At 71.3% G+C, this 57,060-nt stretch carries 49 protein-coding genes (1 of these 49 cut by a window edge); 13 read left to right on the top strand and 36 right to left on the bottom strand.

Features of this window, described 5'->3' with window-relative positions:
• The 10 genes from ACFYYH_RS21275 to rsmI all read right to left on the bottom strand — a co-directional run.
• A protein-coding gene (locus ACFYYH_RS21275) for a LuxR C-terminal-related transcriptional regulator (protein WP_388553186.1) crosses the window boundary here: on the bottom strand, nucleotides 1–596 show its 5' portion. Its footprint begins 103 nt before the window's first position; the window shows 596 of its 699 coding nt (coding positions 1–596); its start codon is at nucleotides 594–596; the stop codon falls past the left edge of the window.
• Between the two features lie 262 nt (nucleotides 597–858).
• Nucleotides 859–2,769: a PQQ-binding-like beta-propeller repeat protein gene (locus ACFYYH_RS21280; RefSeq protein WP_388553189.1), complete on the bottom strand. Its 1,911-nt coding sequence runs from the start codon at nucleotides 2,767–2,769 to the stop codon at nucleotides 859–861.
• 123 nt (nucleotides 2,770–2,892) lie between these two features.
• Nucleotides 2,893–4,869: a PQQ-binding-like beta-propeller repeat protein gene (locus ACFYYH_RS21285; RefSeq protein ID WP_388553191.1), complete on the bottom strand. Its 1,977-nt coding sequence runs from the start codon at nucleotides 4,867–4,869 to the stop codon at nucleotides 2,893–2,895.
• A 232-nt stretch (nucleotides 4,870–5,101) separates the two neighbouring features.
• Nucleotides 5,102–6,970, bottom strand: coding sequence for an ABC-F family ATP-binding cassette domain-containing protein (locus ACFYYH_RS21290; RefSeq protein ID WP_388553194.1), 1,869 nt, complete (start codon nucleotides 6,968–6,970; stop codon nucleotides 5,102–5,104).
• 249 nt (nucleotides 6,971–7,219) lie between these two features.
• The gene (locus ACFYYH_RS21295) at nucleotides 7,220–8,176 is read right to left on the bottom strand and encodes a 4-(cytidine 5'-diphospho)-2-C-methyl-D-erythritol kinase (protein WP_388553461.1); all 957 of its coding nucleotides are present in this window, start codon (nucleotides 8,174–8,176) and stop codon (nucleotides 7,220–7,222) included.
• Nucleotides 8,177–8,262: 86 nt separating this feature from the next.
• Nucleotides 8,263–9,132 (bottom strand): 16S rRNA (adenine(1518)-N(6)/adenine(1519)-N(6))-dimethyltransferase RsmA, encoded by an 870-nt coding sequence (rsmA, locus tag ACFYYH_RS21300; protein ID WP_388553463.1) that lies wholly within the window; start codon nucleotides 9,130–9,132, stop codon nucleotides 8,263–8,265.
• 176 nt (nucleotides 9,133–9,308) lie between these two features.
• Nucleotides 9,309–10,316 carry a transglycosylase family protein gene (locus ACFYYH_RS21305; RefSeq protein ID WP_388553196.1) on the bottom strand — a complete coding sequence of 336 codons (1,008 nt, stop codon included), beginning with the start codon at nucleotides 10,314–10,316 and terminating at the stop codon, nucleotides 9,309–9,311.
• Nucleotides 10,317–10,542: 226 nt separating this feature from the next.
• Complete coding sequence (locus ACFYYH_RS21310) at nucleotides 10,543–11,412, bottom strand: TatD family hydrolase (protein WP_388553199.1); 870 nt, start codon at nucleotides 11,410–11,412, stop codon at nucleotides 10,543–10,545.
• Nucleotides 11,413–11,569: 157 nt separating this feature from the next.
• Nucleotides 11,570–12,145, bottom strand: a complete 576-nt coding sequence (locus tag ACFYYH_RS21315) for a hypothetical protein (protein ID WP_388553201.1) — start codon at nucleotides 12,143–12,145, stop codon at nucleotides 11,570–11,572.
• Between the two features lie 128 nt (nucleotides 12,146–12,273).
• The gene (gene rsmI, locus ACFYYH_RS21320; RefSeq protein WP_388553465.1) at nucleotides 12,274–13,152 is read right to left on the bottom strand and encodes a 16S rRNA (cytidine(1402)-2'-O)-methyltransferase; all 879 of its coding nucleotides are present in this window, start codon (nucleotides 13,150–13,152) and stop codon (nucleotides 12,274–12,276) included.
• Between the two features lie 70 nt (nucleotides 13,153–13,222).
• On the opposite strand from rsmI, the gene ACFYYH_RS21325 reads away from it, so the two are divergent.
• From ACFYYH_RS21325 to ACFYYH_RS21335, 3 genes are all read left to right on the top strand, one after another.
• Complete coding sequence (locus ACFYYH_RS21325) at nucleotides 13,223–14,944, top strand: dolichyl-phosphate-mannose--protein mannosyltransferase (protein ID WP_388553204.1); 1,722 nt, start codon at nucleotides 13,223–13,225, stop codon at nucleotides 14,942–14,944.
• A gap of 126 nt (nucleotides 14,945–15,070) precedes the next feature.
• The gene (locus tag ACFYYH_RS21330) at nucleotides 15,071–16,207 is read left to right on the top strand and encodes a hypothetical protein (protein ID WP_388553207.1); all 1,137 of its coding nucleotides are present in this window, start codon (nucleotides 15,071–15,073) and stop codon (nucleotides 16,205–16,207) included.
• 360 nt (nucleotides 16,208–16,567) lie between these two features.
• Nucleotides 16,568–18,205: a penicillin-binding transpeptidase domain-containing protein gene (locus ACFYYH_RS21335; RefSeq protein WP_388553209.1), complete on the top strand. Its 1,638-nt coding sequence runs from the start codon at nucleotides 16,568–16,570 to the stop codon at nucleotides 18,203–18,205.
• Nucleotides 18,206–18,389: 184 nt separating this feature from the next.
• Here ACFYYH_RS21335 and tgmC read toward each other — a convergent pair whose 3' ends face one another.
• From tgmC to ACFYYH_RS21365, 6 genes are all read right to left on the bottom strand, one after another.
• Nucleotides 18,390–19,532, bottom strand: a complete 1,143-nt coding sequence (gene tgmC / locus ACFYYH_RS21340; RefSeq protein ID WP_388553212.1) for an ATP-grasp peptide maturase system methyltransferase — start codon at nucleotides 19,530–19,532, stop codon at nucleotides 18,390–18,392.
• Complete coding sequence (gene tgmB, locus ACFYYH_RS21345) at nucleotides 19,529–20,491, bottom strand: ATP-grasp ribosomal peptide maturase (RefSeq protein ID WP_388553214.1); 963 nt, start codon at nucleotides 20,489–20,491, stop codon at nucleotides 19,529–19,531. The genes tgmC and tgmB overlap by 4 nt, the downstream gene beginning before the upstream one ends.
• On the bottom strand, nucleotides 20,491–20,763 hold the full coding sequence (gene tgmA / locus ACFYYH_RS21350; protein ID WP_388553217.1) for a putative ATP-grasp-modified RiPP: 273 nt from the start codon (nucleotides 20,761–20,763) through the stop codon (nucleotides 20,491–20,493). Before tgmA ends, tgmB begins: the two co-directional genes overlap by 1 nt.
• Before the next feature lie 298 nt (nucleotides 20,764–21,061).
• Nucleotides 21,062–21,865 carry a helix-turn-helix domain-containing protein gene (locus ACFYYH_RS21355; RefSeq protein ID WP_388553220.1) on the bottom strand — a complete coding sequence of 268 codons (804 nt, stop codon included), beginning with the start codon at nucleotides 21,863–21,865 and terminating at the stop codon, nucleotides 21,062–21,064.
• A 41-nt stretch (nucleotides 21,866–21,906) separates the two neighbouring features.
• Entirely contained in the window at nucleotides 21,907–22,422 is a 516-nt protein-coding gene (locus tag ACFYYH_RS21360; protein WP_388553223.1) for a DUF6879 family protein, read from the bottom strand.
• A complete protein-coding gene (locus ACFYYH_RS21365; protein WP_388553226.1) occupies nucleotides 22,403–22,669 on the bottom strand; it encodes a hypothetical protein in 267 nt (88 codons plus the stop codon). The genes ACFYYH_RS21360 and ACFYYH_RS21365 overlap by 20 nt, the downstream gene beginning before the upstream one ends.
• A 280-nt stretch (nucleotides 22,670–22,949) precedes the next feature.
• Here ACFYYH_RS21365 and ACFYYH_RS21370 point away from each other — a divergent pair, with 280 nt between their 5' ends.
• Complete coding sequence (locus ACFYYH_RS21370; RefSeq protein ID WP_388553228.1) at nucleotides 22,950–23,456, top strand: YbaK/EbsC family protein; 507 nt, start codon at nucleotides 22,950–22,952, stop codon at nucleotides 23,454–23,456.
• Nucleotides 23,453–24,316, top strand: coding sequence for an EamA family transporter (locus tag ACFYYH_RS21375; RefSeq protein ID WP_388553230.1), 864 nt, complete (start codon nucleotides 23,453–23,455; stop codon nucleotides 24,314–24,316). The genes ACFYYH_RS21370 and ACFYYH_RS21375 overlap by 4 nt, the downstream gene beginning before the upstream one ends.
• 255 nt (nucleotides 24,317–24,571) lie before the next feature.
• Here ACFYYH_RS21375 and ACFYYH_RS21380 read toward each other — a convergent pair whose 3' ends face one another.
• Nucleotides 24,572–25,342 (bottom strand): SDR family NAD(P)-dependent oxidoreductase, encoded by a 771-nt coding sequence (locus tag ACFYYH_RS21380; protein ID WP_388553232.1) that lies wholly within the window; start codon nucleotides 25,340–25,342, stop codon nucleotides 24,572–24,574.
• A gap of 197 nt (nucleotides 25,343–25,539) precedes the next feature.
• Here ACFYYH_RS21380 and ACFYYH_RS21385 point away from each other — a divergent pair, with 197 nt between their 5' ends.
• Nucleotides 25,540–26,592: a DUF1259 domain-containing protein gene (locus ACFYYH_RS21385; protein ID WP_388553235.1), complete on the top strand. Its 1,053-nt coding sequence runs from the start codon at nucleotides 25,540–25,542 to the stop codon at nucleotides 26,590–26,592.
• A gap of 147 nt (nucleotides 26,593–26,739) precedes the next feature.
• Here the strand turns inward: ACFYYH_RS21385 and ACFYYH_RS21390 are convergent, their stop codons facing one another.
• From ACFYYH_RS21390 to ACFYYH_RS21405, 4 genes are read right to left on the bottom strand one after another with little or no spacing between them, the layout of a single operon-like run.
• The gene (locus ACFYYH_RS21390; protein ID WP_388553238.1) at nucleotides 26,740–27,981 is read right to left on the bottom strand and encodes a serine hydrolase domain-containing protein; all 1,242 of its coding nucleotides are present in this window, start codon (nucleotides 27,979–27,981) and stop codon (nucleotides 26,740–26,742) included.
• 51 nt (nucleotides 27,982–28,032) lie between these two features.
• A complete protein-coding gene (locus tag ACFYYH_RS21395; RefSeq protein ID WP_388553241.1) occupies nucleotides 28,033–28,839 on the bottom strand; it encodes an energy-coupling factor ABC transporter ATP-binding protein in 807 nt (268 codons plus the stop codon).
• Nucleotides 28,836–29,597, bottom strand: coding sequence for a cobalt ECF transporter T component CbiQ (gene cbiQ, locus ACFYYH_RS21400; protein ID WP_388553244.1), 762 nt, complete (start codon nucleotides 29,595–29,597; stop codon nucleotides 28,836–28,838). Before cbiQ ends, ACFYYH_RS21395 begins: the two co-directional genes overlap by 4 nt.
• A 1-nt stretch (nucleotide 29,598) precedes the next feature.
• Nucleotides 29,599–30,666, bottom strand: coding sequence for an energy-coupling factor ABC transporter permease (locus ACFYYH_RS21405; protein ID WP_388553247.1), 1,068 nt, complete (start codon nucleotides 30,664–30,666; stop codon nucleotides 29,599–29,601).
• A 323-nt stretch (nucleotides 30,667–30,989) separates the two neighbouring features.
• On the opposite strand from ACFYYH_RS21405, the gene ACFYYH_RS21410 reads away from it, so the two are divergent.
• Nucleotides 30,990–31,403, top strand: coding sequence for an SsgA family sporulation/cell division regulator (locus tag ACFYYH_RS21410; RefSeq protein WP_388553249.1), 414 nt, complete (start codon nucleotides 30,990–30,992; stop codon nucleotides 31,401–31,403).
• Between the two features lie 303 nt (nucleotides 31,404–31,706).
• On the opposite strand, the gene ACFYYH_RS21415 is transcribed toward ACFYYH_RS21410, so the two are convergent.
• Both ACFYYH_RS21415 and ACFYYH_RS21420 read right to left on the bottom strand, forming a co-directional pair.
• Nucleotides 31,707–33,944, bottom strand: coding sequence for an MMPL family transporter (locus tag ACFYYH_RS21415; protein WP_388553251.1), 2,238 nt, complete (start codon nucleotides 33,942–33,944; stop codon nucleotides 31,707–31,709).
• Nucleotides 33,945–34,043: 99 nt separating this feature from the next.
• The gene (locus tag ACFYYH_RS21420) at nucleotides 34,044–34,616 is read right to left on the bottom strand and encodes a TetR/AcrR family transcriptional regulator (protein WP_388553253.1); all 573 of its coding nucleotides are present in this window, start codon (nucleotides 34,614–34,616) and stop codon (nucleotides 34,044–34,046) included.
• 495 nt (nucleotides 34,617–35,111) lie between these two features.
• On the opposite strand from ACFYYH_RS21420, the gene ACFYYH_RS21425 reads away from it, so the two are divergent.
• On the top strand, nucleotides 35,112–38,564 hold the full coding sequence (locus ACFYYH_RS21425) for a S41 family peptidase (RefSeq protein ID WP_388553256.1): 3,453 nt from the start codon (nucleotides 35,112–35,114) through the stop codon (nucleotides 38,562–38,564).
• 129 nt (nucleotides 38,565–38,693) lie between these two features.
• Here ACFYYH_RS21425 and ACFYYH_RS21430 read toward each other — a convergent pair whose 3' ends face one another.
• The 3 genes from ACFYYH_RS21430 to ACFYYH_RS21440 form a co-directional block, all read right to left on the bottom strand.
• Nucleotides 38,694–39,023, bottom strand: a complete 330-nt coding sequence (locus tag ACFYYH_RS21430) for a hypothetical protein (RefSeq protein ID WP_388553258.1) — start codon at nucleotides 39,021–39,023, stop codon at nucleotides 38,694–38,696.
• A 312-nt stretch (nucleotides 39,024–39,335) separates the two neighbouring features.
• On the bottom strand, nucleotides 39,336–40,268 hold the full coding sequence (locus tag ACFYYH_RS21435) for an alpha/beta fold hydrolase (protein ID WP_388553261.1): 933 nt from the start codon (nucleotides 40,266–40,268) through the stop codon (nucleotides 39,336–39,338).
• Nucleotides 40,265–41,800: a flavin-containing monooxygenase gene (locus ACFYYH_RS21440; RefSeq protein WP_388553264.1), complete on the bottom strand. Its 1,536-nt coding sequence runs from the start codon at nucleotides 41,798–41,800 to the stop codon at nucleotides 40,265–40,267. Before ACFYYH_RS21440 ends, ACFYYH_RS21435 begins: the two co-directional genes overlap by 4 nt.
• Nucleotides 41,801–41,948: 148 nt before the next feature.
• On the opposite strand from ACFYYH_RS21440, the gene ACFYYH_RS21445 reads away from it, so the two are divergent.
• Complete coding sequence (locus ACFYYH_RS21445; protein ID WP_388553468.1) at nucleotides 41,949–42,647, top strand: MerR family transcriptional regulator; 699 nt, start codon at nucleotides 41,949–41,951, stop codon at nucleotides 42,645–42,647.
• Nucleotides 42,648–42,744: 97 nt separating this feature from the next.
• On the opposite strand, the gene ACFYYH_RS21450 is transcribed toward ACFYYH_RS21445, so the two are convergent.
• From ACFYYH_RS21450 to ACFYYH_RS21460, 3 genes are all read right to left on the bottom strand, one after another.
• Nucleotides 42,745–43,542, bottom strand: a complete 798-nt coding sequence (locus ACFYYH_RS21450) for an exodeoxyribonuclease III (RefSeq protein WP_388553267.1) — start codon at nucleotides 43,540–43,542, stop codon at nucleotides 42,745–42,747.
• A 128-nt stretch (nucleotides 43,543–43,670) separates the two neighbouring features.
• The gene (locus ACFYYH_RS21455; protein ID WP_388553270.1) at nucleotides 43,671–44,078 is read right to left on the bottom strand and encodes a rodlin; all 408 of its coding nucleotides are present in this window, start codon (nucleotides 44,076–44,078) and stop codon (nucleotides 43,671–43,673) included.
• Between the two features lie 176 nt (nucleotides 44,079–44,254).
• Nucleotides 44,255–44,665: a rodlin gene (locus tag ACFYYH_RS21460; RefSeq protein WP_388553470.1), complete on the bottom strand. Its 411-nt coding sequence runs from the start codon at nucleotides 44,663–44,665 to the stop codon at nucleotides 44,255–44,257.
• 206 nt (nucleotides 44,666–44,871) lie between these two features.
• Between ACFYYH_RS21460 and ACFYYH_RS21465 the strand changes: the two genes are divergently transcribed.
• From ACFYYH_RS21465 to ACFYYH_RS21475, 3 genes are all read left to right on the top strand, one after another.
• Nucleotides 44,872–45,279, top strand: coding sequence for a rodlin (locus tag ACFYYH_RS21465; RefSeq protein ID WP_388553472.1), 408 nt, complete (start codon nucleotides 44,872–44,874; stop codon nucleotides 45,277–45,279).
• 299 nt (nucleotides 45,280–45,578) lie between these two features.
• The gene (locus ACFYYH_RS21470) at nucleotides 45,579–45,812 is read left to right on the top strand and encodes a chaplin (protein WP_388553273.1); all 234 of its coding nucleotides are present in this window, start codon (nucleotides 45,579–45,581) and stop codon (nucleotides 45,810–45,812) included.
• A gap of 92 nt (nucleotides 45,813–45,904) precedes the next feature.
• Nucleotides 45,905–46,780, top strand: coding sequence for a chaplin family protein (locus tag ACFYYH_RS21475; protein WP_388553275.1), 876 nt, complete (start codon nucleotides 45,905–45,907; stop codon nucleotides 46,778–46,780).
• A 211-nt stretch (nucleotides 46,781–46,991) separates the two neighbouring features.
• On the opposite strand, the gene ACFYYH_RS21480 is transcribed toward ACFYYH_RS21475, so the two are convergent.
• Together ACFYYH_RS21480 and ACFYYH_RS21485 are read right to left on the bottom strand one after the other, a co-directional pair.
• Nucleotides 46,992–48,281, bottom strand: a complete 1,290-nt coding sequence (locus tag ACFYYH_RS21480) for an NAD(P)-binding domain-containing protein (RefSeq protein WP_388553277.1) — start codon at nucleotides 48,279–48,281, stop codon at nucleotides 46,992–46,994.
• Nucleotides 48,282–48,463: 182 nt separating this feature from the next.
• On the bottom strand, nucleotides 48,464–49,855 hold the full coding sequence (locus tag ACFYYH_RS21485; protein WP_388553279.1) for an ATP-grasp domain-containing protein: 1,392 nt from the start codon (nucleotides 49,853–49,855) through the stop codon (nucleotides 48,464–48,466).
• Between the two features lie 163 nt (nucleotides 49,856–50,018).
• Here ACFYYH_RS21485 and ACFYYH_RS21490 point away from each other — a divergent pair, with 163 nt between their 5' ends.
• Entirely contained in the window at nucleotides 50,019–51,359 is a 1,341-nt protein-coding gene (locus ACFYYH_RS21490; RefSeq protein WP_388553281.1) for a glycoside hydrolase family 26 protein, read from the top strand.
• A 3-nt stretch (nucleotides 51,360–51,362) separates the two neighbouring features.
• On the opposite strand, the gene ACFYYH_RS21495 is transcribed toward ACFYYH_RS21490, so the two are convergent.
• From ACFYYH_RS21495 to murJ, 5 genes are all read right to left on the bottom strand, one after another.
• Complete coding sequence (locus tag ACFYYH_RS21495) at nucleotides 51,363–52,442, bottom strand: GNAT family N-acetyltransferase (protein ID WP_388553474.1); 1,080 nt, start codon at nucleotides 52,440–52,442, stop codon at nucleotides 51,363–51,365.
• A 305-nt stretch (nucleotides 52,443–52,747) separates the two neighbouring features.
• Nucleotides 52,748–53,410 (bottom strand): lipopolysaccharide biosynthesis protein, encoded by a 663-nt coding sequence (locus ACFYYH_RS21500; RefSeq protein ID WP_388553283.1) that lies wholly within the window; start codon nucleotides 53,408–53,410, stop codon nucleotides 52,748–52,750.
• Nucleotides 53,407–54,564: a glycosyltransferase gene (locus ACFYYH_RS21505; protein WP_388553285.1), complete on the bottom strand. Its 1,158-nt coding sequence runs from the start codon at nucleotides 54,562–54,564 to the stop codon at nucleotides 53,407–53,409. Before ACFYYH_RS21505 ends, ACFYYH_RS21500 begins: the two co-directional genes overlap by 4 nt.
• Nucleotides 54,561–55,346: a polysaccharide deacetylase family protein gene (locus ACFYYH_RS21510; protein WP_388553287.1), complete on the bottom strand. Its 786-nt coding sequence runs from the start codon at nucleotides 55,344–55,346 to the stop codon at nucleotides 54,561–54,563. Before ACFYYH_RS21510 ends, ACFYYH_RS21505 begins: the two co-directional genes overlap by 4 nt.
• Nucleotides 55,336–56,982, bottom strand: coding sequence for a murein biosynthesis integral membrane protein MurJ (gene murJ, locus ACFYYH_RS21515; protein ID WP_388553290.1), 1,647 nt, complete (start codon nucleotides 56,980–56,982; stop codon nucleotides 55,336–55,338). Before murJ ends, ACFYYH_RS21510 begins: the two co-directional genes overlap by 11 nt.
• Nucleotides 56,983–57,060: the final 78 nt, after the last annotated feature.

A 57,060-nucleotide genomic window follows, 5' to 3' on the forward strand; every position in this document is an offset into this window, starting at 1 on the left:
CCCAGCTTCATCAGCACCCGCTGCACATGCGTCCTGGCGGTGCTGGGCGCGATCCCCATCCCGGCGGCGATCAGCCGGGTGTCCTCACCCTCCGCGACCCGCACCAGGACCTCGATCTCACGCGGGGTCAGCATCCGCAGCAGCCGCTGCCCCTCGTCGTCCGGCTGGGCCGCCGGGTTGAGCAGCTCGGTGAAGGCTCCCTGGAGCAACTGCGGCGCCACCGCCGCCTCGCCCGCCCGTGCCTTGATCATGGCGCGTTCCACGCCCTCGATACGCTCGTCATGGCGCACATAGCCGGAGGCACCGGCCGCGAAGGCCGCGGCGATCCCGCGAGGGTTCGGTACGGGTCCGAGCACCACCACGGCGACCTGCGGCCGGTCCCGCTTGATCCGTACGATCGGGTCGAAGGCGCCCGGCTCGGCCGGCGCCGCCGTGCCCAGCAGGCACACCTCCGGCGCCCTGCTCACCACCAGATCGGCGACGCCCGCCGTGGGCGCCGCCGCCGCGAGCACCCGGTGCCCGCGCAGTTTCAGTGCCGAGGCGAGCGCCTCGGCGAGCAGTCGGTGGTCGTCGACCACCATGAGCCGAACGCCCATAGAGAAAGCCCCCATCCCCGCAGAAAACTGGCCCCCCGGCCTCCTGACCCGGCAAGCTACACGCTTGTTCGAGATCGCGCGCCCCCTACCGTTCAGAAGCCCCCCGGATTGCCGAATTCCCTGCCATTCAGGACTAGTCGACGTCCGGGGGCGCTATGGGGCGGGGGACGGCGGGGAACGACTGTACGGAACGGGCCCCGGCCCGTGGGGTGTCGTACCGCCCACGGGCCGGGGCCCACCGCGCGACGCGTCGGCCGCCGCGCTACTTCGTGCTGAACGAGGCCGCGAGATACGACTTGTCGTCCAGCGACGACGTCGACGGCTTGCTCAGCATCGTCTCGGAGATGAACATCCGGCCGTCCCCGTAGAGGATCTCGGCGTAGTCCGCGGAGAAGCTGGTCTCCGTGTCCCTGACGGCCTCGTCCGCCGGATTGTCCATCAGCACCGTCTCCTTGAAGGTGGCGCCGTCGATGGAGACGATCTGGCCGCCCTTGTCGTACGGGGGCTCCTTGTAGGCGATGATGTTGCCGCCGTCCATGCGCAGCGGGAACATCGTGTAGCGGTCGCCCGCGTCGGCGCGGTCCGAGGTGCTCTTACCGGTGGCGAGGTCGAAGGAGACGATCTCGTTGGTGTCGCCGTACTCCCCGCCGCCCTCGTGCCCCTCGGTCGGCAGATAGAGCCTGCCGTTGCCCACCACGAGCTGCTGGCAGGACTCGACCTCCGTGGAGCCGCACCGCGCCGCGTACCGGTCGGCGTCGGCCGGGATCTTCGCGAGCAGCTTGCCGGTCTTCTCGTCGATCGAGAAGAAGTCCGAGATACCGCTGCCGTCACCCGCCGTGTCACCGACGTCGGCGGCCACCACCAGCGGCTCGGTGGAGACGACACTCGCGTAGGCGACACCGGCCGGCATCTTGTACGAGGACACCGGGGCGCCCGTGACCGGGTTCAGGGTCTCGATGGAGATCTGCGGATCGTCGTAGGAACCGCACTTGCGGGCGGCGACCAGGCCGGGCCCGCCGCCGTACCCCATGTCGTAGCAGCCCTCGGCGCTGACCTCGGGCTTCCAGCGGACCGCGCCGTCGGCGAGGGCGAAGGCCGCGCCGCCGTCCGTACCGCCGGCCGCGACCGTCGTACCGCTGAGCGTGATCTCGTCGAACCGGACCTTCTCGTCACCCGCGCTGGAACCGGTGATCGACTTGGTCCAGAGCAGTTTTCCGGCCGTCAGGTCGATCGCGCCGACCTCCGTGCACTTCTGGTACTTCTCGGCGGCGGTGCGCTTGGCGGGCTCGAAGGCGATCGCCGTCCTGTTGTCCTCGCTGATGTGCCTGGTCGCCGCGCACACCTGGCCGGGCAGGGGTATCGCCCAGAGCTGGGTGCCCTTGTCGAGGTCGTAGCCGACGATCTGGTTGATGCCCGTCTTCACATAGGCGGTGTCGGTGATCCAGGACCCGCTGACCCCCGTGACATCGGTGACCTTGGGCGTCGGGAGCTGGAAGCCGGGCTTGGACCGGGTGTTGTCGGGCACCCGCTCCTTGCCGCCGCCGATGGCCCGGCCGCCCTTGCCGTCCTTGCCGTCCTCGCCGCCCGTGGCGCCGGACGACGTGCCCTTGGACTCGTTCTCCTTGCCGTCACCCCCGGACGAGGCGACCCAGATACCGCCGCCGATGATCAGCACCACGGCGACGGCCGCGGCGATGATGATCTGCGTCTGGGTGGAGAGCTTCCTGCCGCCGCCGGGACCACCGGGACCGCCGCCCGGCGGGGTGGGCGCGTAGGGGCCCTGCGGTCCCATGGGCTGGGTCGGATAGCCGTAGGACGGCTGACCGGGCTGACCGGGCTGGCCCGGCTGGCCGGGATATCCGTATCCGTATCCGGGCGGCGCGGGGTAGCCGTACCCGGGCGGCGTGCCCGGCGCACCGGGAGCCCCAGGGGCCCCAGGGGCGCCCGGAGCGCCTTGCGGCGGCTGCTGCTGCTGCGGATATCCGTACGGGACGTTCTGCGGGGGCTGCGTGGGAGCGCCGTACCCGTACCCCCCGGGCGGCGGGTCCTGCGGAGCGCCGAAGCCTCCGGCCGGGGGCTCCTGCGGGGCTCCGAACCCGCCCGATGGTGGTTCCTGCGGGGCTCCGAACTCTCCCCGCGGGGGCTCGTTGGGCGGCTGGGGCGGCTGCGTCATGGCGTACGTACCTCGGAAGGAAGCTCGGGGGTCGGGACGTCGGGAGCGGAGTACGGAGCGGAGCACACGGAACGAGCGGAACACGCGGAGAGCGGCGCCACGGCCGGGGCCGGGCGCGCCCGGTCACTCACCGAACACCATCATGGTCGACTTCTTCATTTCCTCTTCGTCGTTGCTCGCGCTGACCCGGCCGCTGGTCACGAAGAACCGGCCGTCCACATAGGCCAGCTTCGCCGAGTAGAAGGAGCTCTCGATCTGGGCCGTCGACGCCGGGTGCCGCTGGAGCACCGTGGGTGCGCCGCCGGTCGCGGCGACGGTCGCGACCGCGCCGCCCTGGTCGTACGTGGGGTCCAGATAGACCAGGACCTTGCCGCCCTCCGTGCGCAGCGGCGTCATCTGCCGCCCGGCGGGCGCCTTGGAGCGCCAGACGGCCTTGCCGGTGTCGAGGCTGAAGGCGACGACCTCGTTGGTGCGTTCCGTACCGCTCGTCTCGGGCGCGGTCGACATGTAGAGGGTGTTCGCGTCGGCGGCGACTCCGACACAGCCCTCCAGATTGCTGCCGAAGACGACGAAGCCGCCGCCGCAGCGCGGTGCGAACTTGTCCTTGCCGCCGTCGATCTGTGAGCGCAGGGTGCCGTTCGCGTTGAGCGCGACGACGCTCCAGGACTTCTCGTCGGCGTTCTTCGCCGACAGGACCAGGGGGTCGACCGAGTAGACCTTGTCGACCTCCCAGTTCTTGGCGAGCTTGTAGGTCCATCTGGCCGCGCCGGTGGCCGGGTCCAGCTCCTGCACCTGGTTCTGCGTGGTCTCGTAGTCGGCGGTCGGGCAGCTCTCGGCGGCTATCAGCCTGGCGCCTCCGGCGAACGCGTACGGCTGGCACTCGCCCGGCAGCTTGCCGAACAGGTCCTTGCCGTCGCTCACCCGGTAGGCGTTGGAGTTGCCCGTACGTCCGGCCGTGACGGTGTTGCCGCTGATCGCCAGCGTGATGTCGGTCAGCATGTCGAACACGCCCGCCTCGACGACCTCCTTCTTCCAGCCGCCCTTGCCGGTCGTCAGATCGACCATCTGGAGCTGGTTGCAGAGGCTCTTCTCGGTGGTGCCGTTCTTGACGCCGATGACGATCTTGCCGTCGGCCGTGGGCGCGACCGGCGCGGAGCACACCTCGGCGGGCAGCGGAAGCGTCCACTTCTTCTTGCCGTCGACGGCTGAGTAGCCGACGACCTGGCGGTACATGGCCTTGACGACGGTGTCGCCGACGAACCAGGGGCCGTACACGTCGGAGCCGTTGCGGGGCAGGTCCACATCGTTGGTCTGGAGCCAGAGCACCTTGGACTCGCCGTCCTTGCGCCCGGCGTTGAGGTCGTCCCGCGCCTCACGGCCCCCGCCGCTGCCGTCGCCCTGGTCGACGCTCCCCGAAGCGTTCGGCCGGGGGTCCTCGCTCCTGCCCGCCGTCGGCTTGCCGTCACTGTCACCGTCGCCGCTGCCGAGGGCGAACCACGCGCCGCCGCCTATCAGCAGCAGCGCGACAGCGGCGGCGGTGACGATGCCGGGCGTGCTCCTGAAGAAGTTCCCGCCGCCGGCGCCACCGGGCGGCGGGGTGGGGGCTCCGGGGAACTGCTGGGGCGGGTAGCCGCCGTAGGGCCCCGGCGGGGTGGGGTACGGGCCGGGCTGCTGACCGTAGGGACCGGCCTGCTGCTGACCGTACGGTCCTGGCTGCTGCTGACCGTAGGGACCGGCCTGCTGACCGTACGGTCCGGGCTGGGAGCCGTACGGTCCGGGCTGGGGGTACGCGCCGGGCGGGGAGTTGTACGGTCCGGGCTGCTGACCGTAGGGCCCCGGCGGGGAGTTGTAAGGACCCGGCTGCTGACCCGGTGCCTGCGGATAGCCGTAACCGGGCTGGGCGGACGGCGGCGCTGGTGGCGGCGCGGACGGCTGCGGGGCTTCCTGCGGCGGAACTCCCCGCTCCGGCTGCGGCGGGGCTCCCCGCTCCGGGTCCTGGCGCTGCTCCGGGTCCTGGCGCTGCGGCGGGTCCTGGCGCTGCGGGTCCTGCGGAGCGCCGAAGCCCTCCTGCGGCGGCTGCTGGCCGGGTGGCTGGCTCATCAGCGCTTTTCCCCCTATTCCATGCGGTCCGCTACCCGGTCGGTCTCCCCCGCGATTCTGGTGGCCGGCCCCGGCGACGGAGCGGTTCGGGCATGGGTTCCGCATCGTCACATCGGTCGAGCGGGGCTTCTTTCTATCACTCGGACGGCCGTACGGGACGGGCCGGTCCCGCCCCTGTTCCCAAGGGAGAACCGGCCCGTGATGCGCCTGTTACGCGGTCCGCGCACCGTTTCTACGCGTCCTCCGCCAGCTCCAGCCACCGCATCTCCAACTCATCACGTTCGCCGACGAGTTCACGCAGCTCAGCGTCGAGTTTCGCGACCTTCTCGAAGTCCGTGGCGTTGTCCGCGATCTGCTGATGGAGCGTGGTCTCCCGGCTGGAGATCTTGTCGAGCTGCCGCTCGATCTTCTGGAGCTCCTTCTTCGCCGCGCGGCCGTCCTTGGCCGACACGGCTCCGGCGGAACGCTCCTCGGTGACCCCGGAAGCGGAGCCGGAGGCGGCGGAGCCGGAGCCGCCGCCCGCCGCGGACTTCGACACGGCAGGCTTCGACACGGTCGTCGACTCGACCAGCCTGCGCCGCCGTTCGAGATACTCGTCGATCCCGCGCGGCAGCATTCGCAGCGCCGCGTCACCGAGCAGCGCCATCACCTTGTCGGTGGTGCGCTCGATGAAGAACCGGTCGTGGGAGATGACGACCATCGACCCGGGCCAGCCGTCGAGCAGGTCCTCCAACTGGTTGAGCGTCTCGATGTCGAGGTCGTTGGTGGGCTCGTCGAGGAAGAGGACGTTCGGCTCGTCCATCAGCAGCCGCAGAAGCTGGAGCCGGCGCCGCTCACCGCCGGAGAGATCACCGACCGGGGTCCACTGCTTCTCCTTGGTGAAGCCGAACTGCTCGCAGAGCTGACCCGCCGTCATCTCCCGGCCCTTGCCGAGGTCGACCCGGTCCCGTACCTGCTGCACCGCCTCCAGAACCCGCAGCGACGGCTTCAGCTCGGTGACCTCCTGGGAGAGGTACGCGAGCCTGACGGTCCTGCCGACCGCGATCTTCCCGCCGACGGGCTGGACATCGCCCTGGCTGCGGGCGGCCTCGGCGAGCGCGCGCAGCAGCGAGGTCTTGCCCGCGCCGTTCACCCCGACCAGTCCGATCCGGTCACCGGGGCCGAGCTGCCAGGTGAGATGCGCGAGCAGCACCTTCGGGCCCGCCTGGACCGTCACGTCCTCCAGGTCGAAGACGGTCTTGCCGAGCCGGGCGTTGGCGAACTTCATCAGCTCCGAGGTGTCCCGGGGCGGCGGCACGTCCGCGATCAGCTCGTTGGCCGCCTCCACGCGGAAGCGCGGCTTGGACGTACGGGCGGGGGCGCCGCGGCGCAGCCAGGCCAGCTCCTTGCGGACCAGGTTCTGCCGCTTGGCCTCCTCCGTCGCGGCGATGCGCTCGCGCTCGGCGCGGGCGAAGACATAGTCGGAGTAGCCGCCCTCGTACTCGTGCACCGCGCCGCGCTGGACGTCCCACATCCGCGTACAGACCTGGTCCAGGAACCACCGGTCGTGGGTGACACAGACGAGCGCGGAGCGCCGGGTCCGCAGATGCTGCGCGAGCCAGGCGATGCCCTCGACGTCGAGATGGTTGGTGGGCTCGTCGAGCACGATCAGATCGGGTTCGCCGATGAGCAGCTTGGCGAGCGCGATCCGGCGCCGCTCACCGCCGGAGAGCGGCGCGATGACGGTGTCGAGCCCCTGCGGGAAACCGGGCAGGTCGAGGCCGCCGAAGAGGCCGGTGAGCACATCCCGGATCTTCGCGTTGCCCGCCCACTCGTGGTCGGCGAGATCACCGATCACCTCGTGCCGGACTGTGGCCTCGGGATCGAGCGAGTCGTGCTGGGTGAGCACCCCGAGCCGCAGCCCGCCGCTGTGCGTGACCCGGCCGGTGTCCGTCTCCTCCAGCCGGCTCAGCACCCGGATGAGGGTCGTCTTGCCGTCACCGTTGCGTCCCACGACGCCGATCCGGTCTCCCTCGGAGACGCCGAGAGAGACACCGTCGAGCAGCGCACGGGTGCCGTACACCTTGGTGACTGCCTCGACATTGACCAGATTGACGGCCATTTTTCTCCTGTTACAGCGGGGACCGGTCGACGTCCCAGCGTAGTCGCCACCACGAACCCCCCGACGAGCCGCCCAGAACCCGGGCATCCCGCCCGCCCCCGGCCCCGCGACCGCGCCCGGCACGGGGCGCCGGGCCGCCTCGCGGTCGGCGCCGGGCCGGGTACGGTGCGGACGCGCGCGGGCGTACGCGACGTGAACCGCGCGGGCGGGTGCGGTCCGGCGGGCGCGGTCCGGCGGGCGCGGTCCGGGTCAGAGCGCGGGGCTCACCACGGTCGCGCCCGGGGCCGGGGCGGTGGTGGTCCGGGTGGTGCGGCAGGTGCCCGAGGTGCGCAGTGCCTCCGCGATCCGGGCCGCCCCTTCCGCGTCCTTCGCCAGGAACGCCGTGGTCGGGCCCGAGCCCGAGACCAGCGCGGCCAGGGCGCCGGCCGTCGTGCCCGCCGCCAGGGTGTCCGCCAGGGACGGGCGCAGGGCGAGGGCCGCGGGCTGGAGGTCGTTGGCCAGCGCGCCCGCGAGCGCGACGGCGTCGCCCGTCCGCAGGGCGTCGAGCAGCGCGGGGTCGGCGACCGGCTCCGGTACGTCCGTGCCCTCGGCCAGCCGGTCGAACTCCCGGAACACCGTGGGGGTGGACAGTCCGCCGTCGGCCATCGCGAACACCCAGTGGAAGACACCGCCGACGGTGAGCGGTGTGAGCCGCTCGCCCCGGCCGGTGCCGAGCGCCGCGCCGCCGATCAGGCTGAACGGCACATCGCTGCCCAGCTCGGCGCAGATGGCCAGAAGCTCCTCCTGCGAGGAACCGAGCGACCAGAGCGCGTCACAGGCCAGCAGGGCGCCCGCGCCGTCCGCGCTGCCGCCCGCCATGCCGCCCGCGACCGGGATGTCCTTGTCGATATGGATGTGGACGCGCGGATCGATGCCGTGCCGCCGGGCCAGCGCGAGCGCGGCCCGTGCCGCGAGGTTCGTGGTGTCCAGGGGGACCTGGCCGGCGTCGGAGCCCGAGCAGGTGACGCGCAGTTCGTCCGCGTGCGACACCGTGATCTCGTCGTAGAGGTCCACGGCCAGAAAGACGTTCGCCAGGTCGTGGAAGCCGTCGGGGCGGGCGGCGCCCACCGCGAGCTGCGCGTTGACCTTGGCCGGCACCCGTACCCGTACCCGTCCGCCGGTCGATGCGTCGGCCCCCGCGTGCGAGGACGGCGCTCCGACCGCCACCCGTTCCTGCGGCTCCGCCTGCGTCTGTGCCTGTGCCTGTGCCTGAGTCTGAGTCTGTGCCTGAGTCTGAGTCTGTCCCTCGACGCTCACGCGCCCGCCCCCTTCGACTCCGCGATCCGCGCGAACTCTTCCACTGTCAGTGCCTCACCGCGCGCCTGCGGCGAGATCCCGGCCGCGACCAGGGCCGCTTCCGCCGCCGGGGCCGATCCCGCCCATCCGGCGAGGGCCGCCCGCAGGGTCTTGCGGCGCTGCGCGAAAGCCGCGTCGACGACCGCGAAGACCTCGGCCCGGGAGGCCGTCGTCCTCACCGGTTCCGCCCGGCGCACCAGCGAGACCAGACCGGAGTCCACATTGGGCGCGGGCCAGAAGACCGTACGGCCGATCGCCCCGGCCCGCTTGACCTCCGCGTACCAGTTGGCCTTGACCGACGGCACTCCGTACACCTTGTTCCCCGGCACGGCGGCCAGCCGGTCGGCGACCTCGGCCTGGACCATCACCAGCGTCCGCTCGATGCTGGGGAAGCGCTCCAGCATGTGCAGCAGGACCGGCACGGCGACGTTGTACGGGAGGTTCGCGACCAGCGCGGTCGGCGCGGGGCCCGGCAGCTCCACCACCCGCATCGCGTCGGAGTGCACCAGCGAGAAGCGCCCGGCGCGCGCGGGCATCCTGGCCTCGATCGTCGCGGGCAGCGCGGCGGCCAGGACATCGTCGATCTCCACGGCGGTCACCCGGTCCGCCGCCTCCAGCAGCGCCAGCGTCAGCGAGCCGAGCCCGGGGCCGACCTCCACGACGGTGTCGTCGGGGCGGACCCCGGCGGTACGGACGATCCTGCGCACGGTGTTGGCGTCGATGACGAAGTTCTGCCCGCGCTGTTTCGTGGGGCGTACGCCCAGGGCCGCGGCCAGCTCGCGGATGTCCGCGGGCCCCAGGAGGGCGTCGGAGGCACCGGAGGCCACCGTCCCCGGGGCGTCGTCCGGGGCGGCGTCCGGGGCACCCGTGTCCGGAGTATCCGTGTCCGGAGTGTCCGCTGTGGCGGCCGGGGTCTCCGCGGCGTCCGGGGCGACCGGGGCTTCCAGGATGTCTGGTGCCTCTGGGGCGTCTGGTGCCTCTGGGGCGTCGGGCTCAGTGGTGCTCACCTGGTCAGCCTACGGCCGCAGTACGGCCACGGACTCGCCCCCCGCTGCATGTACAGCTTCTTCGCGCGGAGCGTCTGCTCCTCGGCCGTGGCGTCCTGCGGGCGTCCTCGGCCGCCGACGGAGCGCCAGGTCGCGAGGTCGAACTGGTAGAGCCCCCCGTACTTGCCGGACGGGTCGACCGCGTTGACCCGTCCGCTCGACTCACAGGCGGCGAGCCCCTTCCAGTTCAGGTGGTCCACCCCGGCCATGGAGGTCGGCAGCGCCTTCGTACCGACCCTGACCCGCTGGGTGACCGGCGCGCGCACCATCTCTTCGTGGAGGACGCGTGGCTGCTGGTCGATCCCGTCGATCGTGCGCAGACCGTAGACGACCCGGCGCACTCCCGGGCTGCCCGGCTGGTCGATGACCTCGGTGCCCCGGAAGAGCGCGGGGTCGTCGGTGCGCACGGTGTCGTACGGGACGGCCTCCTCGCTCGTCTGCTCACGGGACACCACGCCCGGGGCCCGGCCGTCGAGCGGCAAGCCGTCGCGCGGTACGGACTTGCTGTCCTCGTCGTGCGGCGTGGGGCCGGCCTGCGCCGTGAGCGCGCCACGGGAGACCGTCGAGGAGCGCGAGACGGAGAGCGACGCGTGGTCGGCGCGCACGCCGAGCGCGTGTACGCCGAGCGCACGCGCCTCGATGGCCCGCGCCCCGAGCGCGCGGGGCGCGGGAGCGGCGGTGTGCGGGGCACGCGGCTCGCCACCGCCGTCGCTCGGCCCGACGGACCGGTCACCGACGACGAGGGCCGAGGTGCCCCCGGCGAGCAGGGCGACAACGAGCGCCTGCGGCAGGAGTCCGCGCGGTGCCCGCCACAGGAGCAGACGCGGTGCCCGCGGCAGGAGCCGGCGCGGTGCCTGCCGTAGGAACCGGCGCGGTTCCGTCCGGTGCGGCGCCCGGACACCGCGCCGGACAGAGCGTCGTTCCTTGCCAAGCCGATCCAGGTGACTGCCCTGCGTAGTGCTCACGACGCTCCACGAGATCCGGTCCGGTCGCTGCGCGACGATGGCGGGTGGTGGCCGGACACTACAGAGCGGTGGTCACTCTCCCAAGCGACGCGACTACGTGGCGTCGCGGCGCCGAGGCAGACCGCTCCCCCGGACGCGCCCCGGTTGCGGGGGCCGCCGTATGCCGGTAGACGGGCGGTAGTCGGCCGTATGCCTGTAGGCGGACGCGCGCGCGTCCGCCTGCCGGTCAGTAGGCGAACGCGCGCGCCGTATTGCCGGAGATCGCTTCGGCCATGGCGTCCTCGCCGATCCCCCGCACAGCGGCCATCGCCCGCAAGGTGACCGGAATGAGATACGGCGCGTTGGGCCGCCCACGGTAGGGCGCCGGAGTGAGAAAGGGCGCGTCCGTCTCGACGAGGACGAGTTCGAGCGGCGCTACGGTGAGCGCGTCACGCAACGGCTGAGCGTTTTTGAAAGTCACGTTGCCGGCGAAAGACATGTAGTAACCGGCGGAGGCGCATACTTCGGCCATTTCCGCGTCGCCGGAATAGCAATGGAACACCGTACGTTCCGGAGCGCCTTCCTCCGCGAGGATGCGCAGCACATCGGCGTGCGCTTCCCGGTCATGGATGACCAGTGTCTTTCCATGGCGCTTGGCGATTTCGATATGCGCGCGGAACGAACGCTCCTGCGCGGCGATGCCCTCGGGCCCTGTCCGGAAATGGTCGAGCCCCGTCTCGCCGACGGCGCGCACCCATGGCAGGGCGGCCAGCCGGTCGATCTCGGCGAGGGCATCGTCCAGCGCCGCGTCGCCACCGCCCTCGCGCGTCCCCTGCCGCGACCAGCCGTCGGGGTCGCCGTGCACGATCCGGGGCGCCTCGTTGGGGTGCAGGGCGACCGCCGCGTGGACGTTCTCGTACGCCGCGGCCGTCTCGGCGGCCCAGCGGGAGCCCTTCAGATCGCACCCCACCTGGATCACCGTCGTCACACCGACCGAGGCGGCCTTGCGCAGGCTCTCCTCGACCGTGCCGTCCTGCATGTCCAGGTGGGTGTGCGAATCCGCGACCGGCACCCGGAGGGGTTCGGGCAGCGGGGGCGGAGCGTGCTTCGAACTCATGGGCGCGATCCTACGAGGCGCGCGCCCCTCGTCTCACCCTTGCGCCCGTGACCAGGCGAAACGGTCCGAACGGGTCGAACGGGCGGAACAGGCGAAACGGTGGAACGGGTGGAACCGGTGGAACGGGTCGCTCACTTGCGGTGGTGAAACGGGTGGCTCACCTGCGGTGGTGGAACGGGTGCAGCAGGTCCGAGAGATGCCAGTGGTGATGGCCCGCCGCGGCGCGGTCCGGCGTGGATCCGGCGGGTATCCCCACCGCGACCGGGCCGGATATCCCCTCGGCGGTTCCCGCCGCTCCCGGCGTTCCCGCCCTTCCTGCCGTTCCCGCGTTTCCCGCGGCCCCGGCGGATATCTCCTCGGCGCTTGCGGCGGGTGCCTCCCCGGCCCCCGTCCTCCCCGCTGCCGCTGCTGCCGCCGCAGCCGCGGCCGCAGCCGCCGTCGCCGCGGCCCGCTCGGCCTTCGACGGATGGTGCTGCCGCGTCATCAGCGCCCGCACCGACGAGACCTGTCCCGAACGCATGATGCGCACGACATGCCCGCCGCAGTTGGCGCAGGACGGGCTGGACAACGGGGAAGGAACCCGTGTCCCGTCCGCCTTGTAAATGACGTAATTCTGACCCGAGCCGTCGACGTGATGCTCTATGTCGTACGCCTGCTCCCAGCCGTGTCCACAGCGCATACAGCAAAAGGCATATGCCTCGTGTGCGACGGCGGTGCCCGTGATCTCACTCATGCCAGCTCCTCTCCACTGACCCAGTGGACGCCTGTGCCGGCGGGAGCGCATCAGCCCCTGTCGATTAATGGACCGGTCTTGGCCTTCTCATGCCCAAAAGGCCCGACTCCCGGTCTGCGCTTTACATTTCACGATAGTCCTTTGCCCTCCGGAGGGGACATTCTGGCCGCGTTCTTGGCCGCCACGACCGCGTCGAACACCTCGCGCTTGGGCACCCCCGCCTCGGCGGCGACGGCGGCGATCGCCTCCTTGCGCCGCTCCCCCGCCTCCTCCCTCATCCGTACCCGCAGCACCAGCTCGGCGGGGTCGAGATCCCCGGGGCCCGGTTCCGGCGCGCCCTCCACCACGACGGTGATCTCACCCCGTACGCCCTCGGCCGCCCAGGCCGCCAGCTCACCGAGACCGCCGCGCCGCACCTCCTCGTACGTCTTGGTCAGCTCGCGGCACACGGCGGCCCTGCGCCCGGCGCCGAAGACCTCGGCCATCGCGGCGAGGGTGTCGTCCAGCCGGTGCGGTGCCTCGAAGTAGACGAGCGTGCGCCGCTCGTCGGCGGACTCGCGCAGCCGGCCGAGCCGCTCGCCCGCCTTGCGCGGCAGGAAGCCCTCGAAGCAGAACCGGTCCACGGGCAGCCCGGAGAGCGCCAGCGCGGTCAGCACGGCGGAGGGGCCCGGCACGGCCGTGACCCTGATCCCGCCCTCGACGGCCGCCGCCACCAGCCGGTAGCCGGGATCGGAGACGGACGGCATGCCCGCGTCGGTGACGAGAAGCACCCGCGCCCCGCCCGTCAGCGCCTCCACCAGTTCGGGGGTCCGCGCGGTCTCGTTGCCCTCGAAGTACGAGACGACCCTGCCCCGGGTCTGCACCCCGAGCGCCTGGGTGAGCCTGCGCAGCCGCCGGGTGTCCTCGGCGGCGATCACATCCGCGGTCTCCAGCTCGGCCGCGAGCCGTGGCGGCGCGTCCGTCACCTCACCGATGGGCGTTCCCGCGAGTACGAGCGTTCCATTCACATCCGCCATCCCGCCATCCTCGCAGGGCGCGGAGCACCCCTCGCACAGCGGCGTTCCCTACGATGGCGCGGTGACCAGTACTGCGCCTGAAGCCCTCCAGGGGCACGACGCCGGCGGAACGCCGCCCTCATGGCCTCAGCGGCTGCGCCGATTCGGCCATGTGCCGCGGCCGGTGACCGGGCTGCGCGAGCGGCTGGTGCCGCCGTACACCCGGCCCTCGGAGCGGCTGTGGGCCGTGCTCGCGGTGCCGCCCGCGACGGCGGAGCGGCTGGTCCGCTGGTCGGCCTGGGGCGGGCCGCTGCTGGTGGCCGCGGTGGCGGGCGTGCTGCGCTTCTGGAACCTGGGCAACCCCAAGGCGGTGATATTCGACGAGACGTACTACGCCAAGGACGCCTGGGCCCTGGTGAACCAGGGGTACGAGGGAAGCTGGCCCAAGGACGTCGACAAGCAGATCCTGGCGGATCCGTCCAAGGTCCCGCTGCCGACCGACCCGGGCTATGTGGTCCATCCGCCGGTGGGCAAGTGGGTCATCGGCCTCGGCGAGCAGCTCTTCGGATTCACGCCCTTCGGCTGGCGCTTCATGGTGGCGGTGCTCGGCACGCTCTCGGTGCTGATGCTCTGCCGGATCGGGCGGCGGCTGTTCCGTTCCACGTTCCTGGGGTGTCTGGCGGGCGGACTGCTCGCCGTCGACGGTCTGCACTTCGTGATGAGCCGCACCGCGCTGCTCGATCTGGTGCTGATGTTCTTCGTGCTGGCCGCCTTCGGGTGTCTGGTGATCGACCGCGACTGGGCGCGCGGGAGACTGGCCGCGGCGCTCCCGGTGGACGAGGAGGGCCTGCTGCGCCCGGACGTCACGGTCGCCGAGCGGCTGGGGCTGGGGTGGCGGCCGTGGCGGATCGCGGCCGGGCTGATGCTGGGGCTGGCCTTCGCGACCAAGTGGAACGGGCTCTACATCCTGGCCGCCTTCGCGGTCATGGCCGTCCTGTGGGACGTGGGCGCACGGCGCACGGCGGGCGCGGTCCGGCCGTACGCGGCGGTGCTCCGCCGGGACATCGTGCCGGCGTTCGTCTCGACGGTGCCGGTCGCGATCGTCACGTACATCGCCTCCTGGACCGGCTGGATCGTCACCGACAAGGGGTACTTCAGGGACTGGGCCGCGACGCGGGGCAAGGGCGGCCACTTCACCTGGCTCCCGGACTGGCTGCGCAGCCTGTGGCACTACGAGAACGAGGTCTACCAGTTCCACGTCAATCTGACCTCCGGCCACACCTACCAGTCGAACCCCTGGAGCTGGATCGTCCTGGGCCGCCCGGTCTCGTACTTCTACGAGGACCCGAAGGCCGGCGCCGACGGCTGCCCGGCGGGCACGGCCGGCAACTGCGCCCGTGAGGTGCTGGCGATCGGCACCCCCCTGCTCTGGTGGGCGGGCGGCCTGGCGCTCTGCTACGTGCTGTGGCGCTGGTTCTTCCGCCGCGACTGGCGCGCGGGCGCGATCGCCTGCGCGGTGGCGGCGGGCTGGGTGCCCTGGTTCTTCTACCAGGAGCGCACGATCTTCCTCTTCTACGCGGTCGTCTTCGTGCCGTACCTCTGCCTCGCGGTGACGATGCTCGCGGGCGCCCTCATCGGCCCCGCGGGCTCCGACGAACGCCGCAGAACGATCGGCGCGGTCGGCGCGGGCGTCCTGGTCCTGCTGATCATCTGGAACTTCATCTACTTCTGGCCCCTGTACACCGGCACCCCGATCCCGATCGACGCCTGGCGCGGCCGGATGTGGTTCGACACCTGGGTCTAGGTGTATCGACCCGGAGGGTTGTCGACTCGGGTGATGGGTGGCCGGCCTGTGGGTGCGGATCGGGCGCAAGCCCCGTCTCCCGAAATCAGCGACAGACCGAACGACTATGCACGGGGAGAGGCTTCAGTGGCTGATGGAAGCAAAGAGGAAATCAATGTCTCCGCCCCTTGGAGCTGGCTGAATTGGGAGCAGATGAACCAAGGGCGGCCGTCCGGCCGAGCAGCCGAGTATCTCATCTACAGCGACGCCTGGGTGATCCGGAAGGAAATCTCTGCCGGACCTCTCCACCTCACCTTAGGCACGGCCTTTCCAGACCAGGGGAACATCGCGCCAGTTGTCACGCTCCGCATCGATGACCATCTCCCGGAGTTCGATGTGCAGCCAATGAGCAAAACGGACACCGCCGGCTGGCTCAACCTGACCATCGACGATGAGCTGGCTTGCCTGCTGTCGCTCATAACCGGTGCTCGAATGCGCGCCGGCGGGATGTCGAGAGAGTTCAGGGAGGGCGAGGATCCGCGAGGGTCCGCCCACTACCACTTCCACCAGGCACCTACCTGGACGCCGCTGCCCCTACGGAAGCGCATATACCCCGGAGCGGATTCTGCGGACACGCAAGACATCGAGACCTGGCTCAGTGGGTACCACGCCCTGACTCGCGAGGACAGTGTCGCTCTGGTTCGAGCGGCGCGGCAGTTCCGAGATGCACTCTGGATCGCCGAGTCCGATCCAGAGTTGTCCTGGCTGTTCCTTGTCTCCGCATTGGAGGGTCCCGCAGGCCGGTCGGCCGTCACCGCGGACGAGGACCCAGTGAAAATATTCACCACGGAGATGACCAGCCTGGCCGAAGAAGTGCGAGCGGGAGGGGGTGACGAACTCTTGCGCTCTGTCTCCCAGCAGCTCCTGCCGATAGTCAAGGCAACCAACAGGTTCCTGAATTTTGTCACGCGATACGCACCGGAGCCCCCTTCGAGCAGACCTCCGGAACACGCTCAAGTTCCGTGGAGCAAGCTGCGCAAGAAGGTAGGCCAGGTGTACTCGTACAGATCGAAGAGACTCCACGAAGGGGTCCCCTTCCCTCACCCCATGTGCGAACGACCGCTTGAATCGATCCCCGTGCCCGACGAAATTCCCGCAGGCCTGGCAGCCGCAAAGGGGAACGCCGCCTGGGTGGCCAAAGACCTTCCGATGCATTTGCACATGTTCGGCCATGTCGTGCGCGGCTGCCTGCTCAACTGGTGGGCCGAGAGGGCACGTGGGTGAATCACTGAGGGTTGTCCCGTCACCCCTGGTGGATCAGCGAGCGGCGTCGGACGCGGTGCGTCGCACGGCGGAGGGCGGGGGCGGACGGCTGGGGGCGGGGGGTGCAGGGACGGACGGCCGGGGGGTGCGTACGGCCGGGAGGGGTGCGTACGGCCGGGGGGGTGCGTACGGCCATGGGGTGCGGACGGCCGGGGGGTGCGTGCGCCCGGTCGAAGAGCGGCCGGAATGTGCCGGTCTGTGATCGTTCCAGTCCGATAACGCTCTCCTCCTGTGACGCACCCGTCCCGTAGAGTGCCGTTCGACACTTCCTTGAACACGTTCAGATGTTCCGGGAGGCTCCTGGGGAGGGGGACTGCACAGATGCGCAGTGGAGCGAAGGTCGCCGTGGTCGGCGGTGTGTTCGCCGTGGTCGCCGGCGGGGTGGGGTACGGCGCGTACAACGTCTACAGCGGGATCACCGGCGGGGGTTCTGGCACCACCACCACCTCCGCGACGCGGGAGGTCAAGACCGGACCTCTGAGCGCCGGGGAGATCGACAAGGCCGCGAAGGACTTCCTCGCGGGGTGGGCGAGCGGGGCCGACGGCGCGGAGGTCGCGCAGCTCACCAACAACCCGACCGCCGCCGCACCCGTCATCACGGGCTACCGCGACCAGGCCCATGTCACCGACGCGGTGATCACCCCGGGCCCGGCGGTGGGCGCGAAGGTGCCGTTCACCGTCAAGGCCACGGTGACGTCAGGCGGCGAGAGCAAGCCGTGGTCGTACAGCTCCGAGCTGACCGTGGTGCGCGGACTGACCACCGGGCGCCCGCTGGTGGACTGGGCGCCGTCCGTGATCCATCCCGAGCTGACGGAGACCACCCGTCTGGAGACCTCCGAGGCGAAGGTGCCGCCGATCAAGGCGGTGGACCGCGACGGCACGGAGCTGACGAAGGAGAAGTACCCCTCGCTCTCGTCCGTCCTGGACCAGCTCCGGGAGCGGTACGGCGCGGACGCGGGCGGGACGCCCGGCATCGAGCTGTCGCTGAAGAGCGACGGCGACAGCGTCCCGGGGAAGACCCTGCTCACCCTCGCCAAGGGCAAGGAGGGCACGCTGCGGACCACGCTCGACGCCCAGGTGCAGGCCGCCGCCGAGGAGGCGGTGAAGAAGTTCAGCGAGGCGTCGGTCGCGGCGGTCAAGCCCAGTACGGGCGAGATCCTGGCGGTCGCCAACAACCGCCAGGACGGCTTCAACGCGGCCATGCTCGGCAAGCAGGCGCCCGGCTCCACGATGAAGATCGTGACCGCGGCGATGCTGCTGGAGAAGGGCCTGGCCGGCGCCGACCGTCCCGCCGAGTGTCCGCAGACCGCGATGTACCAGGGCCGTACGTTCCAGAACCTGGACGGGTTCTCGATCCCGGACGGCACCTTCGCGCAGAGCTTCGCCCGCTCCTGCAACACCGCCTTCATCAAGCTGATCGACGACGCGGGCGACGACGCGGCGCTGAAGAGCGAGGCCGAGGAGGTCTTCGGCATCGGCCTCGACAACTGGAAGACCGGTGTCCCGTCCTTCGACGGAAGCGTGCCGGCCGCGGCCGGCGGTGAGGCGGCGGCGCAGTACATCGGGCAGGGCACGGTCCAGATGAACGTGCTCAACATGGCGTCCATCACCGCCACCGCGAAGAACGGCACGTTCAAGCAGCCCGTCATCGTGCCGCGTTCGCTGGACGACCGCACCCTGGCCACCGCCGCGCGCTCGCTCCCGTACTCCGTGGCGCAGCAGCTCCGCGACATGATGCGGCTCACGGCGACGAGCGGTACGGGGGCCGACGCGATGTCCGGCCTCGGCGGCGACAAGGGCGCGAAGACGGGCTCGGCGGAGGTCGACGGCCAGGCCACGTCGAACAGTTGGTTCACCGGCTTCCAGAACGACGTGGCCGCGGCGGCGGTCGTCCAGTCGGGCGGCCACGGCGGAGACGCGGCGGGCCCGGTGGTGGCAGCGGTACTCCGCGCGGGCTGACCACACCCCGGCCAGGGGGCGGCGGACACGGGGCGGCCTGGCGAGCAGGACCATGCCCCCGACCGCCGCCCCGCCGCCCGCCACCCCGTCGGCGTCATGTGCCGGCGCACTCCTCCGCCGGACCCACGACAGCGAAGTGACGCAGCTCCATCGGGGGGGGTATACCGGGCGGGATCGCCGGGCGTCAGATTGGCAGGTCCCAGCCTGGCCCGTCCTCGGTGCCGATCCACACTCGCTGACCGGCGGCCGACACCGTGATGCCGAATCCCTCCTGGTGAGGTTCGTCAGCGGCCTGCCAGTGCTGCACGGCCCGCTCGACCCGATCCCACAGACGGACGGAACCACGCTGTACGACGGTCCATCCACCATGGGGGTTGAGGGCCGTCCGGGCCTGCGAACCGGTGGACACGTCCCAGAGGATCTGTTCCGCTCCCGCCCCCATGCGTTCGGCCGAGGGTGCCGCGAGCTGCGCGACCCAAGCGCCGGTCCAGCCGTCGAGCTTGGCGGGGTCGATCCGGCTCGGTCGCTCGTCCCCGGGCAGCAGGGCCGGCGTCGGGCGGGGCGGGCGGTCGTGCGGCCGGGCGATCATGAAGCTGGTGTAACCGGGCAGGAACCGGCCCGTGGCCTCCCCGGGACCGGTCACGTCGAGCAGCGCGAGGGCGTTGGCGTAGCTCCACCCGGAGAAGGTGACCAGGATCTTTCCGCCCGGCCTCACCTGGTGCAGCCACGGCGGCGGGATGTACCGGACCGAACACGTGGCGATCAGGCGGTCGTACCGGCCCCCGTCCGGGTCGCCACGCAGCCCGTCACCGATGATCAGCCTGGGCGCGAACCCGGCCGTCTTGAGCGCCGTGGCCGCAGCCTCGCCTACCACCGGGTCGTACTCGATGCTGGTCAGGTTGGTGTCTCCGAGACGGTGCGCGCCAAGGGCGGTCGAGTACCCGGTTCCGGTGCCGATCTCCAGCACCCGGTGCCCGGTCTGGGCATCGAGCTGCTGCCACATGCGCAGCACCAGCGACGGCAGGGTGGACGACGACGACGGGGAGCCGGTCACGGCCCCCTCGGTGACGTCGTCGGGCCTGATCCGGCCGTCCAGTTGGGTGATCAGCGTCTCGTCGGAGTAGACACCCTTCAGCCATCCGGGCTCGCCGTCCCGGACTGGTCGGTAGCTGGTCGGAACACTTCCCGGCACTGGCCTGAAGTAGGACCCCGTGAACAGCTCGCGGGGAACCGTCTTGGCGGCGCTGCGCCACTCGGGTTCCGTCAGGGTGCCCTCCTCGGCGAGTCTGTCCGTCAAGGTGTTGCGGAGCTGAGCCGATGTGCTCACGCGTCGGGACCTTTCTCCAGCTGGTCGGTAAGAGCATGGGCGATTGCTGCGGCGGTCTCCGCCGGCTGCCACGCCCATTGGCCGTTCGGGTTGCACTCAAGGAAGTACCAGTCGCCCGCGGCGGTGACGGCGAAGTCGAACGCGCCGTAGAGCAAACGGAGTTCGGCGAGATAGGCAATGACCGCATGCGCGACCGACTCGGGCACCTCGATCGGTGTGCACGTCATCAGGTCCTGACGGCGGCGCCAGTCGAGATCGGGGCTGTCGATCCGGACCCCGAACAGCCGGTCGCCCACGGCGGTCACCCGCGCATCGAACGCCTTGTCAACCTTGGCTTGGAACATGTGCGGACAAACGGACACGGCGTCCGTGATCTCGGCCCCGTGCACCTCCCGGACCCACACGCCGTGTGGCCGGCCGTCCACGCGGTAGGGCGTGTTCCACACGGGCTTGTACACCACTCCGGCGGGCTGGTGGGAGGCGAACGTCCGTGCCTCGTGCGGATCGTTGGTGATCACCGTGCTGGGCATCCGGAACCCACAGCGTTGCGCGGTCGAGAGCTGCGCGGGCTTGAACTCGGCAGCTCGGTTGTTCCACGGGTGATTGACGTAGCGCGCGCCCGGCAGTGACGCGAGGACGCCCCCCGTGCCCCACAGCGCTTGTTCCGCGGCGAACCGGCGGTCCTGGTCGCTCAGCCCCCGCGGCCCCTCGTAGGGCGAGGGCCTGCGGACCCAGACGGACCGAATCCGCGTGGTGTCGAGTTCCCGGCTTGCCGTGCGCAGGGTGCCCCGCTGGTCGCCCGTACGGTACTTGGCGGTCAGCGAGGCACCCGTGTGCAGGTCGGTACCGGGGTCGAGACGGACCACGGGAACCCGGCGCTCGGCGAGAAGCCGCAGCACCATGTCCGCCGTCACGTCGTAGGGGTTGGTCAGCACCAGTACCGACCTGCTGTCAGTCATCAGCCGGAACTCTGGTCCTGGTCGTACGACTCGGTGCTGTCCGCGTCGGTCGCGCTGCCCGGACCGGACCCGTCACCGGGGGTGGTCGTGGTGGGCGTCAGTCCGCTCGTGCTGGTGCCGTGGTTACCCAGCTCGACCGTCCGGCCGTGCTCGTCCACGATGACAGCGATCTGCGTTTCGGCATCGATCACGGGCGTGTACTGCGGCACCGTGATGGTGGCCGCGTACGGCCCCATTCGTTGCGTGCCCCACGGTGCGGGCGTCTGCGTCATCTGTGCCGTACCTCCGTCTTCAGATGGTGTCGAGGGTTCAACCCCTGGCCATGAAGCCGAGTTGTCGGCCCCACCCCGGTCGAATCGGCCTGTCCGGGGTTTCCACCACCGGGGAGGGGTCTTTGGCCCACCCCCGATGGCTGACCGTCCATTGAGGAATCACCGGGGGGGGAGTCGGAGCCCGCCCTCTCGGGGGTGCCACTCGCTCATGCCGACCCCTTCACGTCGCCTGGATCACGACAACGCTAGGAACGCCAGGGCCTCACCTCACAGCGGATTGCACGTGATTGCAGACGAGTCAGACAAGCGAGTCCCGCGCCTTGTAGATCAAGGCACGCGCCCGCGCACCGTGGACAGCCATGCCGGAGAGCTTGGTGTAGGTATCCGAATATGCCGTGACCTCGCTGGGCTGAGTCAGCATCAAGTAACCCGACACCAACTCCACGTTGACTTGTGCGTTGTCATAGATCCAGAAGTTCTCAACCGGAAGTTGAGGGCGTTGCTGAGCGACAGGAATGACACCGAGACTGACATTGGGCAAGGCACTTACAGTGAGCAGATGCTCCAGCTGTTCTTCCTGTGCCGCCCCAGTGCTGAGTGTGTTTCTCAGAACGGGTTCTTCGATCAGGAAAGCGAACACCCGCCGTCCCTCACGCAGCACTCGCTGTCTCTCCATACGGGCAGCCACCGCGTCGGCCACATCATCCATTGGCACCCGCTGTTGCTGAATCGTCCGAAGCACGTCCTCGGTGTACTGGTAGGTCTGGAGGAGTCCGGGAAGTGCCCACACGCTGTACGAGCGGAAACGTCGCGTGCGCTGGTACAGCGGTAGCCGTTCCTCTTGGGACCGTTTGAGCCCCGCGCGCTCCAACCGACGCCACGTCAGCCAGGTACCCTCAGTGGCCCGAAGCGACGCGATCAAGTCGCCTATCTGATCCTCGGCGTCGCACGCCTGGCACCACGACCGAATATCGTCCTCACTCGGTTGCGTCTTTGCTGTCGAGATCCGAGAAACCTTTGAAGGGTGCCAGCCGCACAAGGCCGCGAGATCCTTGCCGTCCAGTCCGGCATCCTTGACCAACTCGCGAAGACGACCGGCCAAGGCTTGCCGGGCCTCTTGGACGCTAGACGATGCTGATCGCACTAGACCGGCTTGTACTCCTCGTGAGGCGTGGCCCGCTCCCAGACGGAATCGAATGCAGAATTGCACCACGCAGCCAAGGTCGCGTCGTTGACGTACTCGCGTTCCGTCAGAACGCCGTCCCCGCTGAAGTGATGGAAAAGCACCAACTCACCGTCGAACACCCAGAAATCCACAGCGGGCACCGCGAGGTCTTTGGCTTGGCGTCGCGGAAGCCAACGAACATCCTCACCGGCGGCGATATTGGTCACCGCATAGTCGTATTCCCACCGAACGTACTCGGTCAGAGGTTCGGAGACCACGCGGGCACGACGAACCGCGACCCCACGCGAAACAGCAGCCTGTACCGCGTCGTGCCAGCCCTCCCACCAGTCCGCACGGTTGTCCGGCGTGAACGTGCGGCGGCCCTCGCGCCATTCGAGGAAGTCGGGATCAGTGCTCGCGTACTGATCACGAACCTCCAGATGGATGGCGGTTCGTCGCGCACGGGACAACGGCTCACGCGCCGGAGGCTTCATCGGCGATGCCTCCATCCGGTCGGGGGATGTACTGGATCATGACCTTCGGCAACCGAATGATCGCTTCATGGTCCGGGACGTCCGTGCCATGGCCGGGAATCGAACCGATCTCCTGGCACGCCTTCACCTCCTCCTCGGTGGCCCGGTAGGACTGGATCAGCAGGTCTCCACTGTCCTCGTCCAGCCAGATGGTGGGCGAGTCATCCTTGCCGGTGTTCGGGATGATCCCCAGGAAACGCAGGCGCATGACCTCTCCCCGTGACGATCCGATTGCAGCGGATTGCTTGAGCGTCACCCGCCCGGCCCACGCCGTCAAGAGCCGGTGCCGAGCCGCTCGGCTGTTCGAGTGGGGCCGGGGGGCTGCTCGTCGGTGTCGGTGTCCGCGTCCGCGCTTGCGTTCCGCGTTCCCGGTCCGGTCCGCGAGGTCCCGCCCGGGGCCCGGGGAAGGGTTTGGGAAAGGGTCCGGGAAGGGGCCCCGGGGTAAAGGCGGTGGTACCGGTCGTGCCGTGAGCGCTAGCGTGCGGCCCATGAGCACTCCCCACACCACCGCTTCCGCCGCCCACCCCCGGTTCGCCAAGGCCCTGCGCGAGCTCGGCCTCGACGAGGTCAAGGAGCGGATCCGCCGTTTCCCCGACGCCACCCGCACCGCCGCGGAGGCCGCCGCCGCGATCGGCTGCGGCCTCGGCGAGATCGTCAAGTCGCTGGTCTTCGAGGCCGACGGGGTGCCCGTACTGGTCCTGATGGACGGCGCCTCACGGGTCGATGTGGAGCGGGTGCGGCAGGAGTTGGGCGCGGCGGCCGTGACGCGGGCCGACGCCGAGGCCGTACGGGAGACCACCGGATACGCCATCGGCGGCGTCCCGCCCTTCGGACACCGCACGAAGACCCGTGTGCTCGCCGACCGGGGGCTGCTCGCACACGCCGTGGTGTGGGCCGCGGCGGGCACCCCGCACACGGTGTTCCCCATGGACCCGGCGTCCCTGGTCAAGCACGCGGGCGGCACTCTGGTGGACGTGCGCGAGCGCAAGGCGTGACACCGCTCGTCGCCGTCGCGGTCCTGGTCGCCGCCCTCACCCACGCGAGCTGGAACGCCATCGCCCACTCCATGAAGGACCAGCTCGTCGCCTCCACCCTGATCGCCGGGGGCGCGTCGGTGCTCGGCGCGGTCGTCGTGTGCTTCGCGCCGGTGCCGGACGCGGCGGCCTGGCCGTATCTGATCGTCTCGGCGCTGCTGCACGTCGGCTATCTGCTCCTGCTGATGCGCTCGTTCAGCCTCGGGGACTTCGGCCAGATGTATCCGATCGCGCGGGGCACGGCGCCCCTGGTGGTCACCGTGCTGGCGGCGGTGTTCGTGGGCGAGTCGCTGGACGTCTGGCAGGCGGCGGGGGTCGCGGTCGCCTCGGCGGGGCTGGTGGGCCTCGCGCTCTGGGGGATACGGGGGTCGTACGGGGGTCCCCGGGGCGGACCCGACTGGCCCGCGCTGCTGGCCGCGCTCGCGACGGGCCTGTTCATCGCCCTGTACACCGTCGTGGACGGCGTGGGCGTACGGAACTCGGGCTCACCGGTCGGCTACATCGCCTGGCTGATGATGCTGGAGGGCCTGCTGATCCCGGCGTACGCCGTGTACACCCGCCGCGCCCTGCTCCTCACCCAGCTCCGCCCCCACGCCCTGCTCGGCCTTCTGGGCGCGGCCCTCTCCATGGTGGCGTACGGGCTGGTCCTGTGGGCCCAGACCCGCGCGCCCCTCGCGCCGGTCGCGGCGCTGCGCGAGTCCTCCATCATCGTGGGCGCGGCCATCGGGGCGCTCTTCTTCAAGGAACGCTTCGGCACCCCCCGGATCGCGGCGGCGGGTCTGATGGTGGTCGGCATCGGCCTGATGCTGCACACCGCCTGACCGACCTGAACGCCGCGCGAGCCGAGCACCGGGCGACCCGAGCACCGGCGACCGGAGCACCGGGCGACCCGACCGCCCGCGACCCGAGCACCGGGCGACCCACCGCCGCGCCGCCCGAGACCCGCCTCGCGCCACGACGTCCCCCCACGGGACCGCACGGGACCGCGCCGGACGCGCGGCCCGCGGCCCAGGGCCCGCGCTCGGCAGTCGGCGCTCGGCAGTCGGCGGCCGGCAGTCGGCGCTCGGCGCTCGGCGTCACACCTCGCCGCCGAGCGCCCGCCTCAGTCCCACATTGCTCGTCAGGAGCCCGCCGTCCACCGGCAGCGTCACCCCCGTGATCCACGCGGCGTCCCGGGACGCCAGGAACGCGACCGCCGACGCCACATCGGCCGGCGTACCCACCCTGCCCATCGGGTAGTGGGGGGCCGCGCGGCCCAACTGCGTCTCCCTGCCCGCCCAGGCGTCCGTGGCGATCGTCCCCGGGGCGACGAGGTTGACCCGTACCCCCCTGGGCGCCGCGTGGCCCGCGAGGGTACGGGTGAGGCCGGCCAGGCCCGCCTTGGCCGCGCTGTACGCGTGATTGCCGAAGTCCTGCTCGCCGTTGACGGAACCGATCGTGACGATCGCGCCCCGGCCGGAGGCGACAAGATGCGGAAGTGCCGCGCGGGCGCAGCGGAAGGCGCCGGTGAGCGTGATGTCCAGATCCCTCGCCCAGACCTCGTCCGACTCGTCCTCGAAGAGCGGGGCGTCCGGGGTGCACGCGTAGGCGTTGTTGACCAGGACGTCCAACCGGCCGAAGCGCTCCACCGCGTACGCGACCGCCGCCTCCACCGACGCGCGGTCGGCCACATCGCAGCCGTACGCCAGCGCGCCCGGGATGGTCTCCGCCGCACGCGTCGCGCGCTTCTCGTCGAGGTCCGTGACCAGGACGCGCGCCCCCTCCCCCGCCAGCCGGCGCGCGGTCTCCGCGCCGATGCCCTGTCCCGCGCCGGTGATCAGTACGCCGTATCCCTCGAAACGTGTCATCGGGCGATCATGTCGCCGACCGCACCGGCCGCACCAGGGTCCCGGCACCCGTGCCCCGGATGACCCAACGGAACGGCTCGGCATCACGGCCCAGCACCGCTGCCCCCAGGGGCTGTTCGGCGACCGCCGGGCACCGTTCCGCGGATCGCGCGCTCCGGCGGATCATGTTTTGATCTCGTCACGGAGGTACAAATGTGATGAGCGGAGACTCGCAGCAGGAAAGCGACACACAGGACACAGCGGTCGCACGGCCCCGACGGCGGCTGGTGGTCGCGGCCGCGCTCGCCCCCGTGCTGGCCGGAGTGGGAACCGTGGCCACCCTGACCGAGCCCAGCAAGGCCGACGGAACCCCCCAGGTGAAGTCCGGCGGGGGCGACGACCACGGGCACGCCACACCGGTACCCACCACGGTGGCGGACTGGAAGCAGGTCGCGAAGGCGCTGGGCCGTTCGGGCAGCACCGTGCGCAACCTCTTCTACCACACCCGTTTCCCGCGCGACGACCTCAAGGTGATCTCTCACGGCGTCAAGGTGACCCCCGGGCTCGCCCTGGGTTCACACGCGGCCTTCGTCCGGTACAGCGACGACAGCGTCCTGGTCATGGGTGATCTGAATGTCGCCGAGGACGAACTCCAGCAGGTGATCGACGCGTTGACGGATCATGGCATCGCGGTGACCGCGCTCCACAAGCATCTGCTCGCCCACGAGCCGGACGTGTGGTGGACCCATATCCACGGGCACGGGCACGACGCGGTGGCACTGGCCCGTGGTCTGAAAGTCGCCATCGACCGGACCAAGAGCCCGCCCGCCAAGCCTGTGGGACGGCCGCCGCGCATCGCCCTGGACATCCCCGGGATCGAGGCGGTGATGGGGGTCAAGGGCTCCAACGACGGCGGGATCTACAAGTCCGTCTTCGCCCGCCGCGAGCCCATCATCGACGGGGGCCTGGTCCTGCCCCAGGGCCTGGGCGCGACCTCGGCCTTCAACTTCCAGCCCCTGGGCGGCGGACGGGCCGCGCTCAACGGCGACTTCGCCATGATCGCCGACGAGGTCCAGGACGTCCTCAAGACCCTGCGGCGCGGCGGGATCGAGCTCGTCGAGGTCCACAACCACGGTCTGACGGAGGAACCGCGGCTGTTCTTCACCCACTTGTGGGCGGTGGACGACGCCGTCAAGCTCGCCAGGGCGCTGCGTCCCGCGGTGGACCTCACCAATGTGGTGCCGGTCAACTCCGAGCGCGATCCCGGGTAGTACGGCGGCGGGAACACCCGACCGCCATGTGGCCCGGCCCCGGTGGCCCGGCCATCGGGCCACCCCGTCCCTGTCCTCAGAGCCTCAGAGCCTCAGAGCCTCAGAGCCTCAGAGCCTCAGGATCTCAAGCCTCACGGCCTCACGGCCTCAAGGCGCCGATCCCCCGGACGCCGCAGACCGTACCGCCCGTACCAGCGCCTGCGCGCGCGGATCCGCGGTGACTCCCTTCCGCATGCCGTTCGTCACATACCCGAACGCGATCCCCGACTCGGGGTCCGCGAAGCCCAGCGAGCCGCCGCGCCCCGGATGTCCGAACGAGCCGGGGCCGAGCAGCGGTGCCGCCGGGCCGTGCAGCATGAAGCCCAGGCCGAAACGGGTGGCGACGACCAGGACCCGGTCAGGGCCCGCCGACTCCTCCGTACGCGCCAGGGTCAGCGTGGCGGGCGCGAACAGCCGGTGGCCGTCGACCGGGCCGATCATCGCGGCGTAGCACCGGGCGAGGGCGCGCGCCGTCGAGATACCACCGGAGCCGGGCAGTTCGGCGGCCCGGTACGCCGGGTCGTTCTCGTCGGGCCGCGGGTCGATCACCCCGAAGGCGCGACGGGTGAGCGACTCCGTGTCCCGGTAGGCCTCGGAGACCGACCGTTTGGGGCGCAGCCGCAGTGCGCCGCCGACCGCCGACGGCTCGCTCAGCGATCCGATCCGCCCGACCCGGTGGGCCTCCTCGGCGGGCAGCCCCACCCAGAAGTCCAGCCCCAGCGGACGGGCGATCTCCTCGGCGATCCACCGGCCGACGCTCCGCCCGGTGACCCGTCTGACCAGTTCGGCGATCAGCCAGCTGTAGGTGTGCGCGTGGTAGCCGTGGTCCGTGCCCGGCTCCCAGACGGGCCGCTGGGCGGCCAGCGCGCGTGCCCCGGACTCCCCGTCGAGCGCCTCGGCCGGGGTGAGCGGCCGGTCGAGCACGGGCACGCCCGCGCGGTGCGAGAGGAGATGCCGTACCAGCACCCGCTCCTTGCCCGCGGCCTTGAACTCCGGCCAGTACGTGCCGACGGGGGCGTCGAGATCGATCTGCCCGCGCTGGTGCAGCAGAAGCGGTACGGCGGCGGCGACGCCCTTCGTCGCCGAGCGGACGACCTGCGCGGTGTCCACGGCCCACGGCGCGGCATCGGGAAGACGGTCCGACACCTGGCCCAAGCCCTGGTCCGGCACCTGGCCCAAGCCCTGGTCCGGCCCGTCCACATCGCGTGTCCCCGCCCACAGGTCCACGACCTTGCGCCCGTCCTGGAAGACGGCGACCGCCGCCCCCCGTTCACCGAGCCGCTCGAAGTTCCGTACGAAAGCGTCCCTGACCGGCTCGAAGCCCGCCGCCACCGTGCCCTGGACGTCCACGTCCGCCCCACCCGTCCGTCATCGCGCCACGCCCCGGCGGCGCGACCCCCTCTATGGTGCTACGTGTCCCGGCGACACGGAACGCGGGTCGAAACCGAACGGCAGCTCCAGCCGGTGCGCGGACATCAGTTCCTCGTCGCCCAGCAGCCGGTGCGTGGGCCCGTCGGCCACGATGACACCGTCACTGAGGATCACCGCGCGGGGGCAGAGTTCGAGCGCGTACGGCAGGTCGTGCGTGACTATCAGCACGGTGATGTCCAGGGACCGCAGGATGTCGGCGAGTTCACGCCGGGACGCGGGGTCCAGATTGGACGAGGGCTCGTCGAGGACGAGGATCTCCGGTTCCATCGCCAGGACGGTCGCCACCGCGACCCGGCGGCGCTGCCCGAACGAGAGATGGTGCGGCGGCCGGTCCGCGTACTCCGCCATCCCGACCCGGCCGAGCGCGGTGACGACCCGCGCCTCCAGCTCGGGGCCGCGCAGTCCGGCGGCGGCCGGGCCGAAGGCCACGTCCTCACGCACCGTCGGCATGAACAACTGGTCGTCCGGGTCCTGGAAGACGATGCCCACCCGGCGCCGGATCTCCGCGAGATGGGCCTTGGCCACCGGCAGCCCGGCGACCGCGACCGAACCGGCCCCCGCCGTGAGGATGCCGTTGAGATGCAGGACGAGCGTGGTCTTGCCGGCGCCGTTGGGGCCGAGCAGCGCCACCCGCTCACCGCGCCCGACGGTCAGCTCGACACCGAAGAGGGCCTGGTGGCCGTCCGGATAGGCGTACGCGAGCCCGCTGACCTCAAGAGAAGGAGCGGGGGGAACGCCCGGAGGGACTGCGGGGGGAACGGTCGGTGGCACGGTCATAGGGTCCAGCCAAGCAGACAGACGGCGAGCGCCGTCAGCGGGAGGGCCGCCGCACCGGTCCACTGCGCCCGGGACGCGGTCACCTCGTCGATGACGGGCATCGTGCCCGTGTATCCCCGGCTCACCATCGCCAGATGGACCCGCTCACCCCGCTCGTAGGAGCGGATGAAGAGCGCGCCGGCGGACTTGGCCAGCACCCCCCAGTGCCGTACGCCCCGTGCCTCGAAGCCGCGTGAGCGCCGGGCGATCGACATCCGGCGCATCTCGTCGGTGATGACATCGCCGTAACGGATCATGAAGGAGGCGATCTGCACGAGCAGCGGGGGGAGCCTCAGCCGCTGGAGGCCGAGCAGCAGGGACCGCAGCTCGGTGGTGGAGGCGAGGATCACGGACGCGGCGACGCCCAGCGTGCCCTTGGCGAGTACGTTCCAGGCCCCCCAGAGTCCGGGCACGCTCAGGGACACCCCCAGGAACCGGACCTCGTCACCGGGGACCACGAACGGCATGAGCACCGCGAACGCCACGAACGGGATCTCGATCAGCAGCCGGCGCAGCAGGAAGCCCGCGGGAATGCGGGCCACCGCCGCGACGGCCGCGAGCAGCACCCCGTACAGCGCGAACGCCCAGACCGCCTCGCGCGGGGTGGAGACCACCACGATCACGAAGCAGAAGACGGCGGCGAGCTTGCAGTGCGGCGGGAGCCGGTGGACCGGCGAGTGCCCGTGCCGGTAGAGCTTGTGGGCATGGCCCGCGCCCATGTCAGGCGTTCCCGCCGACGGCGGACCCGGTGGACGGGGAGGCGGCGGCGGTACGGCGGCGGCGCACCGCCCAGAAGATCCCGCTGCCCACGGCGACCGTCCCGCTCACACCGATCACTCCGGCGAGGCCTCCGGAGAGACGGGCGTCGGAGACGTCCTTGACCCCGTAGTCGGCGAGCGGGGAGTCGGCGGAGGCGTGCTCCTCGGTCTTCCGGTCGATGCCGTGGTCCGCGGCGACCTTCTCCAGACCGTCGGGGTTGGCGGAGGCGTAGAAGGAGACGAACCCCGCCAGGACGAGGGCGGTGACCAGGCCCGCGGCCCAGAGCCCGCGCGGCGAGCGGGCGGCCACGGGGACCGGCGCGGGCGTGGCGGCCGGAGCGGCGTCGACCAGTTCCCCGCCCACCCGCAGCTTCAGCGGCGCGGACAGTCCCCGGGCGCCGTGGACCAGGTCGGGGCGTACGGCGACGACCGCGCCGACCGTCAGCGCGGTGATCACGGCCTCGCCGATCCCGATGAGCACATGGACGCCGACCATCGCGGTCAGCACCTTGCCGATCGGGACGTCCGTGGTCCCTCCGAGGGCGTAGATACCGGTGAACGCGAGCGCCGCGGCCGGTACGGAGACCAGCGCGGCGACGAAGGCCGAGACGGTCACCGAGCGGCGGGTGCGGGGCAGGATCTTGGCCAGGCCGCGGAAGAGCGTGTACGACACGACGGTCGTCACCACGGCCATGACGGTGATGTTGACGCCGAGCGCGGTGAGCCCGCCGTCCGCGAAGAGGATGCCCTGCATCAGCAGGACGACGGAGACACAGAGGACACCGGTATAGGGGCCGACGAGTATGGCCGCCAGTGCCCCGCCCAGCAGATGGCCGCTCGTACCGGCCGCCACGGGGAAGTTGAGCATCTGCACGGCGAAGATGAAGGCGGCGACCAGGCCGGCGAGCGGCGCGGTGCGCTCGTCCAGCTCGCGGCGCGCGCCGCGGAGACTGACCGCCACGGCACCCGCGGCGACGACGCCGGCGGCGACCGAAACGGGTACATCGATGAATCCGTCGGGGACATGCATGAGCGGGCTCCGCTTCCTGCTGCTGATGCTGCGCACGGGCTGCGCCGGGGGGTGCGAGGGGGGTGCGGGGGGTGGCAAGCCGTTCGATGATAGAGCCCTGTTGCGAACAGTTCGCAAGAGCAGGTTGTACGCGGGTTGCCGCGCCCGTGATCGACGGATGTCCTCACTCGGAAGAATTAGTGCCAAACCGACATTCTTTGTATGATTAAGTATTAAATCGCTCCCAAACGGAGGGGATCTCATCCGTTCCCGAGCCGCAGTCGCAGCCGCACCCGCGCCCCCAGCCGTGTTCCGCAGCCACAGCAGTGCAGAGGAGCCAGCCGATGTCACCCGTCGTCGAGCAGCCCGCCAAATGCCGTCTCATCACCGACGCCCCCCATTCCAAGGCCGTCTCGGTCACCCTTCGCTACGACGGCGCTGATCCGCTCGCCATGCGGATCGTGTTTCCCCCCGAGGTCTCCCTCGACCACCGCGAGGTGGTCTGGGCCTTCGCCCGGGACCTTCTCGACGAGGGACTGCGGCTGCCCTCCGGCGACGGTGACGTACAGGTCTGGCCCTGCGGCAGGGCGCAGACGGTGCTGGAGTTCCACTCGCCGGAAGGCGTGGCGCTGGTGCAGTTCGACTCCATGCCGCTGCGCCGGTTCCTGAGGAGTTCGTACGCGATGATCCCCGCGGGTGAGGAACGCCACGACATCCAGGTCGAGAACGAGCTCGGCAGGCTGCTCCACCGGACCTGAGAGACAGGCCGCTCCACCGGATCTGAGGGACAGGCTGCCGCACCGGACCTGAGGATCGGGGAGCCCACCCGGGAGCCCCCCGCGGACAGCACGGCGGCCCGGTCCCACACCTTCCCAGGGGTGCGGGACCGGGCCGCGTGCACCGCTCCGGCTCCCGTCCCCACGGCTGCCGGTGCGTACCGGGACCACGCGCCGCTCGCGCCGAGGTCCCGGCGTTTCGGGTGGGACCGTCCCCCGGGATGTCCTGGGGGACCAGCCCCGGGTGTCCGGGGGCCCGGCCTCAGACGGCCGGGCGCCCCGGCCTCAGACGACCACCAGTTCCCGCTCGGGCCCCGGACCGCCGTCGGAACCCTCCGTGTCACCCAGCCGCTTGCGCAGCGCCTCGCCCTCCACGTCCACATTGGGCAGCGCCCGGTCCAGCCAGCGCGGCAGCCACCAGGCCTTCTTCCCGAGCAGCGCGAGCACCGCGGGCACGATCGCCATCCGGACCACGAACGCGTCGAAGAAGACGGCGATCGCGAGACCGAAACCGATCATCTTGATCATCGACTCGCTGGAGCCGATGAAGCCCGCGAAGACGGCGATCATGATCACCGCCGCGGCCGAGACCACCCGGGCGCCGTGCCGGAAGCCGGTGACGATCGCCTCGCCCGGCCGCTCCCCGTGGACATACGCCTCCCGCATCCGGGTGACCAGGAAGACCTCGTAGTCCATGGCCAGGCCGAACACCACGCCCACCATGAAGATCGGCATCATCGACATCACGGGACCGGTCTGCTCGACCCCGAGCAGACCGCCGAGCCAGCCCCACTGGAAGACCGCGACCACCGCGCCGAGCGCGGCGACGACGGAGAGCAGGAAGCCGAGGGCCGCCTTGAGCGGTACGAGCACGGACCGGAAGACCAGCATCAGCAGCAGGAACGCCAGACCGACGACCAGCGCGAGATAGGGCAGCAGCGCGTCGTTCATCTTCTGCGAGAAGTCGATGTTCATCGCCGTGGCGCCGGTGACCAGGACCTCGGCCCCGTTGTCCGCCGCGATCTCCCCGCCCGTGGCGCGGATGGAGTGCACCAGGTTCTCGGTCCCGACCGAGGACGGCCGGTCCTCGGGGATCACCGTGATGGTCGCGGTGTCGCCCGCCTTGTTGAGGGTGGACGGCGTGACGACGGCGACACCGTCCATCTTCTTCACGGTGTCGGCGACCTCGGTGGCCGTCGCCTTGGCGTTGTCGTCGGCCCTGCCGTCGACCACGACCATCAGCGGCCCGTTGAAGCCGGGACCGAAGCCGTCGGACAGCAGGTCGTACGCCTTGCGCTGGGTGGTGCTGACCGGCTGCGAACCGTCGTCCGGCAGGCCCAGCTCCAGCGAGGTCGCCGGAATGGCGATCGCCCCGAGCCCGACGACGGCGGTGATCAGGACGGCGACGGGCCTGCGCAGCACGAAACGCGCCCAGCGGGTGCCCAGATTGGGCTTGCGCCCGGCGTGGTGGTGGTGTCCCTCGGCGTCGCTCTCCAGCGCCTTGCGGTCCTTGCGTCCATGCACCCGCGCGCCGGCGAAGCCGAGCAGCGCCGGGATCAGGGTGAGCGCGATGAGGACGGCGATCACGACCGTACCGGCGGCGGCGAAGCCCATCTTGCTGAGCATCGGGATATTGACGACGGCGAGGCCGACCAGCGCGATGACGACCGTCAGACCGGCGAAGACCACGGCGGACCCGGCGGTGCCGACGGCCCGTCCCGCCGCCTCCTCACGGGCCCTGCCCTCGGCCAGCTCGGCGCGGTAGCGGGAGACGATGAACAGCGCGTAGTCGATCCCGACCGCGAGACCGATCATCATCGCCAGCGTGGAGGTGGTGGAGCCCAGGTCCAGGACATTGGCGAGCGCGGTGATGGTGGAGATGCCGACACCGACGCCGATGAGCGCGGTGAGCAGCGGCAGCCCGGCCGCGATCAGCGATCCGAAGGTGATGACGAGGACCACCGCGGCGATGGCCACACCGATGATCTCGGTGGCACCGGTCTCCGGGGCGGCCTGGAGCGCGTCACCGCCGATCTCCACCGCCAGCCCCTGCGCCCGCGCGTCGGCGCCGGTCTCCTCCAGCGCCGTACGGGTCTCGTCCGTCAGCTCCATCGAGGCGACCTTGTACGAGACCGAGACATACGCCGTCGACCCGTCCTTCGAGACGGCCTTCGCGGTGTACGGATCGGTCACCGAGGAGACCTGGTCGGAGCTGCCCGACAGCTCGTCCACGATCGCGCGGACCTCGGCCTTGTGGCCGGCGTCGGTCATCTTCTCGTTCGCGGGCGCCTTGAAGACGACCCGGGCGGTGGCGCCGTCGGCGCTGCCTCCGGGGAAGCGCTGTTCCAGCAGGTCGAAGGCCTTCTGGGCCTCCGTTCCCGGGATGGAGAAGGAGCTTGACGTGGGGGTGGACGCGGAGGCGGCACCGACCCCGGCGAGCGCCAGCAGCGCCACCCACACCAGGGCGACATAGTGGCGGCGCCGGAACGCGAGCCGTCCGAGCTTGTAGAGGAACGTGGCCACGAGGGCGTACTCCCGGTCTATCGAGGGATCAGGGCATGGGGAGCCGGCCCGACGGCGAGAGCGGCACGCGTCAGGTGAGAAGGGTCCTGCTGGGGACGGTCAGACGCCGAGGGAGGGGAGGACCACGGCGTCGAGGTACGAGGAGAGGAAGCTCCGGTCCGGCGACCGGTCCTCGATGAGCTGCCGGGCGACGACCGCGCCGACCAGCATGTGCATGACGTAGTTCAGCGCGGGGTTGTCCGCGGCGACCTCGCCACGGTCCACGGCGCGCCGCAGCAGCTCCTGGAGCCCGTTCAGCTCGGGCTCGATGAGCAGCTCGCGCAGCGCCTGACGGAGATCGGGGTTGTTGTGGACGGCTTGGAACAGGCCCCGCATCAGCGCGGAGTCCCGCTCCATCCGGCAGTCGTCGCCGGCCGCGATCAGCGCGTGGAAATCACCGCGCAGCGAACCGGTGTCGACCTGTTCCAGACTGACCGGCTTGTTGTGCCGCATGGCACGGACGACCAGCTCGGGCTTGCTCCCCCACTGGCGGTAGAGGGTGGCCTTGCTGGACCGGGTACGGGCGGCGATGGCGTCCATGGTGAGGGCGTCATAGCCGACCTCGCGCAGCAGTTCGAGCACGGCGGCGTACAGCTCGGCTTCGCGCTCGGGCGTAAGCCTGCTCCGCGCCATGATCGGTCCTTCCGAACGAAACGGTTTCGTACAGTACGAAGATAACCCCGGCCGCCAACGAAACGCCCCCGTTTCGCTTGTGGCCTGCGCCACTTTTTCTGAGGGCTCGGTTCGCCTCCGGGGCGCCTCATGTCGATGCCGACAGTCGACCGTGCTCGGTCCGCTCGTACCTCACGAACCTCCGCGCGCTCTCCTTTTCGGCACCGACGCGCCCCTTCGGCTCACACACCTTCTTTTTTGGGGCTCGGTTCGCCTCCGGGGCGCCTCATGTCGATGCCGACAGTCGACCGTGCTCGGTCCGCTCGTACCTCACGAACCTCCGCGCGCTCTCCTTTTCGGCACCGACGCGCCCCTTCGGCTCACTCGCCGGCGGCCGACAGCGGCCGGAGACATGTCCGCACCCGTAAGCCGGCCGCCGCCACAACGCACCCGGAACCACGGCCCCCCGCCGGGAGGCGGGAGGCGCGGCGCGCTCAAAAAGGGCAGCATTGGGGGGTGAGTGACGATGTCGCGTATCTTCGCTTCCCGCACCTTCACGACGACTTGCTGTGCTTCGCCGCCGAGGACGACCTCTGGATCGCCCCCCTCGCGCCGGCCGGGCACCGGCCCGAACGTGCCTGGCGGGTCACCGTCGACCGCACCAGAATCGGTCACCCCCGTTTCTCCCCCGACGGCCGCCACATCGCCTACACGACCTGGCGCAGCCTCGACCCCGAGATCCATCTCGCCCCGGTGGACGGCGGTCCCGCCCGCCGGCTCACCTACTGGGGCGCCACCGACACCCGTGTCTGCGGCTGGACACCCCCCGACGAGGACGGCGACTCCCAGATCCTCGCCGTCTCCTCGCACGGACAGCCGTTCTCCTACTTCGCCTGGGCCTACGGCCTCCCCACCGACGGCTCCCCCGGCGGCGCGCTGCCCTGGGGGCCGGTCAACGACATCGCCGTCGCGGACATCGACGGCGCGCACCGCACGCTCCTGCTCACCGGCAAACCACCGCACGAACCCGCCGCCTGGAAGCGGTACCGCGGCGGGGCGACGGGCCGGCTCTGGCTGCACGGCAAACGGCTGCTCGCGGACATCGGGGGCCATCTCGACTGCCCGATGTTCGTCGGCGGACGGATCGCGTTCCTCTCCGACCACGAGGGCGTCGGCAATCTCTACTCCTGCCGTCCCGACGGCACCGGGCTGCTCCGGCACACCGACCACGACGCCTTCTACGCACGCCACGCCTCGTCCGACGGACACCGGATCGTCTACCAGTGCGCGGGCGATCTCTGGCTGGTCGACTCGCTGGCCCCCGGCTCCGTGCCGCGCAAACTGGACGTACGGCTCGGCGGGCAGCGCGCGGGGCGCCGCGCCTACCAGGTCCCCGCCGCCGGTCATGTCAACGGGATCTCCGTGGACACGACGGGCCGGGCGAGCGCCGTCTCCGTACGCGGCAGCCTGTACTGGCTCACCCACCGCGACGGGCCGGCCCGGACGATCGCCGACACCCCCGGCGTACGGGTCAGGCTCCCCGAGATGCTGGGCAGCGGCGGCCAGGTCGCGTACATCACCGACGCGGACGGCGAGGACGCCGTGGAGATCGCGTATCTGCCGCGCGCGAGCGGCGACCGGCCGCCGCGCCGGCTGGCGTCCGGACAGCTCGGCCGGGTACTGGAGATGGTCGCCGACCCGGACGGCGAGCGAATAGCGATCGCCTCCCACGACGGCAGGCTGCTGCTCATCGATGTCACGGAGGAACCGGAGGAACCAGAGGAACAGGCGTCGGCGGAAGAACCACCCGAGGAGGCGCAAACGGCGGACACAGCAGACACAGCAGACACAGCGGAAACGGCCGACGCGTCCCCCGCACCCTCCGGCAACACCGGCCCGGCACCCTCCGACGACACCGGCCCCACCCCCTCCGACGACACCGCCCCCGCCCGCGTCACCGAGCTGATCCGGTCCATCAACGGCCCGGTCGCCGATCTCGCCTTCTCGCCCGACGGCGACTGGCTGACCTGGTCCCACCCCGGCATCGGCCGCTCGCTGCGCCAGATCAAGCTCGCCAAGATCGCCGGGAGTTTCGCCCGGACGGTCGTCGATGTCACCAACGGCCGCTTCGAGGACGAGAATCCGGTCTTCACCAGCGACGGCCGCTATCTCGCGTTCCTCTCCTGGCGCGGCTTCGACCCGGTGTACGACGTGCACACCGGCGATCTCTCCTTCCCGCTCGGCTGCCGCCCCTATCTCGTACCGCTGTCCTCCGCGACCCCGTCGCCGTTCGCGCTCTCCCCGGACGGCCGGCCCGCGGCCGGCGGGCTCGACCCGTCGGACGGCGAATCGGGCGACGGTACGGTCACGGTCGAGGTCGAGGGCCTCGCGGAGCGGGTCACACCGTTCCCCGTCACCGCGTCCAAGTACTCGGCCCTCCGTCCGGTCGGCGGCGGCGGTCTGGTCTGGCTGCGCTGGCCGATCTCCGGCGCGCTCGGTGAGACCTTCGCCAACCCCGCGGACATGTCGGGACGCCCCACCCTCGAACACTTCGACATCGTGAAGGCCCGTAAGAGCGAACTCGTGGGCCATCTGGACTGGTTCGCCACCAGCGGCGACGGCTCCAGGCTGGTGGTCGTGGACGACGGCGAGCTGCGGGCCGTGCCCGCCACCGAGCCGGGCGACGGGGACTCGACGGTCTTTCTCGATCTGCGCCGGATCCTGCACGACGTCGACCCCGGGTCGGAGTGGCGCCAGGCGTTCGACGAGGCGGGCCGCCTCATCCGCGCGTACTTCTGGGAGCCCGGGATGTGCGGCATCGACTGGGACGGCGTCCTCGACCAGTACCGTCCGCTGGTCGAACGGGTCGCCTCCCCCGACGAGTTCGCGGATCTGCTCCGCGAGGTCCTCGGCGAGCTGGGCACCTCCCACGCGTATGTCACCCCCGCCCGCCGCAACGAGGGCCCGCCGCACTACCAGCGCCCGATCGGACTGCTCGGCGCCAATCTGGTCCGCCGGGACGGCGCCTGGGTGATCAAGCGGATCCTGCCGGGCGACTCCTCCGACTCCAAGGCCCGCTCGCCGCTCGCCGGTACGGGGATCCGTGAGGGCGCGGTCCTCACCCATGTCGACGGGCGGCCCGTCGACCCCGTGACGGGTCCCTATCCGCTGCTGTCCGCCGCCGGAGGCACCACGGTCGAGCTGACCTTCCTGCCCGCCGAGCGCAAGGGTCCCGCCCGCCGGGTCGCGGTCGTCCCGCTGATCGACGAACGGCCGCTGCGCTACCAGGACTGGGTGGCCAAACGCCGTGCGGTGGTACGGGAGATCAGCGGCGGCAGATGCGGCTATCTGCACATCCCCGACATGGGCGGCTCGGGCTGGGCGCAGTTCAACCGCGATCTGCGGCTGGAGGTCTCGCGCCCCGCGCTGATCGTGGACGTACGGGGCAACGCGGGCGGCCACATCAGTGAGCTGGTGGTGGAGAAGCTCAGCCGCAAGATCATCGGCTGGGACCTGACCCGCGACGCCCAGCCCGTCTCGTACGCCTCCAACGCCCCGCGCGGCCCGGTCGTCGCGCTCGCCGACGAGGCGACCTCCTCCGACGGCGACATGATCACCGCCGCCTTCCGGCTGCTGAATCTGGGCCCGGTGGTGGGCCAGCGGACCTGGGGCGGGGTGGTCGGCATCACCGGACGCCACCGGCTCGCCGACGGCACGGTGATCACGGTGCCGATGAACGCGGCCTGGTTCGACGCGTACGGCTGGTCCGTCGAGAACCGCGGTGTGGAGCCCGACATCGAGGCCCTGCGCACCCCCCTCGACTGGGCGGAGGGCCGGCACGCCCAGCTCGACGACGCGGTGTGGGTGGCGCTGGATCTGCTGGCGGGGCATCCGGCCTCGGCCCCGCCGGGGTACGGAGCCGTGCCCGATCTGCGCCGTCCCCCGCTGCCGCCGCGCGAGACCGGCTGAGCGCCGCCCGAGGAGCGGAGAGAACACAACGGGAGAAACACAACGGGAGAAACACAGCGGGGAGAGCACAGACAGGAGGCGCACCCGGCGAACCGGATGCGCCTCTTGTCAGGCCCTCAGAACATGCGATCAGGCGTCGAAGTGGTCGTCGAACTCGTCACGTGTGTCCTGCGCCCTGCGGGGGGACTGGTTGTCGCGGTCCTGGACACGGTCATTGCCCTGCGGGTTGCGCTGACCCGGCTGACCGTGCTGCCCCGGCTGCCCCGGCTGCTGCCCGTGCCGGTTCGGCTGGCCCTGGCCCTGACCCTGGCCCTGACCCGGCTGGCCCTGGCCCGGCTGGCCCTGCCGGCCCTGCTGTCCACGCGGGGCCTGGTCGTCCCGCTGGTTGTCGGCCATCTGCGCGTTCGCCCGGTCTCCGAGCTCCTGCGCCTTGTCCTTGAACTGGTCGGAAATACCCATGGAATTTCAACTCCTGGAAGAGGTGGGGGGTGGGGGGTGGGGCCTCGACCAGACTTACATGTCCCGACATTCCGCGCATTTCGATCAGTCACGCTGTGTGCGCCCGCGCCCGTCCGCCGCTCCTCCCGCCCCCACAAGTCCCTTGTGCACCGCGGCCGTACGGGAGCGCCACCTTCGCGCCGCGTACCGTGCGCCGAGAGCCTGCGGGCCTGCGGGCCTGCGATCCACCGACACCGCGCGCCGCCCCGATGACCACCGCGCCCCGTCCTCCGAGACCCCGGCCCCGAGACCCCGCCCGGCTCCGGCCCCGGCTCATGCCGCGTCCTCCCCGGTGCCGAGATGGGCGGCGGCCAGCGCCCGGATCCCGGCCGTGACGGCCTCGGGGGCCTCCACCGGGGTCATATGTCCCGTCCCGGGGAGTTCGGTCAGTCCGGCGCAGTCGGGCAGCGCGGCGGCGAGCGCCCGCGACTGGACCGGCGGGGTCAGCCGGTCGGCGGTCCCCACGAGCACGGCGGTCGGCACCCTCAACTCCCTGACCCCCGCGTCGAGATCGAGCGAGCCGAGCACCCGCGACCAGGCCACCCGGGAGGCCCGCGGACAGGCGTGCACGATCCTCGCGCACCGGGTGATCCGCTCCGGCGCGGTCCCCGGGCCCATCGTCCCGTACCGCAGGATCCGCTCGGACAGCGGTGTGACGGGTCCCAGCGGGGCGCGGGCGCCCAGCACGAGCCCGGTGAGCCGGGTCCGCAGGCGCCCGGCGCGCAGCGGCACCACCAGCGCCTCGGCGACCAGCCGCGAACTGCCCGTGCTGCACAGCAGCACGGCGGCGGCGTGCTGCTGGAAGGCGGACCTGCGCGCGGCGGCCATCAGCGTCATCCCGCCCATGGAGTGCCCGGCGAACACGGCCTGTTCACCCGGCTCCAGGGTGGCGGCGAGCACCGCCTCCAGATCGTCGGCGAGGGCCTCGGTGGAGTAGCCGTCCCGCCCGGCTCCGCGGCCGGGCACGGCGGTACGGCCGTGACCGCGCTGGTCGTAGGCGATCACCCGGTGGTCCGCGGCGAGGTCCGCGATCTGCGCCGCCCAGAAGCGGATGGAGCAGGTCCAGCCATGGGCCAGCACGACGGCGGGCCGGCCCTCGGCGCCGAACACCTCGGCATGGATACGCGATCCGTCGGCGGAGACGGCGGTCAGTTCACGCCCCGGGGGCAGCCGGCCCGGCGGGGTCGCCGGAGGAGTCGGGGTCATCGGAGGGCCTCCCGCGCACCGGCGCCACCGCTGCGCCGCGCGGCGTCCTGATGCGCTCCCGCGGCGCGGATCACCTCGTACTCCGAGAGATCGACACGGCGCGTGGCCCGGCGGAACTCCGTTGTCGTACCGGGCCAGATGGTGGTGTTGCGGCCGTTGGCGTCCAGGTACCAGCTCGTGCAGCCGCCGGTGTTCCACACGGTCCGCCTCATCCGCTCCTGCACCCGGTGGTTCCAGGCGCGTACGGCCGCGGGCCTGGCCGCCAGCGCCGCGCGCCCGCCGACGGCGCCGAGGCCGTCGAGCTGCCGCAGATAGTCGGCCATATAGCTGAGCTGGGCCTCGATCATCAGGATCATCGAGGTGTTCCCCAGACCGGTGTTGGGGCCGATGATCGTCATCCAGTTGGGGAAACCCGCGGCGGTCGCGCCGCGCAGCGACTCCATGCCGCCCTGCCAGGCCTCGGCGAGTGTGCGCCCGTCGGCGCCGACGACCCGTTCGGCGATCGGCATGTCCGTCACATGGAAGCCGGTGCCGAAGACGATGGCGTCCGCCTCGCACTCCGTGCCGTCCGCGGCGACCAGCGTCGACCCGCGCACCTCGGCCAGCCCCGAGGCGACCACATCGACATTGGGCCGCGCGAGCGCCGGATAGTACGAGCTGGAGAGCAGGATGCGCTTGCACCCGATGCGGTACGAGGGCGTCAGCGCGGCCCGCAGCGCGGGGTCCTTGATGGCCCTGGCGATATTGGCCTTGGCGAGGGTTTCGACGAGCCCGAGTTCGTTCGGCCGCTTGGTGAACGCCTGGACCTGTAACTCCCTGATGCCCCAGAGCAGTTTGCGCCGCACGGCCCCGGTGAAGGGCAGTGCCCGGTGCAGCCGGCGCTCGGCCGTGGTTATCGCGCGGTCCGCGCGCGGCATCACCCAGGGCGGTGTCCGCTGGAAGAGCGTCAGCCTGGCGACGTCCGGCTGGATCGCGGGGACGATCTGGATCGCGGAGGCGCCGGTGCCGATCACGGCGACGCGCTTGCCGCGCAGTTCGTAGTCGTGGTCCCAGCGCGCCGAGTGGAAGACCTTGCCCGGGAATCCGGCGAGTCCGGGGATCTCCGGGATCCTGGGGTCGGAGAGCGGACCGGCCGCGGAGACCACCACCTCCGCGGTGAACGTCCCCCGCGAGGTCTCCAGCTCCCAGTGCAGGGCCTCGTTGTCCCAGCGCATCCGCAGGACCTCGTGGTGCAGCCGCAGATGCGGCCGGAGTCCGAAGGCGTCCGCGATCCGCTCCAGATAGGCCCGTATGTGCCGCTGTCCCGAGAAGGCGCGCGGCCAGTCGGGGTTGGGCGCGAACGAGAACGAGTAGAGGTGCGAGGGCACGTCGCAGGCGCACCCCGGATAGCTGTTGTCCCGCCAGGTCCCGCCGAGCGAACCGGCCCGTTCCAGGACCACGAAGTCGGTGATCCCCTCCCTGCGGAGCCGGACCGCCGCCCCGAGGCCACCGAATCCGGATCCGACCACTGCCACGCGCACGTGCTGGCCCATACCGCCTCCTGCCGCCGTACCTCCATGAACCGCGCCAGCGATCACTGGCGCAATCCGGAGCGTAGAGCAGCTCCGTACCCATGGGTAGGGGGCGGCCGAAAACAAGTTACCGGCGGTACGACATAAGCTGACCTGCATGGAGTACCGCATGGAGGAGCTGGCACGTGAGGCGGGCATCACGGTCCGCACCGTGCGCTTCTACCGTGAGCGGGGGCTGATACAGCCTCCGCGCCGGGAGGGCAGGATCGCCTGGTACGACGACCACCATCTGGCCCGGCTCCGTACGATCGCGGCGCTGCTGGAGCGCGGCCACACCCTGAACGGCATCGCCGACCTCGCCACCGCCTTCCAGAGCGGGCACGATGTCGGCGCGCTCCTCGGTCTCGGCGAATCCACCGACGAGACCCCGGTCCGGCTCTCCCCCGAGGAACTCGCGGACTACTTCGAGGGCGAGGTGACCGCGGAGAATCTGGCCGCCGCCCTCACCCTCGGCCATCCGGCCACCGACGGCGACGGGGTCGTCCACATCAGCCGGCGCCTGCTGGACATCTCCGCGGCCCTGGTCCGCGAGGGAGTGCCCCTCGCCACGATCCTGGAGACCGCACGCGAGGTCCGTGTCCACGCGGACGCCCTGGCGGCGCTCTTCGCCGCGGTCCTCGCCGGCCGCGCCACCGCGCCGGACACCACCGTCGCACTGCGCCCGTTGGTGAAGAGCCTCGTGGAAGCGGAGTTCTCCCTGGCCCTGGACCGCCGGCTGCGCACCGGAGCCGGCCGCGCCACCCCCGCCGGTACGGGCACCAGGTCCGGCGCGGGCACGGCGCCGGGCTCCGGGTCCGCCGGCGCCTGACCAGCCCCGGCACCGGCCTCGGCCCGCGACCCGGGACTCCGGGACTCCGGGACTCCGGGACTCCGGGACTCCGCCCCAGGATGCGGGGCACCGGGACTCAGCTCTCGTAGACCACCGTCACCGGAGCGTGGTCGCTCCACCGCTCCTCGTGCGCCGCCGCGCGTTCGACCCAGCCCTTGACGGCGCGCCCGGCCAGAGCGGGGGTCGCGACATGGAGGTCGATACGCCAGCCGCTGTCGTTGTCGAAGGCTCGGCCGCGGTAGGACCACCAGGAGTACGGGCCCTCCTGGCCGGGGTGGAGGGCGCGGATCACATCCGTACAGCCGGTCTCCTCGTAGAGCCGGGTCAGCCAGGCGCGCTCCTCGGGCAGGAACCCGGAGGACTTCCTGTTGGCGCGCCAGTTCTTGAGGTCGGCCTCCTGGTGGGCGATGTTCCAGTCGCCGCAGACCAGGACCTCGCGGCCGTCGTCCGCCGCCCGCTCGCGCAGCTCCGCCAGATACGGCAGGAACTCGTCCATGAACCGGACCTTCTCGTCCTGCCGTTCCGTGCCCACCTCGCCCGACGGCAGATAGAGGCTGGCCACCGTGATCCCCGGCAGATCGATCTCGGCGTACCGCCCGCTCGTGTCGAACTCCGCGCTGCCGAAGCCGGTCCTGGTGCGTTCCGGCTCCCGGCGGGAGAGGAGCGAGACACCGGCGCGGCCCTTGGCCGCCGCCGGGGCGTGCAGCACGTGCCAGCCCTCCGGCTCCCGTACGGCGGCGGGCAACTGCCCCGGCTCGGCCCGTACCTCCTGGAGACAGATCACATCGGCGGAGGTCTCCGCCAGCCACTCCACGAACCCCTTCTTGGCGGCGGCTCGGAGGCCATTCACATTCACGGATGTCACAGTGAGCATCCCGGCACACTATCCACCCGCCGGCCGGGCGCCCGCGGCCCCCGGGGTGACCCGGGCCGCACAGGGCGGAGGCCCCGCACATGGCGGAGGCCCGGCCCGCGCACCGCGGACCGGGCCTCCGGGGAGCGTCAGCCGTTGCCGACACCGTTCCCGGAGAGAACCGGGATGTCGTCCAGGATGTGCGACAGCGGCTCGTCGCCCTTCGCCTGCGTCGAGTTCTCGACACACTGCTGGTTCTGCGGGGAGGACAGGACGTTGATGTCCTGGAGGGCGATCGGCGTGGCACCCACGAGGGAGGCGACGTTCGCCTTCGCCGGCAGACCGATGCACGGCTTGTTCAGCGAGCCCTGGACCAGCCCGAGCTGCGGGCTCATGTCGCCCTTGGTCACGGAGTTGCCGAAGGCCTGCTTGGCACCGTTGCCGCTGAACGAGGTGGTGCCCTGGTCGTCCCCGATGGCGAGGGCCGGCGACACGGCCGCGGCGGAGGCGCCGACGATCGTGGCCGCTACAGCAGCGGTTGCCCACAGCTTCTTCATTTAGATGCCTTTCCGGAAAGTCGGACCCCACCGGTGGAGTCCGAGTTGTTCAACCCGCCGAAGGACGGAATGGTTGCGGCCGTTCCCCCGGATGGCGTACCGCATTAACTGAGAAACAGAGAAAAAGACCGGACCGCCACGGGAATCAGCGGCGGTCCGGTCGGTCATCCGATTTCTCAGCCGTTGGCCGTGCCATTACCGGACAGGATCGGAATGTCGTTCAGGATGTGCGAGAGGGGCTCGTCGCCCTTGGCCTGAGTCGAGTTCTCGACACACTGCTGGTTCTGCGGCGACGACAGGACATTCAGGTCCTGGATGGAAATCGGCGTAGCACCCGTCAGGGACGCGAGGTTGACCTTGGCGGGCAGCCCGATGCACGGCTTGTTCAGCGAACCCTGGATAAGCGCCATCTGGGGGCTCATGTTGCCGTATGTCGACGAGTTGCCGTAAGCCTGCCAGGCGCCGTTGCCACTGGCGGAGGTGGTGCCGGTGTCATTGCCGACGGCGAGAGCCTGCGGAGCGGTCGCGGCCGAAATACCGGCGACGGAAGCGGCGACAGCCGCGGCGGCCATAACCTTCTTGATCATCATGATGAGTCCCCTTCTGAAGGATGCCCCAAGTCCCCGGGGCCCCCTGAGCAACTTCCCATCGGGGGTTTGGTTCTGGACCTTCACCCCAACGGACCATTACCGGCAATCAACGGCCGATCGGGTGAAGCAGCGGAACCAAACTGCTCACACCGGGTTGTCCAGGTCGCTTGACCTGCATTCCTGAGAAAAGGGAACACAACGTGATCAAGAAGATTATGGCCGGCGCGGCCGTCGCAGCCTCCGTGGTCGGCTTTTCGGCTGCGGCGGCGCCCACCGCGCTCGCCATCGGCGATGACACCGGCACCACCTCCGCCAGTGGCAACGGCGCCGAGCAGGCCTTCGGCAACTCATCGACATACGGCAACCAGAGCCCGCAGTTGGAGCTGGTCCAGGGCTCGCTGAACAAGCTCTGCGTCGGCGCGCCGGTCAAGGCCAACGCCGGCACGCTCACCGGTACCACGCCGATTTCCATCCAGGACCTCAATGTCCTGTCGTCGCCGCAGAACCAGCAGTGCGCGGAGAACTCCACGCAGGCGAAGGGCGACGAGCCCCTCTCGCACATTCTCGACGACATCCCGGTCCTCTCCGGGAACGGCGCCGGCAACGGCTGATCCGCACGCGTTCCTCCGCCCGGACGGCGTTCCGGGCCGACGACGGGCCGGCCGGGGCAATGGGGCCCCGGCCGGCCCGTCCCCGTATTCACCCACGGCCGTGGTCATGCAGAAACGAACATCCCGCCTGCCCCGCACGCGGCAATCGAGTGAACCAGAGAAAGCCATAAAACAGCACAGTTTCCTCGCCAAGGGCCAACTCGTTGGAGTTCCAGCAGCGGACGTAGGAGCTGAGGTGTCGATGCTCGCGTGCCACGACAGTCGTGCGGACGGGATCGCCGCTGCGGAAAGGGCTCACGATGAAGTGCAAGAAGGCCGCAACGGTCGTCGCAGGTCTGCTCATGACGATGGGGGCCGCGGCCCCGGCCATGGCCGACGCCGAAGCCGAGGGCGCCGCTGTCGGTTCCCCCGGATTCCTCTCCGGAAATGTGCTCCAGGCCCCCACCCACGTACCCATCAATCTCTGCGGGAACAGCGTCGATGCCATCGGTGTGCTGAACCCCGCCTTCGGCAACGTCTGCGTCAACGCCTGACGTTGTCCCGCCCGGTCCCGGAGCATGGGATTCCCCGCTTCGGGACCGGGCGCAGTTGGACCCGATGTCACAGCAGGAGGAGAAGAAATCAGATGCGAGACCTCATCAGCAAAGGGCTGCTCACCGCCGCGGCGGCGTCGAGTGTGCTGTCCATGAGCGGTGGCTATGCCATCGCGGTGGAGAGCGACGGGGTGGCCGCCGGATCACCGGGGGTGCTGTCGGGCAACAGTGTCCAGGCACCCATTGAGGTCCCGGTCAATGTCTGCGGGAACACCGTGGACGTGGTCGGCGTGGGCAACCCCTCCTTCGGCAACGCCTGTGTCAACACGTCGGGCGCGTCGAAACAGTCGGCCGCTCACGAGGGGTCCTCGTCCCACACGTCCCACCCGGCGCACTCGGCTCCCGGGCAGCACGGAGACCGGCCGCCGTACGTTCCCCCGGCCGCGGACCACGGCCACGCCGCGGACCACACGCAGGGGGCCGCGGGCTCCAGTGCCAGTGCCGTCGCCAAGGGATCGCCCGGCGTGGGCTCGGGCAATGTCATCCAGGCGCCGCTCGACATCCCCGTGAACGCCTGCGGCAACTCCGTCGACGTGGTCGGCCTCCTGAACCCGGCGTTCGGCAACGGGTGCGCGAACAACTCGTCGCCCGCGGCGGCCCCCGAGGCCCCCGGGGAGCCGTGGGTACCCGAGACTCCCGAGGGTCCCGGAACTCCGGAGGGTCCCGGCACTCCCGACACCCCGCCCGGTGACAACTCCGAGCCGCCGGCCGTCCCCAGCCCGCCCCCGGGCGACGAGACGGTTCCGGACGCGCCCACGCTCCCGCCGGCCGAATCCCCCGCGCCCGTCCCGGAGCTGGCCACCACCGGCAGCGACAGCCGTCTTCTCGCCATGGCCGCGATGAGCGCGGGCCTGATGCTCGGCGGCGGGATCCTGTACCGGCGCAGCACGGCGCGCGCCCGCGCCTGACCGTTCCCGGTCACGGCTTACCACGGCCGACCACGACGGCCCACGACGGCCCACGACGGACTGTCGTACCCCACCGGCCGGGAGATTCGCGGCGGATTCTCCCGGCCGAAGGGGCGCCAGGCGTCAGGCACCAGGCACCAGGCGTCGAGCGTCAGGCATCGAGCGTCTGGCGTGGGGCCCGGCCGGTACGGGCGCCGGACCCGACGCGCCGTCAGGACAGCAGGGATTTCCCGGCCGTTGCCCGCATCGGTTCCGCCGCCGACGACGCGTGCCGCTGCCGGACCGTACCGAGCGACCCGCCGCGTGAGCCGAGCCGGCGCCGCACCCCCCGCACCAGCCGCTCGGCCGTGTAGGTCGCCCCGTACACGAACCGCATCGAAGGACCGAACGACGGGGCGCTCAGCAGTCCGGCGACGAAGAGCCCCGGGTGCGAGGACTCGAAGAGCGGGCTCGCCTCCGGCGCGGTGCTCGGAGAGACCGTCACCAGTCCCGCCCGCAGTTCGTCGTCGAGGAGCCCGAGCCGTTCCAGCCCCGGGGTGAATCCGGTGGCGGCGATGACATGGTCCGTCTCGACGGTGCGCACCCGGCCCTCGGTGGTGACCAGTTCGAGCCGTACGCCGCCGTCGCCCAACGGGTCCGCGCTCGCCAGGCTCTCGCCCAGTCTCACCTCCACCGCGGGCTCGAACCGTTCCCGCAGCCACCACGCGCCGGCCGGGCCCAGCGCGGAGGTGAAGACCCGCGCCCGGGTGGGGGCGGGAAGCCTGCGGAAGAGGCCCGGGGCCTCCGCGTAGAGCCAGTTCTTCCATCCGCAGCCCAGTCCGGTGTGGGGCAGCCGGACCGTCTCCGCGAGGGGACGCCGCAGTGGCGGCGGCAGGGTGTTCCAGGCGAGTTGCCCGGATCTCGCCACCACCCTGACGGTGGTGCCCTGTTCGGCGAGGAGCGCGGCCGTCTCCAGAGCCGCCTGGCCGGCGCCGATGACGGTCACGTCCCGCCCCACGAAGCGCGTCAGATCGGCGTGGTGACTGCTGTGCGTCACCTGTTCACGCGTCAGCGCGTGCAGGGGCGCGGGAATGTCGGTGAAGGGCATCACCCCGACCGCGAGCGCCACCGTACGGGCGAGCACGCTCTCGCCGTCCTCGGTCGAGAGCCGGAACCCGCCCAGGACGGGCTGTACGGCCGTGATCACGCGCTCGTCGACGGGCGGGACCGCCCGCTCCGCGAACCACATCCCGTACGAGGCGAAGAAGCCGACCGGCAGCGGAACACCGTGCTGGACCTCCATCCCCCGGGTGGCGGCGTAGTCGGCCAGGCCGAAGGCGCCCCGCGGATCGCAGAGATTCGACGCCCAGGGCTCCGATTTCAGATACATCCCGGGCGGCATGTGGTCCCGCCAGGAGGCCATCGTCCTGCCGAAGACCCGCAGATCGAGTCCGGCCGCCGCGGCGTGCGCGGCGATGGAGAGTCCGTAGGGGCCTGCGCCCACCACTACCAGGTCGTACATCAGTGTGTTCCGCTCTCTGTGCCGGGGTGGTCGGTCGGGGTGGTCGGTCGGGGTGGTCGGTCAAGGTGATCGTCCGAGGTGACCGGTCGTGTGCCGTGCGGTCGGTGAGGGAGCGTCGGGGCGCGCTCCCCGGGGTTCGCCGCCCTCCGCCGGGGAGTCGCGCGGGGGCCGCCAGGACCGGGTCATCCGGACCGGTGCGCCACGGGGACGCCCTGCGCGGTCCCGGCGGGGCTGCGCCCGCGCCGGAGTACCGGGGTCGTACGCGGCAGCGCGGGGTCATGGGGACCGAAGTCACCCCTGCGCCGGTCGGTCGCCATGCCCCCGAACACCCGGCCGAGCCCGCGCCGTCCCCTGCGTGCCGCGTGCAGTCCCCAGGCGACGGCCATGGCGTACGCGGGCAGGGGGTCGTCCAGCGCGAACCAGGCGGCCTCCACGGACCGGTCCGCCGCCCCGGGGTGTCCGTCCCCGTTCCCGTCCCCGTCCCCGTGCGCGGCGCCCCGCGCCCGCCCGGAGGGCAGGACGGAGAGGGCGGACAGCAGCGCGTAGTTCTCCACCACGAAGGTCCTGCCGTGAACGGCGGCCTGCGCGGGGACGGCCCGCCCGGTGAGATCGAGATGGAGCGCGCGTACGACATCCGTGCCCGAGCGGTCGGTGAAGAGCCGGAACTGCGCGCCGGGCCGGGGGTTGAAGTCGAGCAGATGGTAGGCGCCCGTCGCGGTGTCACGGCGGAAGTCGAGATCGAGGATCCCCCGGTAGCCGAGCGCCGAGACCAGGTGACGGGCCGTCCGTTCGACAGCCGGATTGGGCAGCCAGGTGCCCACCGCGGTCAGCCCGGCCCCCACCGGCCAGGATCTCTCCTTGCGGCCGGCGGCCCCGACCAGGCACTCACCCCCGGCACCGCTGTATCCGTGGAAGAACCAGTCGAGGCCCCGGCCGTGCGGCAGGAACTCCTGGAGCAGCAGCCCGCTGCCCGCCTCGGCGGTGCGTCCGTACAGCTCACGGGCCTCGTCGGCGGAGCGTACGAGCACGGTGCTGCGCAGCCCCGCCGCCTCGGGGAGGAGCCACGGCCGGCTCCACTTCGCCACCACCGGCAGCCCGAGCGCGGACGCGGCGGCGGCCGCCTCCGACGCGCAGCCCGGGATCACCGTACGGGGATGGGGGATGCCGAGTTCCCGGCAGATCCCCACCAGCTCCGCCTTGTCCGCGACCCGCTCCGGCAGCCCTGACGGCTGTTCAGGCAGCAGATAACGGCCGGTCAGACGGGACTGGAGCTGTCCGACGGTGATGGCGCTCAGATCGTCCATGGGAATGAGCACGGCCGGGGTCCCCAGCCGGTCCGAGACCCCGGTCAGCAGTCGCTGAACATCCGCCAGATCCCGGCATCCGTCGGGTCTTGGATGGGTGCGGCGCAGATAACGGGAGTGCCCCACGGGGCCGGGTGCGGCCTCGACCACCGCGTGCACCTCGATCCCGGCCCGGCCGAGGGACCGGACGGCGCCCAGGGTCCCGTGGTGGAAAGGGTTCTGGTCCAGCCTCATGAGTACTGCGGGAACACGGGTGTCCAAAGTCGGCACGGTGCTGTCCTTCAATTCGATGGCCCAAGCGGGGGATGAAATGCACGAACGGACTACTTGAACGCCAGGTCGGGTTCCCATTCGGCTTATTCGAAATACTTTGAACAAGCGTGACCACGAATCGCGGCCACGGAAGAAGGCTCAACTCGCAAGGAGCTCGCATATGTCCCATCGACGTCGACGGCTGACGGCCACGTGTCTGGGTGTGGTCATGGCCGGCCTTCTTTCCTCCGGCGCGGCGCAGTCCGCCCCGAACGGCGCGAAGGATCCGGACGACACGTCAGGCCGTAAACCGCCGCAGGCGCCCGCACCCGCGATGGGCGCGTATCTCGACTTCGGCGCGGAAGGCGTCGAGCGCATCGCCGCCATGGAGCAGTGGCTCGGCGGGACGGATCTGCGCGTCGGGCACAGCTATCTGCCCGGGGACGTGTGGTCCAACATCGAGGGCGCCCCGGGGTTCCTGGAGAACTGGGCCACCTGGCGGAAGGCGCGGCACGACCGCATGTTCGTGCTCAACGTCCCCATGCTGGAGCGCACGGAGGGGCAGGTACGTGACGGGCTCGTCCGCCGTGAGCTGCACCGGGGCGCGCTGGGCTGGTACGACGAGCACTTCAGGACCCTGGCGCGGCGTCTGGTCGGCCTCGGCGTGCCCGACACGGTGATCGTGCTCGGCTGGGAGATGAACGGCACCACCTACACCCATCGCTGCGGACCCGACCCGACGGCGTGGAAGTGGTACTGGCGGCGCATCGTCACCGCCATGCGCGAGGTCCCGGGGCAGCAATTCCGTTTCGATTTCGCGCCGAACCGCGGGCTCGACGCCGTTCCCTGGACCGCGTGCTATCCGGGCGACGATTTCGTGGACATCATGGGTATGGATTCGTACGATCAGCCGCCGGGCCGCACCTTCGACGAACAGGTCGAGGAGCCCTTCGGACTCCGGCAACACGTGGACTTCGCCGCCGAGCATGGAAAGGTGATCTCCTATCCGGAATGGGGCCTATTCCGTAACGGTGACAACCCCGAATACATGCGACGCATGCTCCAGTGGATCGACACGTACAAGCCGCTCTACAACACCCTCACCGACTACTGTCCGCACGGCGTGTGGCAGTGCGCCGACAATCCCGAGTCGTCAAAGGTGTACCGGTCCATGCTCTACGGCCGGGTGCCGGAAGCGGCGGCGACACCCACAGCGGAGGCCACACCCACTCCGACGCCGACCCCGGGCGCCCTCGGGACCGAGGTGCCGGAGCCGGCGTCCGCTCCGACACCCACGCCGACGCCCAGCCAGGAACCCACCCCGGCACCCGCACCGACGCCCAGCCAGCCACCTGCCCCGGCACCGGCTCCGACGCCGAGCCCCGAGGCTGTTCCCGCGGCGGGGCCGCCGTCCACCCGCCGGTCGGCCTGCACGCCGGTGCCCTTCGATCCCTGGATCGAGGGCTGGCTCGGCGGAAAGGTCTGCCTCCCCGTCGACTGGTGGCGCAGGCTGGGCTCCTGAGGCTCAGTCCCGCCGCATGCGCTTGACCAGCGCGGCGGCCCGCTCCCGGGCCGCCGCCTGTCCGATCAGCAGCCGCAGCGAGGGTTCCAGACTGGGCCGGCACAGCAGATACCGCTGGTTGTGGACGGTCTCCGGGCGCCAGTGGTGCTTGTACGGCTCGTTGCCGCGCAGCATGCTCAGCGTGGTGCGCCCGCTCCCGCCGATGTGCCGCGCCCCGCTCCGCAGCAGCATCGTGGCCACGTCCACCTTTCTGGCGCGCAGCCCCGGATCGGCCCCGTACAGATAGCCGCCCGCCAGCCGCCCCGACATCAGGGTGAGATCCGCGGCCAGGACCTCTCCGGCGAGCAGGAACTCCGTCACGCGCGCGTCGCCGGACCCGGCCATCGCCCGTACCGAACGCCTCAGATGCTCCGCGAAGCGCGTGCTGAGATGCTCGGGGGTGACCCCGCGGCCCTCCCACTGGAGCCGGTGCAGCTCCAGCAGCCGGGCGACCGCGAGAGGGGTCTCGTCCTCGGGCACCACCCGCTCCTCGATACCGAGCGAGTCCAGTTTGCGCAGCTTGGCGCGGAAGCGCTGGGCACGCGAGGAGGCGAGCCGGCCGAGCAGTTCGTCCATGGGGACGGCGGGCAGTTCGAGGCAGAGCGAGTCGGCCAACTGACGGCGAGGCCCGTTCCAGCAGGTGAGGACACGCTCCGCCGCGGCCCCCGGCCGTACCTCGCGCAGATCGATCACCGCCGTACGGGCCGTGTCCCGCAGAGCCCTGGCCAGCGCGGCGGCCGCGGCGTCGGGGCAGCGGTCGTCGAGCAGGACGTCGGAGAAGTCGGAGATGGTCCCGCCCAGCGGTACGAGGACGGGGACGGGCCGGTGGACCAGCATCAGCGGCGCCGCCGCGACCAGATGGCCCGCCCGGCGCACGAGGACGACCCGCAGCCGTCCCGGCGTGCCGTACGACACCCACCAGGAGTGCAGCCAGGCGTGGTGCTGGAAGGGGGTGGCGGTACGGGAACGGCCGTACAGCGTGTGCCAGTCCGGCGCGAGCGCGGCGAACCGGCCGCTGTCCCGGCACACCTCCGTGGTGAACACCGACCCGGAGACGGACGAGGCGGCCGGCGCCGAGGGGGAGGTGGAGACCGGATGGACGGAGGAGGGGGTAGCGGGCCTGCTGGGCACGGGGGACACCGGAGACACGGAGGGCAGGGGGGACGGGGAAGGCGCGGGGGACGCGGAAGGCGCGGGGGACGCGGAAGGCGCGGGGGACGCGGAAGGCAGGGGAGAGGAGGGGGACGCGGGGGAGGTCCGGGCCGTGGGGTCCGGCGTCTGGGATCCGGCGGAGCGCGTGCGGGCATGGGGCGAGGACATACCGGCCTCCCGTCTCGATTCGGTGTGCATCAGACCTTCTCCGGCTGTGGCTGGGATTCCGTCGCCGGGCCCGGCACGGTCACCTGGACCCGCTCGGTCCGCCGCCTCGGCCCGACCAGCAGACCGAGCCCGCCGAGCAGCCCGCCCGCGCTGGCGCCGACCAGCGCCGCCAGGGGCGGGGACGCCGACGCGGGGCCGGCCGGCTTGGCCGCCCGGGAGAGCTGGAGCACCCGTACGTTCGTACTGCCCTGTAGGTGGGAGCCGTTGACGACCAGGGAGCGCGCGACACCGTCCGCCATGTTGACGGCGGTCGCCGGCCTGGACGAGGTCGCCGTGACGGAGATCATCGGAGCGTCCGGCGACGTGGCCGTCTTCACATTGTCCTTGAGGGTCTTCGCCGACACCCCGGCCCAGACGGGCGCGTCACCGAGCAGCGCCACCTGGGAGGCGATCCGTCCGTACGCCGTCGCGAAGCCGAGAGCCGCGGCCGGGTCGGACTTCTCCGTCGGTACGACGAGGACGTAGCTGGTGGCCGTGTACTCGGGGGTGCCGAACTGCCCGTACGCCCCGCCGGCCAGCGCGCCGCCCAGGGCCGTCGCCGGCACGACCGCCCAGAGGGGCAGCGCCTTCAGCTTCGCCGACACCGGGTTGCGCCGGGCGGCCCTGCGCCGCGGCGGACTGGACTGGTTCATGAGCAACTCACCTCTCGGGTGGGGGCCGTACCGCGCAGGGCGTGCCCGTACACCGTCATCAGTTGGTCGGCACTGTGGGAGATGTCGTAGTGGTGCGCCGCGCGGGGCACGGGCAGCCGGTGCGGAAACGCCCCTTCGAACCGCCTCAGTTCGGCGACCAGTTCGGGCAGGGAACCGCGGATCTGCCGGGCTCCCGGGGCGTCCTCGGCCGGCAGGTCGTGCAGCGCGGGGCAGGTGACATGGAGCACCGGCAGCCCGGCCGCGAGCGCCTCGACGACGGCGAGTCCGAAGGCCTCGTCGTAGGAGGTGGACACGAAGACATCCATCGCCGCGAGCAGCGAGGGCAGATCGGACCCGGACGGGGACCGCGCGGGACCGGCCGGCGGCGGATCCTCGCACGCCCCGTGGAGCAGGACCCGGTGGGCCGCTCCCTGTCGCCGCGCCAGCCGCCGCAACCGTTCCCGCTCGGGTCCGTCGCCCACCAGGAGCAGCCGGGCGCCCGGGAGTTCGGCGACGGCCTGGACCAGGGTGTCGAAGCGTTTGCTGGGGGTCAGCCGTCCGACACCGCCCACCACGAAGGCGTCCTGCGGCAGTCCGAGGCGGCTCCGGGCGGCGCGGCGGGCGCTCTCGTCGTAGGCGAAGCGCCCGACGTCGATGCCGTTGGGCACGACATGGATACGGTCACGGCGCACCCCCCAGCGCTCCAGCCGGCGCGCCACGGTGGCGGAGACGGCGACCGTCGTGGTGCCGAGGCGCTCCCCCGCGAGATAGAGCGACCGGGCGCCCGTGGAGAGCGGCCGGCCCTCGATCTGTACGGCGCCCAGGGAGTGTTCGGTGGCCACGATGGTCCGTACGCCCGCGAGCCGCGCCGCGAACCGCCCGTACAGACAGGCCCGGTAGAGATGTGTGTGGACCAGGTCGTACCGTCCCCGCTTGACCAGTCTGGTCAGCCTGGGCAGCGCGCCGAGGTCCTTGTTCCCCGTCATGGCGAGATCCGTGACGGGCACGCCGTCGGCGATGATGCCCTCGGCGACCGGACCGGGGTTGGTGAGCGTGACGACCTCGCTCTCGGTCGGCAGCCGCCTCAGCAGGAGCCGCAGTTGCTGCTCGGCACCGCCGATGCCGAGGCCGGTGATGATGTGCAGCACCCTCACAGTCCCGTCCTTCCGCCCGCGCCGGCCAGGGTGTCGGCGTACGCGGCGTACTCCGCGGCCGGGACGGGCTCGCGGCGCCAGCGGTGGAGCCGCCGTTTGAGACGGAGCCTGGGCCCGGTGTCCCTCTCCCCGACATGGACCCGGGGCAGGGCGAACATCCCGGTCAGGGGCCCGGGGCTGATGGCGCAGGCGTAGGTGTACCCGGCGGCCCGTACGGCCCTGATGACGCGGGCGTCGACCGTTCCGTACGGATAGCAGAAGCCGGTCACCTCGGCGCCGGTGAGCGTCCGGAGGAGTTCCCTGCTCCGCCCGGTCTCGACGGCGAGCAGCCCGTCGTCGGCCCGGGTGAGATCGGTGTGGCGCAGTCCGTGGGAGCCGATCTCCATCCCGGCCGCGGCGGCGGCGCGGACGCCGTCCTCGGTGAGCAGGTCCTTGCGGGGCCCCGGCCTGTCCCATTCGTTCGTACCGCCGAGGCGGCCCGGCAGGACGAAGACCGTGGCGGTGAACCCGTACGCGCGCAGCAGCGGCACGGCGCACTCCAGGAAGTCCGCGTACCCGTCGTCGAAGGTGAGCCCGACGAGTCCGGCGCCATGGCCCCGGGCGCGTGCGCGCAGCAGCCGCTCCATGCCGACGCCGGTCAGTCCGCGCCGGCGCAGCCACCGCAACTGCCGTTCGAGCCGGGCCGGTGAGACGGTCACCTGGTAGGGGTCGTCGGAGGGGTCGGCGACGGAGTGGTACATGGCTGCCCACAAGGGGCCGGGGGACACCGTGTCAGCGGGCATGTGCGAGCTTTCGTGTGAGGGGGCGGAGGATCGTGTCGATCTCGGGCGCCTGAAGGGCGCGGGCGATGACGAGGAACACGGCGGTGACGGTCACGCAGGCCGTCACGGCGCCCAGTACGGGTGAGGGCACGAGGTGTCCGCAGAGCCAGCCGGAGCCGGTGGCCGCAGCGGCGGCGGAGCTGAGTTTGACCAGTGCGCCGGTCATGGAGCGGATGTCGACGGGGACGCTGTGGCGGGCGACCCCGTGCAGCATCAGGGCGGCGGTGCAGGAGATCCCGAGGGCGTTGGCCGCGGCGATACCGAGCACTCCCCAGACCTCGACCAGCAGGGTGCCCGCGGCGGTGGTCAGGGCGAGCCCGGCGAGCATGGCGAGCGCGGGGAACCAGAGCGGGCGCGCGGCGGAGAAGTAGCAGCGCACCAGCGCCCCGACGAGGGTGTGGCCGAGCAGACCGAGCGCGTACACCCGCATCACATCGGCGGTGGCCGCCGTGTCGGCCCGGTCGAAGGCACCGCGCTGGAAGAGCACTTCGATGATCTGCGGCGCGCAGGAGATCACCGTCGCGGCTCCGACCAGCACGATCGTCCCGGCCAGCGCGAGATCGCGCTCGACCCGGCGCCGCGCCCGGTCGGTCTCCCCCGCCGCCATGGCGCGGGCGATCACCGGGAAGGTGACGGTGCACAGCATCATGGAGAGCGTCATCGGGATCTGCGCGACCTTCTGCGCGTAGTTGAGATGCGAGATGGCGCCGGCGGGCAGCGGCGCGGCGAGGAACCGCTCGATGAGGACCTGTGACTGCCTGCTGAGCGCGAAGACGACGACGGGCGCGAGCAGGGCGAGCGCCACGGGCGGTCCGCTTCCCCCGTCCTTCGTCCCGCCGCCGGTCACGGGCCGGCGCTCCGTCAGACGGCGCCAGAGGAAGGGCACTTGGACCAGCACCATCAGCACCCCGCCGAGGGCGACCCCGGCGGCGGCGGCCCGTACCCCCCACCGGTCGGTGACCACCAGCATCGTCGTGATGATCCCGGCGTTGTAGACGGCGTAGATCATCGCGGGCGCGAGAAAGCTGCCGTGCGCGCGGAGCGCCGCGCTGCAATACCCGGCCATGCCGAAGGTGAAGGCGCAGGTCGCGGTCAGCCGCGTGCAGTCGACGGCCAGTTCGGGCGCGGGCAGACCGGGCGCGAGGACGGCCACCACCCAGGGCGCGGCGGCGATCAGCAGGGCCGAGCCCGCGCTGAGGGCCAGGAAGAGCCGGGGCAGGGTCGTCCGCATGAGGAGCCGTACGGGGTCCTGCTCGGGCGGCGGCCCGGCGGCCCTGCGGGCCAGCGCCAGACTGAAGGCCGGTACGAGGATCAGGGCCATGGCGTCCTCGATGAGGAGCGTGGCGGCCACCTCGGGCACGGTCCAGGCGACGAGGAAGGCGTCGGTGTCGGGACCGGCGCCGTAGAGATGGGCGATGGTCTGGTCGCGGACCAGTCCGAGAACGGCCCCGGCGGCGGTCAGCAGGGCGGTCAGGAACGCGGCCCGTGCCAGGAACCGTCCGGAGGAGAAGGTCCCGCGCGCGCCGGGGGCCTCCTCGGCCCCGGTCGGCGGCGCGGTCCGCGCGGACGGCAGGGTCCGCGCGGGCGCGGCGGGCACGGTGGGCGCGGCGGGCGGGCGCTCCCGCGGGGCGTGCTCCGGCGCGGAGGAGGCCGGCGGGAGGTCCGGCGTCGGGGC

Source organism: Streptomyces sp. NPDC002018 (assembly GCF_042890865.1).
GTDB lineage: Bacteria > Actinomycetota > Actinomycetes > Streptomycetales > Streptomycetaceae > Streptomyces.

Coding starts and splice junctions, on each gene's coding strand:
- ACFYYH_RS21365 (WP_388553226.1), bottom strand. CDS start 22,669: ATGCGCCTGCGTTTCCTGGGGATCATCCCGAACACCGGCAAGGATGAC.
- ACFYYH_RS21285 (WP_388553191.1), bottom strand. CDS start 4,869: ATGAGCCAGCCACCCGGCCAGCAGCCGCCGCAGGAGGGCTTCGGCGCT.
- ACFYYH_RS21335 (WP_388553209.1), top strand. CDS start 16,568: ATGCGCAGTGGAGCGAAGGTCGCCGTGGTCGGCGGTGTGTTCGCCGTG.
- ACFYYH_RS21370 (WP_388553228.1), top strand. CDS start 22,950: ATGAGCACTCCCCACACCACCGCTTCCGCCGCCCACCCCCGGTTCGCC.
- ACFYYH_RS21445 (WP_388553468.1), top strand. CDS start 41,949: ATGGAGGAGCTGGCACGTGAGGCGGGCATCACGGTCCGCACCGTGCGC.
- cbiQ (WP_388553244.1), bottom strand. CDS start 29,597: ATGGGCGCGGGCCATGCCCACAAGCTCTACCGGCACGGGCACTCGCCG.
- ACFYYH_RS21460 (WP_388553470.1), bottom strand. CDS start 44,665: ATGATCAAGAAGGTTATGGCCGCCGCGGCTGTCGCCGCTTCCGTCGCC.
- ACFYYH_RS21405 (WP_388553247.1), bottom strand. CDS start 30,666: ATGCATGTCCCCGACGGATTCATCGATGTACCCGTTTCGGTCGCCGCC.
- ACFYYH_RS21410 (WP_388553249.1), top strand. CDS start 30,990: ATGTCACCCGTCGTCGAGCAGCCCGCCAAATGCCGTCTCATCACCGAC.
- ACFYYH_RS21360 (WP_388553223.1), bottom strand. CDS start 22,422: ATGAAGCCTCCGGCGCGTGAGCCGTTGTCCCGTGCGCGACGAACCGCC.
- ACFYYH_RS21500 (WP_388553283.1), bottom strand. CDS start 53,410: ATGAACCAGTCCAGTCCGCCGCGGCGCAGGGCCGCCCGGCGCAACCCG.
- ACFYYH_RS21450 (WP_388553267.1), bottom strand. CDS start 43,542: ATGCTCACTGTGACATCCGTGAATGTGAATGGCCTCCGAGCCGCCGCC.
- ACFYYH_RS21280 (WP_388553189.1), bottom strand. CDS start 2,769: ATGACGCAGCCGCCCCAGCCGCCCAACGAGCCCCCGCGGGGAGAGTTC.
- ACFYYH_RS21440 (WP_388553264.1), bottom strand. CDS start 41,800: ATGGGCCAGCACGTGCGCGTGGCAGTGGTCGGATCCGGATTCGGTGGC.
- ACFYYH_RS21435 (WP_388553261.1), bottom strand. CDS start 40,268: ATGACCCCGACTCCTCCGGCGACCCCGCCGGGCCGGCTGCCCCCGGGG.
- ACFYYH_RS21420 (WP_388553253.1), bottom strand. CDS start 34,616: ATGGCGCGGAGCAGGCTTACGCCCGAGCGCGAAGCCGAGCTGTACGCC.
- ACFYYH_RS21380 (WP_388553232.1), bottom strand. CDS start 25,342: ATGACACGTTTCGAGGGATACGGCGTACTGATCACCGGCGCGGGACAG.
- ACFYYH_RS21475 (WP_388553275.1), top strand. CDS start 45,905: ATGCGAGACCTCATCAGCAAAGGGCTGCTCACCGCCGCGGCGGCGTCG.
- ACFYYH_RS21470 (WP_388553273.1), top strand. CDS start 45,579: ATGAAGTGCAAGAAGGCCGCAACGGTCGTCGCAGGTCTGCTCATGACG.
- ACFYYH_RS21385 (WP_388553235.1), top strand. CDS start 25,540: ATGAGCGGAGACTCGCAGCAGGAAAGCGACACACAGGACACAGCGGTC.
- ACFYYH_RS21290 (WP_388553194.1), bottom strand. CDS start 6,970: ATGGCCGTCAATCTGGTCAATGTCGAGGCAGTCACCAAGGTGTACGGC.
- tgmA (WP_388553217.1), bottom strand. CDS start 20,763: ATGACGCAGACGCCCGCACCGTGGGGCACGCAACGAATGGGGCCGTAC.
- ACFYYH_RS21455 (WP_388553270.1), bottom strand. CDS start 44,078: ATGAAGAAGCTGTGGGCAACCGCTGCTGTAGCGGCCACGATCGTCGGC.
- ACFYYH_RS21430 (WP_388553258.1), bottom strand. CDS start 39,023: ATGGGTATTTCCGACCAGTTCAAGGACAAGGCGCAGGAGCTCGGAGAC.
- ACFYYH_RS21480 (WP_388553277.1), bottom strand. CDS start 48,281: ATGTACGACCTGGTAGTGGTGGGCGCAGGCCCCTACGGACTCTCCATC.
- ACFYYH_RS21395 (WP_388553241.1), bottom strand. CDS start 28,839: ATGACCGTGCCACCGACCGTTCCCCCCGCAGTCCCTCCGGGCGTTCCC.
- tgmB (WP_388553214.1), bottom strand. CDS start 20,491: ATGACTGACAGCAGGTCGGTACTGGTGCTGACCAACCCCTACGACGTG.
- ACFYYH_RS21510 (WP_388553287.1), bottom strand. CDS start 55,346: ATGCCCGCTGACACGGTGTCCCCCGGCCCCTTGTGGGCAGCCATGTAC.
- ACFYYH_RS21315 (WP_388553201.1), bottom strand. CDS start 12,145: ATGAGTGAGATCACGGGCACCGCCGTCGCACACGAGGCATATGCCTTT.
- ACFYYH_RS21490 (WP_388553281.1), top strand. CDS start 50,019: ATGTCCCATCGACGTCGACGGCTGACGGCCACGTGTCTGGGTGTGGTC.
- ACFYYH_RS21310 (WP_388553199.1), bottom strand. CDS start 11,412: ATGAGTTCGAAGCACGCTCCGCCCCCGCTGCCCGAACCCCTCCGGGTG.